Annotated in this window: 42 protein-coding genes (1 of these 42 running past the window's edge); 25 read left to right on the top strand and 17 right to left on the bottom strand. The window is 70.4% G+C overall.

All coding sequences use genetic code 11. From position 1 onward, the window contains the following. The 4 genes from AB0J66_RS30285 to eccD all read left to right on the top strand — a co-directional run. Positions 1-13,984, top strand: partial view of a toxin glutamine deamidase domain-containing protein gene (locus tag AB0J66_RS30285; protein WP_364667709.1) — the 3' portion only. Its footprint begins 698 nt before the window's first position; 13,984 of the gene's 14,682 nt are visible here — the last part of the coding sequence; the start codon falls outside the window, past its left edge; its stop codon occupies positions 13,982-13,984. A 122-nt stretch (positions 13,985-14,106) separates the two neighbouring features. Continuing rightward, a complete protein-coding gene (locus AB0J66_RS30280) occupies positions 14,107-14,433 on the top strand; it encodes a WXG100 family type VII secretion target (protein WP_364667706.1) in 327 nt (108 codons plus the stop codon). Positions 14,434-14,447: 14 nt separating this feature from the next. Next, a complete protein-coding gene (locus tag AB0J66_RS30275; RefSeq protein ID WP_364667704.1) occupies positions 14,448-14,765 on the top strand; it encodes a WXG100 family type VII secretion target in 318 nt (105 codons plus the stop codon). Positions 14,766-14,782: 17 nt separating this feature from the next. Continuing rightward, positions 14,783-16,123 carry a type VII secretion integral membrane protein EccD gene (gene eccD, locus AB0J66_RS30270; protein ID WP_364667701.1) on the top strand — a complete coding sequence of 447 codons (1,341 nt, stop codon included), beginning with the start codon at positions 14,783-14,785 and terminating at the stop codon, positions 16,121-16,123. Between the two features lie 20 nt (positions 16,124-16,143). Here the strand turns inward: eccD and AB0J66_RS30265 are convergent, their stop codons facing one another. Together AB0J66_RS30265 and AB0J66_RS30260 are read right to left on the bottom strand one after the other, a co-directional pair. Continuing rightward, a complete protein-coding gene (locus AB0J66_RS30265; protein ID WP_364667698.1) occupies positions 16,144-16,797 on the bottom strand; it encodes a response regulator transcription factor in 654 nt (217 codons plus the stop codon). A 60-nt stretch (positions 16,798-16,857) separates the two neighbouring features. Beyond that, positions 16,858-17,151 (bottom strand): nucleotide disphospho-sugar-binding domain-containing protein, encoded by a 294-nt coding sequence (locus tag AB0J66_RS30260; RefSeq protein ID WP_364667695.1) that lies wholly within the window; start codon positions 17,149-17,151, stop codon positions 16,858-16,860. Between the two features lie 180 nt (positions 17,152-17,331). On the opposite strand from AB0J66_RS30260, the gene AB0J66_RS30255 reads away from it, so the two are divergent. The 5 genes from AB0J66_RS30255 (at position 17,332) to AB0J66_RS30235 (ending at position 21,437) form a co-directional block, all read left to right on the top strand. Further along, a complete protein-coding gene (locus tag AB0J66_RS30255) occupies positions 17,332-18,234 on the top strand; it encodes a trypsin-like serine protease (protein WP_364667693.1) in 903 nt (300 codons plus the stop codon). Between the two features lie 172 nt (positions 18,235-18,406). Continuing rightward, the gene (locus tag AB0J66_RS30250; protein WP_364667690.1) at positions 18,407-18,934 is read left to right on the top strand and encodes a DUF3455 domain-containing protein; all 528 of its coding nucleotides are present in this window, start codon (positions 18,407-18,409) and stop codon (positions 18,932-18,934) included. Between the two features lie 64 nt (positions 18,935-18,998). Then, a complete protein-coding gene (locus AB0J66_RS30245) occupies positions 18,999-19,841 on the top strand; it encodes an alpha/beta hydrolase (protein ID WP_364667687.1) in 843 nt (280 codons plus the stop codon). A gap of 373 nt (positions 19,842-20,214) precedes the next feature. Next, the gene (locus AB0J66_RS30240) at positions 20,215-21,126 is read left to right on the top strand and encodes an alpha/beta hydrolase (RefSeq protein ID WP_364667685.1); all 912 of its coding nucleotides are present in this window, start codon (positions 20,215-20,217) and stop codon (positions 21,124-21,126) included. A 62-nt stretch (positions 21,127-21,188) separates the two neighbouring features. Continuing rightward, positions 21,189-21,437 (top strand): hypothetical protein, encoded by a 249-nt coding sequence (locus tag AB0J66_RS30235; protein WP_364667682.1) that lies wholly within the window; start codon positions 21,189-21,191, stop codon positions 21,435-21,437. Between the two features lie 4 nt (positions 21,438-21,441). On the opposite strand, the gene AB0J66_RS30230 is transcribed toward AB0J66_RS30235, so the two are convergent. Continuing rightward, entirely contained in the window at positions 21,442-22,239 is a 798-nt protein-coding gene (locus AB0J66_RS30230) for an SGNH/GDSL hydrolase family protein (protein WP_364667679.1), read from the bottom strand. Between the two features lie 156 nt (positions 22,240-22,395). On the opposite strand from AB0J66_RS30230, the gene AB0J66_RS30225 reads away from it, so the two are divergent. The 7 genes from AB0J66_RS30225 (at position 22,396) to AB0J66_RS30195 (ending at position 30,370) form a co-directional block, all read left to right on the top strand. Continuing rightward, complete coding sequence (locus AB0J66_RS30225; RefSeq protein ID WP_364667677.1) at positions 22,396-22,725, top strand: hypothetical protein; 330 nt, start codon at positions 22,396-22,398, stop codon at positions 22,723-22,725. Between the two features lie 16 nt (positions 22,726-22,741). Next, entirely contained in the window at positions 22,742-23,497 is a 756-nt protein-coding gene (locus AB0J66_RS30220; protein WP_364667674.1) for a GNAT family N-acetyltransferase, read from the top strand. A gap of 175 nt (positions 23,498-23,672) precedes the next feature. Continuing rightward, complete coding sequence (locus tag AB0J66_RS30215) at positions 23,673-25,088, top strand: FAD-binding oxidoreductase (protein WP_364667671.1); 1,416 nt, start codon at positions 23,673-23,675, stop codon at positions 25,086-25,088. A gap of 13 nt (positions 25,089-25,101) precedes the next feature. Then, complete coding sequence (locus AB0J66_RS30210) at positions 25,102-26,922, top strand: BTAD domain-containing putative transcriptional regulator (RefSeq protein ID WP_364667668.1); 1,821 nt, start codon at positions 25,102-25,104, stop codon at positions 26,920-26,922. A gap of 262 nt (positions 26,923-27,184) precedes the next feature. Then, positions 27,185-28,729 carry a long-chain fatty acid--CoA ligase gene (locus AB0J66_RS30205; RefSeq protein WP_364667666.1) on the top strand — a complete coding sequence of 515 codons (1,545 nt, stop codon included), beginning with the start codon at positions 27,185-27,187 and terminating at the stop codon, positions 28,727-28,729. A 146-nt stretch (positions 28,730-28,875) separates the two neighbouring features. Beyond that, a complete protein-coding gene (locus AB0J66_RS30200; protein WP_364667664.1) occupies positions 28,876-29,220 on the top strand; it encodes a discoidin domain-containing protein in 345 nt (114 codons plus the stop codon). A gap of 10 nt (positions 29,221-29,230) precedes the next feature. Beyond that, positions 29,231-30,370, top strand: a complete 1,140-nt coding sequence (locus tag AB0J66_RS30195; protein ID WP_364667662.1) for a discoidin domain-containing protein — start codon at positions 29,231-29,233, stop codon at positions 30,368-30,370. 55 nt (positions 30,371-30,425) lie between these two features. Here AB0J66_RS30195 and AB0J66_RS30190 read toward each other — a convergent pair whose 3' ends face one another. Next, a complete protein-coding gene (locus tag AB0J66_RS30190; protein ID WP_364667659.1) occupies positions 30,426-32,012 on the bottom strand; it encodes a right-handed parallel beta-helix repeat-containing protein in 1,587 nt (528 codons plus the stop codon). A gap of 206 nt (positions 32,013-32,218) precedes the next feature. Continuing rightward, entirely contained in the window at positions 32,219-33,076 is an 858-nt protein-coding gene (locus AB0J66_RS30185) for a helix-turn-helix transcriptional regulator (protein WP_364667657.1), read from the bottom strand. A gap of 113 nt (positions 33,077-33,189) precedes the next feature. On the opposite strand from AB0J66_RS30185, the gene AB0J66_RS30180 reads away from it, so the two are divergent. Further along, the gene (locus tag AB0J66_RS30180) at positions 33,190-34,590 is read left to right on the top strand and encodes an MFS transporter (RefSeq protein WP_364667654.1); all 1,401 of its coding nucleotides are present in this window, start codon (positions 33,190-33,192) and stop codon (positions 34,588-34,590) included. An 80-nt stretch (positions 34,591-34,670) separates the two neighbouring features. Further along, on the top strand, positions 34,671-36,524 hold the full coding sequence (locus tag AB0J66_RS30175) for an acyl-CoA synthetase (protein ID WP_364667652.1): 1,854 nt from the start codon (positions 34,671-34,673) through the stop codon (positions 36,522-36,524). A gap of 114 nt (positions 36,525-36,638) precedes the next feature. Here AB0J66_RS30175 and AB0J66_RS30170 read toward each other — a convergent pair whose 3' ends face one another. Continuing rightward, positions 36,639-36,944 (bottom strand): hypothetical protein, encoded by a 306-nt coding sequence (locus tag AB0J66_RS30170; RefSeq protein ID WP_364667650.1) that lies wholly within the window; start codon positions 36,942-36,944, stop codon positions 36,639-36,641. Between the two features lie 84 nt (positions 36,945-37,028). Between AB0J66_RS30170 and AB0J66_RS30165 the strand changes: the two genes are divergently transcribed. Next, positions 37,029-38,357, top strand: coding sequence for an FAD-dependent monooxygenase (locus AB0J66_RS30165; RefSeq protein ID WP_364667647.1), 1,329 nt, complete (start codon positions 37,029-37,031; stop codon positions 38,355-38,357). A 77-nt stretch (positions 38,358-38,434) separates the two neighbouring features. Further along, positions 38,435-39,628, top strand: a complete 1,194-nt coding sequence (locus AB0J66_RS30160; RefSeq protein ID WP_364667644.1) for a cytochrome P450 — start codon at positions 38,435-38,437, stop codon at positions 39,626-39,628. A gap of 75 nt (positions 39,629-39,703) precedes the next feature. Here AB0J66_RS30160 and AB0J66_RS30155 read toward each other — a convergent pair whose 3' ends face one another. From AB0J66_RS30155 to AB0J66_RS30135, 5 genes are all read right to left on the bottom strand, one after another. After that, on the bottom strand, positions 39,704-41,047 hold the full coding sequence (locus tag AB0J66_RS30155) for an FAD-dependent oxidoreductase (RefSeq protein WP_364667641.1): 1,344 nt from the start codon (positions 41,045-41,047) through the stop codon (positions 39,704-39,706). 80 nt (positions 41,048-41,127) lie between these two features. Further along, a complete protein-coding gene (locus AB0J66_RS30150; protein WP_364667638.1) occupies positions 41,128-42,795 on the bottom strand; it encodes a DUF885 domain-containing protein in 1,668 nt (555 codons plus the stop codon). A 165-nt stretch (positions 42,796-42,960) separates the two neighbouring features. After that, the gene (locus AB0J66_RS30145) at positions 42,961-43,290 is read right to left on the bottom strand and encodes a hypothetical protein (protein WP_364667635.1); all 330 of its coding nucleotides are present in this window, start codon (positions 43,288-43,290) and stop codon (positions 42,961-42,963) included. A gap of 45 nt (positions 43,291-43,335) precedes the next feature. Next, positions 43,336-43,845: an NAD(P)-dependent oxidoreductase gene (locus AB0J66_RS30140; protein ID WP_364667632.1), complete on the bottom strand. Its 510-nt coding sequence runs from the start codon at positions 43,843-43,845 to the stop codon at positions 43,336-43,338. Positions 43,846-43,929: 84 nt separating this feature from the next. Next, the gene (locus AB0J66_RS30135) at positions 43,930-44,526 is read right to left on the bottom strand and encodes a GNAT family N-acetyltransferase (RefSeq protein WP_364667630.1); all 597 of its coding nucleotides are present in this window, start codon (positions 44,524-44,526) and stop codon (positions 43,930-43,932) included. A gap of 174 nt (positions 44,527-44,700) precedes the next feature. Here AB0J66_RS30135 and AB0J66_RS30130 point away from each other — a divergent pair, with 174 nt between their 5' ends. Both AB0J66_RS30130 and AB0J66_RS30125 read left to right on the top strand, forming a co-directional pair. Further along, entirely contained in the window at positions 44,701-45,444 is a 744-nt protein-coding gene (locus tag AB0J66_RS30130; RefSeq protein ID WP_364667627.1) for a DUF4232 domain-containing protein, read from the top strand. A 339-nt stretch (positions 45,445-45,783) separates the two neighbouring features. Continuing rightward, positions 45,784-46,272, top strand: coding sequence for a sigma-70 family RNA polymerase sigma factor (locus AB0J66_RS30125; protein ID WP_364667625.1), 489 nt, complete (start codon positions 45,784-45,786; stop codon positions 46,270-46,272). 139 nt (positions 46,273-46,411) lie between these two features. On the opposite strand, the gene AB0J66_RS30120 is transcribed toward AB0J66_RS30125, so the two are convergent. After that, positions 46,412-47,818 (bottom strand): DUF1996 domain-containing protein, encoded by a 1,407-nt coding sequence (locus AB0J66_RS30120; protein WP_364667622.1) that lies wholly within the window; start codon positions 47,816-47,818, stop codon positions 46,412-46,414. A 316-nt stretch (positions 47,819-48,134) separates the two neighbouring features. Here AB0J66_RS30120 and AB0J66_RS30115 point away from each other — a divergent pair, with 316 nt between their 5' ends. Further along, complete coding sequence (locus tag AB0J66_RS30115; RefSeq protein WP_364667619.1) at positions 48,135-48,683, top strand: helix-turn-helix domain-containing protein; 549 nt, start codon at positions 48,135-48,137, stop codon at positions 48,681-48,683. A 9-nt stretch (positions 48,684-48,692) separates the two neighbouring features. Here AB0J66_RS30115 and AB0J66_RS30110 read toward each other — a convergent pair whose 3' ends face one another. From AB0J66_RS30110 to AB0J66_RS30095, 4 genes are all read right to left on the bottom strand, one after another. Continuing rightward, a complete protein-coding gene (locus AB0J66_RS30110; protein WP_364667616.1) occupies positions 48,693-51,932 on the bottom strand; it encodes an AAA family ATPase in 3,240 nt (1,079 codons plus the stop codon). Continuing rightward, on the bottom strand, positions 51,910-54,150 hold the full coding sequence (locus AB0J66_RS30105; protein ID WP_364667613.1) for an AAA family ATPase: 2,241 nt from the start codon (positions 54,148-54,150) through the stop codon (positions 51,910-51,912). Before AB0J66_RS30105 ends, AB0J66_RS30110 begins: the two co-directional genes overlap by 23 nt. Before the next feature lie 110 nt (positions 54,151-54,260). Beyond that, on the bottom strand, positions 54,261-55,079 hold the full coding sequence (locus AB0J66_RS30100; RefSeq protein ID WP_364667610.1) for an MBL fold metallo-hydrolase: 819 nt from the start codon (positions 55,077-55,079) through the stop codon (positions 54,261-54,263). Positions 55,080-55,110: 31 nt separating this feature from the next. Then, positions 55,111-55,749, bottom strand: a complete 639-nt coding sequence (locus AB0J66_RS30095) for an NAD(P)-binding domain-containing protein (RefSeq protein WP_364667728.1) — start codon at positions 55,747-55,749, stop codon at positions 55,111-55,113. A gap of 195 nt (positions 55,750-55,944) precedes the next feature. Between AB0J66_RS30095 and AB0J66_RS30090 the strand changes: the two genes are divergently transcribed. Further along, positions 55,945-56,109, top strand: coding sequence for a hypothetical protein (locus tag AB0J66_RS30090; RefSeq protein ID WP_364667607.1), 165 nt, complete (start codon positions 55,945-55,947; stop codon positions 56,107-56,109). 57 nt (positions 56,110-56,166) lie between these two features. Continuing rightward, a complete protein-coding gene (locus tag AB0J66_RS30085) occupies positions 56,167-56,991 on the top strand; it encodes a LuxR family transcriptional regulator (RefSeq protein ID WP_364667604.1) in 825 nt (274 codons plus the stop codon). On the opposite strand, the gene AB0J66_RS30080 is transcribed toward AB0J66_RS30085, so the two are convergent. Further along, positions 56,975-57,595: a malonic semialdehyde reductase gene (locus AB0J66_RS30080; RefSeq protein ID WP_364667601.1), complete on the bottom strand. Its 621-nt coding sequence runs from the start codon at positions 57,593-57,595 to the stop codon at positions 56,975-56,977. The genes AB0J66_RS30085 and AB0J66_RS30080 overlap by 17 nt on opposite strands. Positions 57,596-57,671 lie beyond the last annotated feature (76 nt).

Raw genomic sequence — 57,671 nt, 5'->3', positions numbered from 1 at the left:
GGTCGACACGGTCATCGACCACTATCGCGACCCGGCGACGGGCACGTGGCACGGCGCCGGGATTCCGTTCGCGATCCGCCGTCTGTTCACGGCGACCGGACCGCACGTGCTCGAGGGCGACCGGGCCGTGCGGGCCGTCGACTTCGGCTCGGTGGGCCGGTTGCTGTCCGGCGCCGCCGCCGAGTCACCCGGCCCGGTCGCCGTCCTCGAGGTGCGGGCGGCCGAGCTGGCCGAACTCGCGGTCGACCGGGCGGCTCGTGGCCTGCCGTGGCCGGCCGCCGACTTCGCCGGCGATCCCACCGATCTCCAGCGGGAGATCATCTCTCAGCTGCTGCTGCTCGGTGTCGCTGCGGGAGACGCCCGCGCCTGGGCCGATCAGATCGTCAACGGCGTCCGGGACGAGCAACCACGCGCGCAGATCACCGTGGCGGAGGATCAGATCGCGGCGGCCGAGGCGGACACCGCCACCGCCACCGTCGCGCTCGGCGGTGGCGTCCTGCATGTGATGCGGGAAGTTCTCGTCGGGCAGCCGGCGGTGCTGGACGCCGCTTACGAGGTCGCCGCCCACTATCTGCACGACAAGACCGGTGAGACCGTCTCACCGGCGGACGCGGCGGAGATCGCGTACACGTCGTGGCCGGTGGCCGGTCTGATCGAGGTCCTCGTGCTCGGGCAGCAGACCCTGGCCGGCCTGATGGGCGCCGAGGCCGGCACCACGATCCGCACCCGGCAGTCGATGGCCGACATGATCGCCGTGGCCGGCCCGGCCATTCATCACTTCCTGACCACTCACACCCACGTCGTGCGGGACGCCTTCGGCGGCACTCTCCCGCCGAGTGGAGAAGCCCCGGTCTGGGAGGCCCAGGTCAGCGTCGCCGGGCGGACGACCTCGCTCGCCGAGGTCCTCACCGAGTTGTTCGCCGCCGAGCCGACGGGGGCCGGCCGGTCGATCGCCGGTCCCGGTCCGGCGCCGGCGCGGACCGCGACTAGCGGGATCTGGAACCTGCCGCAAGTCACGCTCGACCTTCCCGGCGAGCCGCGGACCGATCCCGCCACCGCCGGGGCGCACGCGGCGCTGCTCGCCGCCCTCCACATCGCGCAGCCCGAGCTCGCCGTCGCCCGGGCGGCCCCGGCCAGTCGCCCGGCGGCCCTTCAGTCGCTGCGTGACGCCCTGGACACCGTCCTGGAGGCACACCCCGGACTGCACCTGCAGGCTCGTGCGGCGATCAAGAGTGTCTACCGGCAGGACGTCGTGCCGTGGCTGGCTCCCGCGCTGGCCGCGCTGCCCCCCGCGAGCGAGGGGACGGCCGGCAGCGCCCAAAGCGCCGGTGAAATTCTGAGCATGGCTCGTGTGGTGCGGCACCCGCGGACCGACTGGACCGCCCCTCTGCTGGCGGAAGCGGTCGGCGGCCAGTGGCGTGACATCTCGGCCGGCGGCCTGTGGGACCTGCCGGCCGGCGCGGTCACCCTGATCTGGGCCCAGCGCGACACCGAGCCCGAACACCTGGTCATCGCGCAGCGAACCGCAAACGGGCTGATCCTGGTCGAGACGCAGAGCCCGGCCGGCGCCCGGCTCGAAACGGTGACCGACGTGGCCGGGGCCGAGAGGCTGCTGGGCGGCCCGGCCCGGATCGTCGTGGACCGGGACGACCGGATCATCGAGCTCACCTCCGGCGGTGCGGCCGCCGGGACTGTCCCGCGACCTTCGGCCACCACGGACCTGGGTGGCATGGCGGCGCCACGGTTCGGCACTGCTCCGGTCGCCCCGGCTGGCCGGCCCGGCACTCGCCTGCTCGAGGTCGGCGAGCTGACGGTCCTGATCGTGGACGACCCTGACATCACGCCGGAACGACTGGCCGATCTCCTCGCGGAGGCCGGACCCGCGCCGGACGAGGTACGGGTCCTGCGTCCGCTCCCGTCCCTGTTCGGCACGACGCCCGCGAGCACGTGGACCGGTCACCACCTGATCTCGACGACGGGCTGGCAGATCGGCCTGTCGGGTGAGCAGCGGACCGACCATCGAGGGGCGCTCTCGGCCGCAGAGCTGACCGCCGCTCCCGTCGGGCCGGTCCTCTCGGAGGCCGACGCCGAACTGGTCACCCAGGTGAACATCGAGCTGGGCGCCGGGCAGCCCTTCCCGACCGACCGGATCCTTCAGGCGGTCGGGGAGTACCGCGCCCGGGGCCACCATGCCGGGCCTGTCGTGACCGCACGGACCGTCAGCCGGTATCTGCTCGACAACGGACGCTGGGGACGGCTTCCCGGCGGCGCGCCGCCCGACGCGGCGGCCACCACGGAGAGGCGGGCCGATGGACTGCTGGCCCAGCTGCGGGCGACCACCCTCGCCGCTCCCCACGCTCACGAGTTGCTCGGCACGGATTTCTTCGGCCTGCGCGCTCCCGCGCACCGTCCGCGGTTCGTGCCCCTGATTGGTAACCCGGGTTACTCCGCCAGCCATGAACCCACCCGGCGCTTGGGGCCTCTCCTGGACCAGCTCAACCTGACCGGCCCTCGGCCGTCCGCGGCCCCGGAGGCGCGGATCTGGTCGGCCGAGGTGGCCGAGCCGGAGTGGTGGGGCCCGGACGCCGAGCAGGATTTCGTCGCCGGTGGCTGGGCGCAGCGGTTGGACGACGCCATCGAGATGCCGCTGTTGAGGCACGCGATCTGGTTGGGCGGGCCCCTGGTCGACGCCGACGCCCGGGCCGTGTTGGTGGCGTCGGCCCGCGTTCTGGGCGGCGACTGGCGAACGGTGCTGTGGACGGATGTGCCGCGACGGGACATCCAGGCGGTGCAGCAAGCCCGGGCTCAGGGGCAGAACCCGTACCCCGAGTTACGCGACATGATCGAATGGGCCGACCGCGAACACGTCCTACTCATCAATGTGGACGAGATCTTCAACGCCGACGAGCCGATGGCGCTCAACGACTTCTACCGGTCGGAGAAGTCCAAACTGGAGGTCCGCGGTTACACCGCCGCCAGCGACATCCTGCGCATCGAGGTCATGTACCGATTCGGTGGGCTCTACGCCGATCTGGACGACACGATCGTGTCGCTCGCGGGACTACGGGAAACGTTCGAGCAGCGCGGATTCGCCATCATGGTGCTGCGGAACCAGGACCCGGTATCTGTCATCAATTCGAGCTTCCTGAGCTCCCGGCACAGCCCGTTCATGAATGCCCACCGGCATGTCACCCATCGGTCCTACACCGTACGACAGGACGCCCTCATTCCCGCCCGCGTGCAGGAATACGACCCGCAGCTCTTCGCCTATCCGGCGATCCACGCGCGGCGAAGCTCGCTGATGTACCGGACCGGTCCGGGAGCGCTCGACCGATTGCTGACCCTTGTCGGCCTCGGACATCCCGACGACATGCCGGGCATCTCGCCGGAGGCGATACAGGTCGGCGCGGCCCACAGCTGGGTGGGCCGGGAACCGTTCACCCGGACGCCGGGACAGCTGCCCTCGGACCCGGTGGTGGTCCTGCAGCATGTCATCACCACTCTCGTGCGGCATCTGGTGCAACGCGAAGGTGATCTCTACCTGACCGCTGTCGCGCCGGCCATGGCGTCACTGCCGGACGAAGCGGCCGGGTGGTCCGCCGTGGTGAGGTATCTGGCCGGGGTGCCGGGCCTCCGGCAGAGCATCCGCACCGTCACCCTGGATCTCGTCCATCCGCGGACCGAGGGGCTGGGTGGCTTCAGCTCCCTGCCCCTTCCGCTGTCGGTCCACGCGGCGTTGGGTGTGACCTCGGAATCAGAACCGACTGTCATTCGGGCGGGCGAATACCGGTACCCGGTCCACCTGTCCTACGCGCTGTCGTCGCCCTCCGACGCCGAGGACGACGAACTGATCAACGAGGTGAACCGGCGGCTGGCGGCCCACCGGCGGCGGACCGCCACCGTCACCGCCACCCCCACCGCCGATGAGATCGTCCGGGCTCGCGACCAGCTGCGGCAATGGCGGCCCGGCACCAATCCGACCGCGGTCCAGACCATGGTCTTCGAATATTTCCGTGACAACCGCCATTGGGGACGGCTGCCTGGCGGCGCGCCGCCCGCTCCGACGTCGGGGTCGGCCGCCGAGGTCCACACGGAGCCGCCCACCGCGATCGTCGCTGCCGTGAACCTGTACGAGCTGCTCGACGAGGAGCCGCGGTGGGTGCCCGAGTCGGCTCGGGAGGGCTTGCGGCTACGCCGGGAGGCCGCCGGCGCTTTCGGCCGGGAGATCGAGCTCTGGTACGCCGAAGTAGCGTCCAAGATGCCGGTCACCAGCGAGAACGTCGATGTGTTCCACCGGGCAGGTCTGGAGGCGTTTCCGGTCGTTCGGGGCATCGCCGCATTGGCAGCGCTGCAGGCGGTCGCCTCGGCCGAGGGAAATTTGCAGGGACTTCCTCTGCGCTCGCGGCTTCCGCTGGCCGAAGTCGTCGAGCAGCTCGGCGAGTACGCCGTAGCCTCCTTGCAGGAACCGGCGGCTGGCACTGCCGGCGGTGCCCGGCTCTTCCTGCAATCCCATGATCAGGCTTTCCGCGAGAAACTCGCCGTGCACGTCAGCTCGATCGTGGGCCGGCCGGTCACTGCCGACAGTCTCGTCCCGGGTTCGTCGTTCGCCGGCGGTTCCACGGCGGGGGCTGACCAGGGGACGTGGGAACTGCCCGCTGTCGAGCTGGAGCTGCTGCATCCGGCCTCCGGTCTCGTCACGCCGGAGGAGGCCGATCACCTTCTGGCCACGTCGATCGACCTCACCGAGCGGTACGGCGCGGAGTCGGATTCGGCGCAGTGGTGGTTCCGGCAGGCGCGCTTGACCGTCGCCAGGTCCGCGCCACCGGAACCGGGCCGGCGCCCCCAACTTCGCGAAATCATCAGTTACCTGCCGATGGAGCGGCCGTTCTCCGTCACCGTCATCGACCCCGCCCGGGCGGAGCCGAACGAGGTCTTCACCCACTTGAGCAATGTGAGCAAGAAGTACCAGGGCGGCATCCGTGGTCTGCTCGTTCTCGATCGGGCCGACGGCGAGGTCGAACGGGTCTATCACCAGCTGGCTCTCGACTTCGGTCTGCGCCTGGTCCTTCCCCTGCTCGACGGGGCGGGCGAAGTTGTCGCCGACCGGCTCGACGCGTTCAGCCTCGATTCCCCCACGGGCTGGAAGATGATTCGCGGGACGTCCGGGGCGGACGTCCACGAGATCATCGTGCCCCTCGAGCGCAAGGTCATCCTCGACGAGCGGCAGTTCGTGTCGCTGATGGAGACCGGGACGATCTCAGCGCCCGGCTCCTCCGCAGCACCGGCCGTCGAAGGGACCGTCGTCGTTCCCCCGGTCCAGGCCGCGCCGCAGGCCGACGAGCTGGGACCACGGGAGGAGTTGACTTCGCTGGACCCGCTGCCGGCCGTCGAGCGTGATGTTCCGCCGGCCGGCTTGCGGAGCCGGCCGACGGCGCCGCCGGCTGGGCCGAGGTCCACGACGGGTGGCGTGGGCGAGCGTGCGCTTCCGGCCCATCTGCGCGATGCCCCGCTGGGGGTGCCTGCTGGGCCGAGGTCCACGACGGGTGGGGTGGGCGAGCGTGCTCTTCCGGCCCACCTGCGCGATGCCCGGCCCGGTCCTCCCGCCGGTCCGCGGCCGGCGCCGGTCAAAGCGGTCGTCAGGTCTCATCAGGCGTTGTCCCGTCTGCTGGACAAGGCAGCCGATTCGGTGGGAGCGAATCCGGTGTCTGATCCCGGATCGTGTGTGGTGCTGCTGGGTGAGGCGTTGAAGCGTTTGCATCCGGGCCGGTTCGCCTCGGTGGCGGCGGCAGCAGGGACGGTCGACGATCTGGCGGTGGACGGGCGTCAGACCAGTGGGTTGATCGGTGGGGCTCGGTTGGTGCCGGTGCGCTCGTGGGACGAGGTGGAGCAGCGGCTGGTGGATGCCGGTCCGTCGAGCACGGCGTTGGTGTTGGTGCAGCGCAGTAGTGCGGTGGGGCATGCGCTGGGTGCGTACCGGTTCCCGGATGGGCGGATCGCGTGGTTCGACCTGCAGCGGGGTTCGGGTGCGCGGGTGCTGGACGGGCAGCCGACGTTGTCGGCGGCGCGGGCTTCGGTGGTTGTGGTGGACGCGGCCGGGCGGGAGGTGCCGGGCGGGGACACGGTGTCGCACGGTTCGGTGGACGCGTTGATCGACCCGGCTGCCGACCACCGGTACGGCGCGATCGGGCACGAGATCGAAGCCATGGTCATGGTGAACCAGTCGGCCAGAGAGGAAAGAATCTATCGGGGCCTTGTCCTGGTGCAAGCCCCCGCCATGAACATCGAGATAGATAATCGATCCATGACCGTCGGCGACGACGGCTTGCTCTACAGCGATCCGGAGCATGCGCGGCGGGAAGGGGCCGAACCGCTCGAGTCGCTGGAACAGACCATCATGGAAATTGTCACGCTCCCCATGCGCGTGGCACCGGCCGAAGCCGACCTGTGGACCCCGGAAGTGACGCGCGACGTGTTCCGATGGGTCTGGGAACGACTGATGACGGCCCCGGTCACGAACGACCAAGACGCAGGGATTCGTCTCGCCGAGGTGTTCCCGGCGAACCTCTTCGTCCACATCACTCCCGGGTTCGAGGACCTCTTGGTCGCCCGTCCCTTCCCGAGCGACCGACCGCTGTATGTGCAGACCACCGTGGGGGTGCCGATAACCGGCCTCGAGTCGTTCATCGCCTGGATGGCACGCGACGGCCGGATCCCGCACCGGGATTGGGAGCTCCGGGTCAATGCGGCCAGGTTGTTCGCGGACGAGGTTGCGCGGCGATTCGTCTTCGAACTGGTCGGGCCGGGAACATGGTCGGTCGAGCTCTTCGACTTCGACGAATCGGTGACCGCGCTCAGAGGCTATCTGGCACTGGTCTTCCTGCACGCGGTCGCCGTGGTGTCGTCGGACATCGAGCGCGATGAAGAGCACCTGATCAAGAATGAGTTGCCGCTGGCCGTCCGCCATCCCCTCTCGGCGATCCGGCAGGCGCTACCGATGAACGTCCAGAACTTCCTTCGTCGCCACCACGGGTCACTCCTGCCGTTTTTCGTCACTCGATATCGTGACCTGCACCCCGAAACCCTGTCGGCCTTGCCGGAGAACATCTTGGAGGCGGGTGTTCCCCACACTGCCGCCCAATACCTGATCAGCGCCCTGAATCCGGACGACGTCTCGGCCGTCATCGACCAGTTCTCGGCTTTGGGCGTCAACAAGACAGAGGGCTTCTATCATGCCCTGGACCACGCCGGATTGGCTCCGTTGCCGTTGGTGTTGATCGAGATCCGGGCATTCCGCGACATCGATGTCGACGTCGACCAGTTCGTCGCACACTCCGTAGAGATCGTCGACCACATCAGCCGGCTGTACGACGAGGCTTGGCAACGGGCCATGGGGGCGCCCCCACCGTTGTGGCAGGTTGTTCAGGCGCCGGTGGTCGGTGGGGTCGTGGCCGCCATCGATTCGATCGACAGCCTTGCCCGGAGGGCCGATCCGCGCTGGTTCGTCCTGGCCGATTTCATCCGTCAGGTTCGGGTCGATGTCGGTCGTGTGGCGTCGAACTGGCCGGGCGCCGGGCTGAACCTGCGCGGCTCGCTCGCCCGCCTCGACAACCAGGTGGGTCTGTTCGCGCAAGAGGCTCATGCGAATATCCCCGCCGGCGAGATCCAACAGGCGCGCGCCCATGTGCGGCAACTGATCAATCATCTGTTCCCACCTGTTCCGGGGCTGGCGGCGGGTCCGTTGCCGGTGACCGGTGGCGACGATCTCGCGGCGAGCGGTCCGCCGAGATCCGGGCTGTCGTGGTGGGATCCGGCCGGCGACCGTCAGCTGGAGTTCGAGTCTCGTTACGGCGCAGTCCTGGCACGGGTCAACGATGGTGGGCGGGCAGTCGAGCCGGAGCCTGGTAGTGGGTCCTTCGCCAATTGTGTGTTGACGGCGTTGGCGTTGCACATGAGTTTGGCTGAGGAGGGGAGTTTCCGGGCGCCGCCGTTGAAGGAGGGTTGGCCGGGGTTGCCGTTGGTTGTTCTGGAGGCTTATGCCGATGCGAGCGCGGGTCCGGGTGTGTCGCGGTCGTTGGTGGCGGTGTCGGGCTTCGAGGCGATCAGCGCGGGCATGTTGTCGGCTGGTGTCGGTGCGCATGGTTTTGTGGTGGTGAGTGATCGGGGCGCTGGTCCGGGTCATGTGTTGAACGTCGTCCGGGACGCGGACGGCGTGGTGTTCCTGGATTCGCAGGCTGGTGGGGTGGCGTCGCTGCCGTCGTCGGCGGTTGTTCATTTCATCGCGGTGGGGCCGGTGGAGGTGCCGATGCCGGCGGTTGCGTTGGGGCCGGTGGTGTCGCGGGGGGCGTTGTCCGAGGTGCTGGATCGGGTCGCCGATCGTGTGCCGGCGGGGCCACAGGAGGATCCGGCGTCGTGTGTGGTGTTGCTGAATGATGCGTTCAAGAGTCTTTTCCCGGGCCGGGTTGTTGCCGGGGACAGGGTCGGGGCGGGTGGCGACCGTGTCCGTGCGGGTGCGGTGGCGGCGGCTGCGGGTGCGGTCGATGATCTGGTGCTGGATGGGCGTCAGTCCAGTGGGTTGATCGGTGGGGCCCGGTCGGTGCCGGTGCGCTCGTGGGACGAGGTGGAGCGGCGGTTGCGGGCTGTTCCGTCGCCGGGTGCCGCTACCGCGTTGGTGCTGGCGTTGCGCAGCGACACGGTGGGTCATGCGCTGGGTGCGTACCGGTTCCCGGATGGGCGGATCGCGTGGTTCGACCTGCAGCGGGGTTCGGGTGCGCGGGTGTTGGACGGGCAGCCGACGTTGTCGGCGGCGCGGGCTTCGGTGGTTGTGGTGGACGCGGCCGGGCGGGAGGTGCCGGGCGGGGACACGGTGTCGCACGGTTCGGTGGACGCGTTGATCGATCCGGCCGCCGACCACCGGTACGGCGCTACCGGCGCCGAGGCGGAGTCCACGGCCATCGTGAACATCTCCCGGGAGCAGGAACTCTTCCTCATGATCGAGGTGCTGGCCGATTCGGAGAACCTCCGGGCGCATCTCGATCATGACGGCGGTTTCGCGATCATCGAGTTGGTCACCAAGCCGTACAACGTGCTCGACGGAGAGACGACGCACAGGGATCGGACCGCGGTCATCGCCGACCTGCGACGGGAGCTCGAACGGCTTCGGAACGTCACGCCAGGGACCAGGATGGGGGACTTCTATTCCGAGGAACTCGGCTTCACGCTCGAAGAGGACGTCGACGCCTTCAACATCGTGGCGCGACACCGACGAGGCATGGCTTTCCTGCAGTACACGACCGGCGTCCCCCTCGCGGGAATCCCTGATCTCATGCGATTCGCTGAGCGGAACGTTCGTCGCGATGATGACGAGGTACCGCCGTCCATTCCGCTTTCCCGGGCCGCCATCGCCTTCGGTGACATGGCGGCAAGCCGTTACGTCCGTCATGGGAACTCAGCCGTCATCGGCCGCGACCTCGAAGCCATGTCCCTGCGGGGCTTCCTGACCGTGGCTTTCGCCCACGTGCTGGCTCCGCTGGTCGCGCAGGCGCACCGTCTCGGTTTGACGAAGAATGCGTTGCTGGTGGCGTCCCGGGTCTCGTTGTCGGCGATGCGCGAAAGCTTGCCGGAAAACGTCCGGACATGGCTGTCGGATCACGCGCAGGAGCTCCGGGACCTGGTGCGGGCGCACGCGGGGATCAACGACGAATGGGTGGCCTCGATCGTTTCCCAGCTGCCGGACGTGCTGGACTTCAGGCAGAGCATGCCCGAGCGCGGCCAGAGCTACCTCCTCGGTCAGTTCCTGGACAACGCGCTGCTCCCGGAGGGACCAGGCAACCAACCCCTGGACCAGTACCAGACGTTGGGTATCCGAACCCATATGACGGTGCTCGAAACGCCGGCCGGTGGTCTGCCGGTCGCGCCGCACGAGCTGCGCGACTTCGGCCGGGGTCGCATCGACACCGACGAGATCGTGCACAACCTGGATCTGATCGACGCCACGGCCATTGCGATCGATCGTCGGTTCCGATCACTGGCCCGTCATCCCGAACCATCCGGTCGGGATCACACCGGCCGGGTCGATTTCGAGCCCGGTCGGCGGAGGCTGGAAGAGCATCACCAGAAGCGGATCGATGCGCTCGCGTACCAGGTCGTGCGAGACGCGGCACACGACCTCGCGGCGGGCCGAAGCCGGCAGACGCTGGTGCACGTCGAAGGCGGTGGCAACCGGGCCCGAAGCGGCGCCGGCGCCGACCGGGCGCGCCATGTTGCGACAGCGCTGAACGAGGCGATCGCCCAGCAACTGCCGAGGTGGAATCTCCGGCCGGCCGACGTGGTGGTTCGTGCCGTGGATCGCGGTACGGCGCCCTCACAGCAGCCGGATGCGCTCGACGACCGCGCCCACGAGGCACAGAACCGCTCGGTTCGCATCTGGTCGGAGCGGCTTTCCTCGGTGTCGGAGACGCCGTGGGGCGCCGGGCAGGTCATGCCGGTCGTCCAGGCCGGGCCGTCGGAGCGGGCCGGATCACGGTTCGGCTCGATGCGCTCGACACTGCGACGGAGACTCGCCCTCTCCACTGGCTCATGGCGGGTCGGCGCGAGCTTCTTCGGAGATGGTTCGTCAGGTATCGAGAGTGTGCTGCCGCCGTCTGCGTACGCGGCGGACGAGGTGGCAGCCGCCTTCCCCTATCTGGCGAGGGTGAACGAGGAGGCCGGGGAGCAGGCCGCGACCAACTGCACCATCGCGACTCTGACCTACGCCCTGGCTGTGGCCGAGAAGACCACCCTTCTGGCGTCCGGATCGGACCGACTGCCCGGGGCCGACATGCTGGCCTTCCAGCGCCAGCGCCGGGGACTGCCCGACGACCGGACCGAAGCCTGGCTGACGCCTAGTCTGGAGGCGCTGATCGAGGTGATGGGGGAGGCTGAGCCGGGAACGCGTGCGCTGACGGGCATCCGGAGCGGGACGGCCGACGCGCATCACTTCATCGTGGTGGAGCGTGGGCCGGGCGGCGTGGCCTTCCTCGATCCGCAGAGCGGTGGGCTGGCCCGGTTGCCGATCGACACCGTGGCGATGGTCGTGCTGCCCTTGGACGGCGAGGTGCGGATGCCGGCGGGTGCCCGCCGGCTGACCGCCGACGAGATCGCCCCACCGCCCGAGCCTGCAGCGGGGCGGCTGGATGTGCCGATGCCGGAGGTTGCCGGGGGCATACCGGTGGCGGTTGACCTCGGGCCGGTGGCGTCTCGGGAGGCGCTGTCCGAGGTGCTGGAAAGCGTCGCGGATCGGGTGCGTGTGCGGCCGGGGAATGATCCGGCGTCGTGTGTGGTGTTGCTGAATGATGCGTTCAAGAGCCTTTTCCCGGGCCGGGTTGGTGCCGGGGACAGAGAGCAGTCGGGCGGCGGCCGTGTCCGTGCGGGTGCGGTGGCGGCGGCCGCGGGTGCGGTCGACGATCTGGTGCTGGACGGGCGTCAGACGAGTGGGTTGGTCGGTGGGGCGCGGCTGGTGCCGGTGCGCTCGTGGGCTGAGGTGGCGCAGCGGCTGGTAGATGCTGGTCCGTCTAGTACGGCGTTGGCGTTGGTGCAGCGCGGTAGTGGGGTGGGCCATGCGCTGGGTGCGCATCGTCTGCCCGGTGGGGAGGTTGTTTGGTTCGACCTGCAGCGGGGTCCGGGTGCGCGGGTGTTGGCGGGGGAGCCGGAGTTGTCCCCGGCGCGGGCGTCCGTCGTGGTGGTGGATGCGACTGGACGGGAGGTGCGGGGCGGGGAGACCGTGTCGCACAGCTCGGTGGACGCGCTGATCGATCCGGCTACCGACCACCGTTACGGCGCGGTCGGCGTCGAAGTAGAGACGCGAGCCCTGCTCGGTGTCACGCCGGCCCAGGCAATCGCCTCGAGGATCACCAAGCTGGCTTCTTCCCCGACGCTCAACGTGACTTGGGACAAGAACCGGGGCGAAATCATCGTCGAGCTGGTCACGGCACCGTACCGCTTGCTGGACGGGGAGACCGGGTTCGCTGAGCGGTCCGACGTCGTGACGGCTCTCGAACGCCAGCTGGACCGGCTGGTGACAGTCGAGCCAGGTACCTCGTTCGCTGATTGGTTCACACCGGAGGAGGGCTTCCGCGTCAACCCCGCTGTCGAGGCGCTGACCATCGAGCGGGCACACCAGCCGGGCGGGGCATATGTTCATTACACGACAGGTGTCCCGATTGCCGGCCTGTTTGACCTGATGAGATTCGCCGAGCAGAACGACACGCTTCGGACGGTCAACGCCCGATCCAGGATCGACTTGTCCTCCAGGGCGAGAGCATTCGCGATTCAGGCGGCCGAAGGATTTGTGGGTCACCAGGACCAGCAGGCCTTCGAGAACGATTTCGAGGCCGCCTCGGTGCGTGGCTTCATGGCGACGGTTTTCGCCCACGTCGGGGCGCACCTCGTTCATTGGGCTCACCAGGGCAAGCTTGTGAAGAATCAGCTCCTGGTCGCCTCGCGGGTTTCGCTCGCGGCCATGCGCAGCGAACTGCCGGCGGTCGTGCAGGAGTGGCTCGCCGACAACGCAGAGGCGATCCGGGGACTACTTCAGGCTCACGCAGCTCATATCGACGACAAGGTTGCGCGGCTCCTGCTGGAAAGTCCCACCGTCTTCCAGAACGGGTGGCAGACGGACAGCGGTGAGACCCAGACGTTGATGGACTACCTGAACACCGCTCTGCTTCCCGGCGGTCCGCAGAACCCACCTGTCTCGCAGTACGATGCGATGGGAATTCGTACTGACATGACGCATCTCGACACGCCGGTGGGAGGGCTGCCGCTCGCTCCGCAAGAACTGCGGAGTTTCGGCTGGAACCGGATCGACACTCATACCCTGCGTGCCTATCGGCACCAGATCGAGACCGAGACGATCCGTATCGACACGATGTTCCGGGCCATGCCCCGCCATCCAGACCCGGCCGGGCGCGACCGCACCGGCACCGTCAGGTTCGACGCCCGGGAAAGGGCGCTGCACGATCGGCATCGGCCCCGCATCGATGCGCTCGGCTACCAGATCGTCCGGGACGCGGTCCGCAGCCACGCGGGTGGTGCCTTACAACAGTCCATGGTGGTGGTCGAAGGCGGCGGCAACGTGGAGGGAAGCGGTGCCGGCGCGGCTCGTGCCCGCGCCGTGGCGACGGCCTTGAGCGCGGTCATCCGCGACGAGCTGCAGCGTTGGAACGCCGATCCGGATCTCGTGGTGGTACGCGCCTTCGATCGTGGTACCGCTCCGTCGCGCCACCCGTCGCTCAACGTCGAACCGGACGTCCAGGCTCAGAACCGGTCGGTCAGAGTCTGGACCGAGGGGCTTCCGACAAGATCCGAGACGCCATGGGACGGGGGACGCTTCCCGGTCGTCTCCACTCGGACGGGGCTTGCGGCAAGCAGCTCGGTGTTCCGTGAGCTGGGGTCGGCCGCGGGCCGAGCCTTGCACGCTCTCAGCGGCTCCGAGCGGCTTGGCGGCAGGAGGCCGGCCGGGCCTTCGCAGCCCGCGGCGAGTCCGGTGCCGGAGAGTGTTCAGCATCTGTCCCGGCTCGTCCGAGACGCTGCCGATCTGGTGGGCCCGGCTGTCTGGGACCCGGACACCTTTCGAGCGGCGCTGCTCGACCTGCGTTTCCAGACCGGCGTCCGCCTGTTCCCGGACGATGAGGAAACGGGTGCGGTCGAATTCTTGCGCGAGCGCGAGCGCGAACGCCGCGATGGCAGGTCCAACGGCCCCCGGAGCTGGATGGAGCTCCGCCGGATGATCGAGGTGGCACAGGAGAACGGGCTGGTGATCACGTCCAGCGGAGCCGGATCGGCCGTGTACACGATCGCGGACGGTGAGATCTGGCGCGTCGATGCGGGTCCGGACGCTGACTTCGTACCGCGGCGGTGGACCGAGCCCTCGCCGCTGCTGGCCGAGATCGAACAGCCGCCGCTGGAGGCGATTTCGTTCAATCACTGTGCCCACTGGCGCGGATAGGGCCGTCGCCCCGATCGCGGGGACACCCGAAATGGAACTCGATCGACCCGGAGTTCGGCGGCATCGTTACAGGGCATCGCTGGGGCCGGATGGCTCCGCGACCCCTGCTTGAGGGAGTGAAGATGGCAGGACCATGGGGTCTGACGCCGGCCGAGCTGGCCGCGGCGCGGACGGACAGCATCAGCGCGGCCACCTCGATCAGTGAACAGCTCGGCGCGCTCGGCCGATATGTCGACGAACTGGGCTCGGAGTGGATGGGCAACGCCAAGGAGACCTTCCTGGTCCTCATGGCCGAGTACCACCAGCATGCCGCGAGCATCCAGCGGACCCTGGACGACATCGCCCAGACGATCGGAATCAACCACTCCAACGTGGTGGAGACCGAGAGTGCGAACGTGCGGCTGCTTGCCCCCAGCGGCGATACGCAGCTCGCCCCGGCCCGGTTCTGACGAGAGGAATGGGCATGCCCGACATCGAGTCCAGTCGCATCGAAGTCCCGACCAGCATCGCCGAGGCGCCCGTCTTCCTGGCCGGGTTCGCCCAGCAGCTTCAGGACGAGCTCGACGCGCTGGCGGCGAAGCTCGCTCCGCTCCAGGCCCAGTGGACCGGTGGCGCCGGCCAGGCGTACACCGATGTGCAGTCGTTGTGGAACAGCGACGCCACGGCCCTGTTCAACCCGGAGACCGGCGTTCTCAAGCAGATCTCCGACGCGGTCCGTACTGTCTCCGACAACTACGACCTCGCCGAGGACCACAACGTCCGTAGCTGGAGGACGTTTTGATCGATGCGCGGTGCCGCGTGACCGTGGTCGGTGCCCAGAACCGGGTCGACCTGGCCGTACCGGCCGGGGCGCCGATCGCCGAGTACACCGACGAGCTGGCCCGGCTGTGCGGCCAGCCCGAGGACGACGCGCTGCCGCCGGCCTGGAGTCTCGCTCCGGCCGGTGCGGCGCCGTTCCCGCTGTCCTCGTCGCTGGCGGAGCAGGGCGTCGAGGACGGCGCGGTGCTCTACCTGCGCGACACGCTCGCCGGCGAAGAGGTGGAGCCGGTCGTGCACAGCGTCTGGGAGCTGGTCTCGGAGTACGCCGGGGACGGCAGAGGCGCGCTGTGGAACGCCCGGTCGGCCGCCCGTCTCTTCCTGCTTCTCGGGGCGCTCTGGCTCGTCGCCGCTGTGGGATACCTCGGCCTGGCCGGCTTCCGTGGGTCCACCCTGGCCATCCTCGCCGGCCTGGCCGGCGTCGGGGTCGCGGTGCTGGCCCGTTTGCTCAGGGCGCACCCGCGGGTTCTGCCGGATGGCATGCGGACCCTGCTCGGCTGTGCGGCGGTTCCCTGTACGGCGTTGGCGGCCCTGTTCGCACCGGGTGATCCCGCCTTGGACCTCACCCACCTGACCTATGTCGAGATCGGTCTGGTGGTCGGTCTGATCATCGCGCTGATCGCGGTGCCGGACGTCATGCTGGGCGCGGTCACGCTGCTGGTCGCCATCGCCGGGGTGCTGCTCGCCGTGCTCGGACTGCTGCACGCCTCCGTCGCCGCCATCGCGGCCACCGTGGTGGTGGCCGGCGTGCTGTTCCTGTCGGCCGCCCCCCGCACGGCCGGACTGCTGGTCGCCACGTCGTGGCTGTCGATGTCGTCGCCCACCCTGGAGCCCGACGCCGACCCGGATCGCCTCTCCGAGCGGGTCGATCTGGCCCACCGCGTGCTGACGGTGCTGGTCGGCGTGACGTCTCTGGCCGTCGGCGTGGCCTTGATCGTGCTCAACCGCGCGTTCAACCCGTTCACGCTGGCCGTGGCGGTCGTCGCGACGGTCGTGCTGTTCGTTCGGACGACCTCTTTTCGGTTCACCTCCGAGGCGATCGGGCCGGTGGTCGCGGCCGTGGCCGGCCTGTTCGGGCTGTTGACGCTTCCGGCCCACAGCGCTGTCGGCAACGCGTTCGTCATGCCGATTCTCTTTCTGGGCGGTCTGATCGCGATCGGAACCAGCCTGCCGATGCTGCTGTGGCGAGCCGACCGTGCCCCGGCCGAGCCGGACCGCCCCTCCCGGTTCGCGCCGCTGCTGACGATCGGCCAGATCGCCCTGCCGGCGTTGCTGCTGGGCGTCTACGGCCTGTATGGCACGCTCTGGGATCTGGGACGGTGAGGTATATCCCGCCGCGGAGGTCAGCTCGGGGCGACATAACCGAGGTCGACCGCGCGCCGGGTGAGTTCCGCCTTGTTGCCGGCGTTGAGTTTCGCGCGGATCCGCTTGACATAGGTGTTCACCGTCGCCTCGGTCAGACCCATACGCCGGCTGATCTGACGGTGGGTCAGGCCTTGCGCCACCCAACGCAGCGTTTCCACCTCCCGGACGGCCAGTTGTGGCCCACGCACCGGTGGTGACCCGACGACCTGCTCGAGAAATGGCGGAACGAGCTCGGCGGTCACGTGCAGTCCGCCCTGGCGGGCGGTCTCGACCGCCCCGAGCAACTCGCCCGGAGCGGTCTCCCGAGTGAGGACGGCGCGTACGCCGGCCCGGACGGCGAGCGCGAGATCCGGTGGATCGTCGCTCCGGCAGAGAACGACACCTCGGGCTCCGGCCGGCATGGCCGACCAGAAGTCGGCACCGAGCCGGCTGGTGCGGTGTTCGTGCAGATCGAGGACGACGAGGTCGGGCGGATCGGTGCGGTGCAGAGCGACGATGCTGTCGGCGAGGTCCGTCACCTTGACGCCGGGCGCCGTGGCCAGCAGCTGGGACAGGCCGGCGCCGATGATGGCGTTGACCGACACCACAGCGAGTGACAGCAGCCCGTCGGGCCGGGTCGTCGAGGGTTCCACGTCTTGCCCTTCGTCCACATGGAAGTGTTCTCTTTGCGGACGTACCGGAGGAGCCGAAGTTCAGCCCGCGAGCGCGCGGGTCAGCTTCTCGGCAACCTTGTCGGGCGGAGTCATCCCGGCGATCTCCTTCTGCACGGCGTCCGCGGCGCCGGCGATCGCCGTGTCCTCCAGCACGGTGCGGACGGCCGACCTCAGCTGCTCCGGATCGGGGTGCCCGGGCGCGGTGGCCACACCGCGTCCGGCTCGCTCGACGGCGGCGCCCTGGACGAACTGGTCAGCGCCCTGCGGCACCACGACCAGGGGCAGCCCTTCGGCCAGCGAGCCCAGCACAGTGCCGGCCCCGCCGTGGCACACGACGGCACAGCGTACGCGTCGGCGCCGCCGCCGGTGTGGCTGTCGATCGCGAGGAAGCTGAACCTTCTTCACCGCATGCCGTCGTTGTCGCTGACGGCCGGGATGTCCGGAGTGGACGCGGGCCCGTCCCGGAACCGCCGAACGCGGCCGGATCTGCTCAATCCGGAGGATGTCAGCTTGATGTCACGTACCTGGCTCCGGCGGCTCACCGCTGCCGTGGTCATCTCTTCCCTGCCACTGGTGGCTTCCCAGCCGGCGTCAGCGTCGCAGTCGGCGCCGGCCGGCGGCGGTGCCGGGGTGCTGATCGTCGGTGGGAGCGACGCCGACGAGGCCTACCCGTTCGTCGCGCGGCTGCTGACCACTGATGCGGCGGGACATGTCGGCCGGTGCACGGGCACCTTCGTCACCGCTCACGGCCGGACCGCGGTGGTGACCGCCGCTCACTGCGTCAGCGATCCCACGACCGCCGAGGCCGTACCGGCCGCCACGGTGCAGGTCCAGGCCGGCTCCACGCACCTGGATCAGCTCACCACCCTGGCGGCCACCTCGGTCGACGTCTTCCCGACCTGGGACTGGGCACAGGGCGACGACGCGGTCGCCGACGTCGCCGTCGTGAACGTCAAGGTACCGGCCGGTCTGCGCGTTCGCGCCGTTCCGCTGGCCGACTGGGTGCACCCGAACGAACAGGTACGACTTCTGGGCTGGGGCAAAGCGACCAGCACCGCTACACAGCCGCCCGCGGTGCTACAACAGGCCGACAGCCACGTGGCCGCCCGCAACGATTGCGCGGCCGCCGGAATCACCGCCGGCGAGTTCTGTGTCGCTCCGTCCGCCGAGGGCGGCGCGGCGTGCTCGGGCGACTCGGGCGGGCCGGCGCTTCACCGCCGTGGTGCCGCGTGGACCCTTGTCGGTGGCGTCAGCCGGGGGACCGACGAGATCACCTGTGTCGGCCCGGTCGTGTACACCGACTTCGTGTACTACTCGCGATGGATCGGCCGGCAACTGGACGGCCGGCACGCGTCACCGCATCCGCGGCCCGTCGGCCCGCACGCGGTTCAGCGATTCCAGTCCGTAGGGGGCTGAGCCGACCGTCACGGTGTGCGGCCGCCGTCGACGACCACACGGACCGGGTGGTCGACGCCGTTGTGGTCGCCCGTGCTGATGAAATGAACCTTAAGCATGTCGCCGCGCCTGAACGGAGCGGCGACAGGCGCGTCTCCAGGTGACAGGAACCACCTCACAAGGAGATGTACGCATGCTGCAACGCCGGACCAAGATTCGTACCGCCGGGGCCGTGGGGGCCGCCGCGGTGACCATCGTCATCACGGCGGTCGCCTTCAACGCCAACGCGGCGGAGACCCCTGCCGCGTCGCCTCTCGACCCGCCGGCCGGAGTGACCAGGTTCGGGGAGTTCACCGTGGCCAGCGGTGTGCAGACCTACACCTGCGCGAACGGCACTTTCGTCGACACCGCCTCCGTTCCGGAGGCGCTGCTGGTCGGACCCAAGGGCCCGCTGCACCACTTCGCCGGCCCGAGCTGGATGTCGAACGTCGACGGATCGACGGTCACCGCCGCCGTGCAAGCCAAGCAAGCGCGGCCTGGCACCATTCCGCAGTTGCTGCTCAAGGCCACCGGTCACACCGGTTCCAAGAAGGGCATCATGGCGAAGGTGACCTACATCCAGCGCCTGAACACCAGTGGTGGTCTCGCGCCGACCCGTCCCTGTGTCGACGGGGAGCGCGAATCGGTGGGTTACCAGGCGACCTACGTCATGTACCAGTGATCCGGGAGCGGGTCTCGTGAGCGTCATACGTGAACCTGGATCGGGACGGCCCGTCGAACCCACCGTGGAAACAACTATCGACGGCGTCCGGCAGGCCTACCACGTCGCCGGTCAGGGCCCGGTCTGCCTGGTCCTGCCCGGCGGCCCCGGATGTCACTGGTCCTACATGCGCTCACCCGAGCTCGAGCAGCACTTCACCCTGGTCTACGTCGAGCCGGTCGGCACCGGCGAGTCGGGCCGGCTGCCCTCGCCCAGCTCGTACGGCATCGGCGCCTACGTGCGGTTCGCGGCCGCCCTGATCGAGCGACTCGAGCTCGGGCCGGTCCTGGTGCTGGGGCACTCGTACGGGGGATGTGTGGCCCAGCAGCTGACGCTCGACCACCCGGAGCTGGTCGCCGGTCTCATCCTCTACGACGCTCCGCCGGTCCTCGACGACGACTTCTTCGCCACGGCCAAGGCCGGAGCGGAGAGCATCGCCCGGCGTCACCCGGATCAGCCCGACATCGTGGCCGCCGCCGCGGCGTTCGGCACCGGTCTGGGCCACGACGACGCCTCAGCCACCGCCTACCTGCGGGCCATCACGCCGCTGTACTTCGCCGACTGGGGCGAGCGCCGAGCGCGGTACGAGCAGCGCGTCGAGCGGGAGTGGATCCTGTATCACGAGCCGTCCAGCGAGCTCGACTCGGTGACGTTCGACTCGCGTGCCCGGCTCGGCGAGATCACGGCTCCGGCGCTGATCGTCGCGGGGCAGGACGACTTCATCGCCGGGCCACGCTGGGCCCAGGTGCTGCATGAGGGCATCAGTGGATCGACGCTGGTGGTGCTGCCCGACACCGGCCATTTCCCCCACATCGAGGACCCGGCCGGCTTCGTGGATGCGGTGGTGGGCGCGTTCGCCAAGCCGTGATGGCGTTCCGCTGCGGCGGAGCGGGCCCCGGTCCGCTCCGCCGCGGCTGCAGCTCGGCGGCTGATCGGTCCACCGGCATCTTGGCCAGAGCATCGATCCGGGTGTCGAGCGCGGGGTCCTGCAGCATGCCCCAGCTGAGGCCGTCGGTGACGCTGCTCGACTCGAACAGCGAGAAGACGTTGGCACCGTCGGGGAAGTCGGGACAGAACATGCTGGGGGCCTGACCCAGGTTGACCGGGGCTCGGTAGTCCATCGTCCGTGGGTGCTCCGGGGTGAGGGGAGTCACCGGCATACGTACGCACGGCGGGGGCCTGAGATGCATCTGGTCCGGTACGCCTGGCGACTGCCGGGCACCGAACGGATCGGAGAAGTCATGTCAGAGTCGACGACGGGCGCGGTCACCGCGCTGAACGAGGGCGAGCACTTCGCCGACGTCAACGGAGTCACCCTGCGTTACCACGTCGCCGGGACCGGCCCCGTGCTGCTGCTGCCGTCTCCGGGATGGGGACCCTCGGTCGATTATCTGATCCCCCTCAAGGCTCTGGAACGGCACTGCACGGTGGTGTACTTCGACGCCCGGCACAGCGGGAAGTCGACCGGGCCGGAAAGCCCCGACCAGTACACGCTCGAGCACTTCGTGGCCGACATCGAGGCGCTGCGCGTGTACCTGGGCGGCCCGAAGATCTTCCTGGCCGGGCACTCGGCCGGTGGCCACCAGGCGCTCGCCTACGGCATCGAGCACAGCGAGCACCTGCTGGGCCTCATCGCGATCGACGCCAACGCCGCCCATGACGACGTGCGGATGCGGGAGATGATGAAAATGATCGACAAGCGGCGGACGGAGCCCTTCTACCTGGCCCACCCGACCTACATCGACGAGGCCATGGCGATGATGAGCGGCAACGGCGGCAAGCCCGCGACCATCAAGGAGGTCCTCGACAAGACCGGGGCGTTCTACTTCCACAACCCCGAGCTGGCCGCCGACGGGTTCGCCTCGATGCAGGTCGACGACCAGGTGCTGCAGTACTCGCAGGCGTCGGGCTTCCAGACCCGCAACCTCCTGCCCGACCTGCACCGCGTCACCGTGCCCACGCTGGTCATCGTGGGCGACGACGACTTCACCACAGACCCCGTCTCACAGGCGATGAGGATGCACGACGTGCTGCCGGACTCGACGCTGGCCATCATCAAGGACAGCGGTCACCTGCCCTGGTTCGAGCAGCCGGAGGAGTTCGGCGCGGCTGTCGACGCCTGGTTCGACGGACTGGCCACCGCGGCCCGGTGAGCCGAACGGCCCGGCCGGTGTGACCGGCCGGGCCGCCGCTCCTGTCGCGAGCGGGGAGATTCGTGAGTCAGCTGTCCGGTACCGACTTCGCCAGGACCGTCAGGTTCTCCATTTCGATCACCGGGCTGCCTCGTGAGCGGGTGGCCACGCTGATGACCGCCCTCGCCGCCAACGGGCTGGTCGAACAGAACAGCGGGCGTTTCGTGCTCGTGCCGGCCGTCGCCGAGGCGCTGCGGGACGACGCCGCGGCCGGGCTGGACGACATGCTGAAGGGCTGCCTCCGGCGAACCGGAGGCAGCCCTTCTCACTGATGTGTCAGGCGTGGTGCGCGACGGCGCGTGACACCGCCGGCAGGTAACCGTCGAGGTGACCGGTCGCCGTCGGGTGGAACGGGTCCGTCTGGGCCGGGTTGGTGATCCAGGGGTCGGCGCCGCACAGGCCGTGGCCGGCGAACGCCGTCCGCACGTCGGCGAAGCCGGCCCCGGCCCGGTGGGCCGCCTGGGCGATGCTCTGGTCGAGGACGTCCACCGCGCGGTTGAGCGCGACCCGCTTGACCAGGCTCACCGGGAGGCTCCCGCAGTCCGGGGTGGTCTCGAAGAAGTGGGCGTAGTCGGCGACGACCAGCTTCGCGTGCGGAGCGCGTTCGTGCACCGCACGGTAGACCCGGTCGAGCCGGCCGGGCAGCGTGTCGCGAGAGAACGTCACGGCGTCGTCCACGACCTTCTCGCAGTCGGCGTCGGTGCCTGTCAGGCACGTGTTGATACCGGTGCCGAAGCCGAGATCGTTTCCGCCGATCGTGAGGGTGACCAGGCGGGTACGGCGGCCCAGATCGTCGATCTGCTTGTCCAGCACGTCCTGAACGGTCGCGCCGGCACAGGCCTCGAACTCGAAGGACTTCTCGTGCAGCTTCGCGGCCAGCAGGACCGGGTAGCCGGCGTCGCTGCGCCGGCACTGGGCGTCGGTGTACGGGGGCGAGCCGGTCCCCGCGGCGTACGAGTCGCCCAGCGCCACATAGGAGTCGGTCCGGCAGGCCGCTTGCGCCGCACCGGGAGCCAGTGCGACCAGCGCCGCAGCAGTCGCCGCGGCGCCGGCCAGCAGTCGTCGAGATAGCAAGACGATTGATCCCCTCGTCGTTGATCCACCGCATGTGGACTTTCACTCCCTTTGACGTCCGGTGCACGGTGGAGTTCAACCGGCGCGTCCGGGCCTTGCCGGTGAACCTGATCGACGGGAGCACGTCGTACGGCAAGGAGGTTCCACGCGGCGGGGGTGGCGCTGCGCGGGACCTCTCAACCGCCGGGAACCGGGCCGGGGACGGACTGGCCCGGTTCCCGCGCTGGGCGTTGTGCCAAGCGAACGACTTGCCGGGTCTCGTCGGCGCTGATCATCCGCGACGTCGCGAACATCGCCTCCGGCAAGATGATCAGCACCCTCGCCGTGGCCGCCGTGGCCATCGGCATAACGAGCGACGAGCGGGACCGGGTGTACTTCAATCCCTTGGTCGCGCAGTCCTGGCTGGCGGGGGAGGCGACCGTCTCATCCCGCTGCGGTGAACAACGGCATGGCCCGGCCGTCGTCCGGATGACGGCAACACGATGAAGGGACCGGGTCTGAGGTGGAATTTTCAGATGCGGTGGCGGACGCGTATTTCGACACGGTTCGCCGCTTGTCCGAGGCGGCGTCATCGCCGGTCCGGCAGCAGGGGGACCACGGCGTGGAGCTTATGGTGAGCGGCATCCCGCTGGCCAAGTTCAACGGCGTCTATCACCACCGTCGCGAGACGTATGCGGGCGAGGTCGACCGGCTGGCGGCGGTGGTGGCGCAAGCCGACATTCCGTGGTGCATCCACACCCGGGCCGAGCCGACCCCCGAGATCCGCGCGATCGCTGCCCGGTGGGGCCGCACCGAGCAGAACCGCACACCGACGATGGTGTGCCGGCCGGGTGACCTGCGTCCTGCCGGCGATCCTGCGGCCGACCTGGACATCCGGGTGGTCGGGTCGGCCGCGTACGGCGCCTATCTCAGCACGTTCGTCGGCGGTTTCGAGATGGCGGAGGACATCGCCGCCACGCTGATGCCACCCAAGCTTCTCGACCTTCCGGGCGCGACGGCATATCTCGGGTTTGTCGCCGGACGCCCGGTCACCACCGGGTACGGCATCCGCAGCGGCGACTTCGTCGGCGTCATGAACATCGCCACGGAGCCCGCAGCGCGACGCCGCGGGTACGGCCGCAAGATCACCGAGCGGATCGTCCGGGACGCGTTCGACGACGGAGCCGTCGCCACGTACCTGCACGCGTCCGAGGACGGCTTCCCCGTCTACGAGGCGATGGGCTTCAGCACTCTCGAGACCTGGACCTACCTCGTCTGAGCCGGCGTATACGCCGTCGAGCGCTGGCCATCTCGCTGATCGGGGTGTCCGGAAGCGTGCTGGCCCTGCGCCGGTCGGCGCCCGCGACCGGCCCTCCGCCGTCCGGCCCCGGCGCCGGCCGGGCCGTCAACGTTTCGTCTGCGCCACGTCGGCGCACCACTGATCAACTGGAGTCATGGTGAATGCGATGAACAACAACTCGGCCGAGATCGACGACCTGGCGGGGCGTGTCGCGGGTGTCGTATTGCTGCCCGGTCAGGACGGGTACGCGGAAGAGTGCGCGATGTACAACCCGGCCGTGGCCAACAACCCGGCCGTCGTCGTGGGCGCCGCCGGACCGGCCGACGTCCAGGCCGCGCTGGCGTTCGCGAAGGCGCACGATCTCGCGGTGGCGATCATGAATACCGGTCACACCAGCGCCGTCGCCGACGACCGCACCCTGCTGATCACGACGCGCCGGATGGACGAGGTCGTCATCGACCCGTCGGCCCGCCGGGCCCGTGTGGGAGCCGGTGTCCGGTGGCAGCAGGTCGTCGACGCCGCGGCGCCGCACGGACTCGCGCCGCTCAACGGCTCCTCACCGCTCGTCGGTGTCGTCGGTTACACGCTGGGCGGTGGCCTGAGCGCCACGATGGGCCGCAAGTTCGGCTGGAGCTCCGACCACGTCACCGCGCTGGACGTCGTCACCGCCGACGGAACGCTGCGGCACGCGGACGCCGAGACCGAGCCGGAACTGTTCTGGGCTCTGCGCGGCTCCAAGAGCAACCTCGGCGTCGTCACCGCCATCGAGTTCGAGCTCTTCCCGGTCACCCGTCTGTACGGCGGGGTGCTCATCTTCCCGGGCGACCAGGCCGAGGCCGTCCTGCGGGCGTACGCGGACCTGACCGCCCAGGCGCCGGACGAGCTCACCACGTCGATCGCCTTCATGCGGCTGCCCGACGTGCCGGTGTTCCCGGAGCCGTTGCGCGGCACCTTCACCGTGCACGTCCGGGTGTCGTTCCTCGGCTCCGCCGACGACGCCAACACGCTGCTGAAGCCGCTGCGGGCCGCCGCGCCGGTCGTGATCGACACCGTCGCCGACATGCCCTACACCGACTTCGCCGCCATCTACTCCGACCCGGAGAGTCCGGCCCCCTTCGCCGAGAGCACGCTGAGCCTGCCGCCCCTGACCCCCGACCTGGTCACCGCGCTGATCGAGGCCATCGGCCCGCAGGCCGACGTGCCCGCGAACATCATCGAGCTGCGTCATCTCGGGGGTGCGCTGCACGACACCCCGGCCAACGCCGGTGCAGCCGGGCTGCGGGAGGCCGAGTTCGTGCTCTGGGTCGTCACGGTCGGCGTCCCGGAGCAGACCGCCCCCGCCGTGCACTGGATGGGTGAGCTGTTCACCGGGCTGAAGCCGTGGGCCCTGGAGGGCAAGCACCTCAACTTCATCGGGCAGGAGGACCTCGGCCCCGAGGCGGTCCGGGCGGCCTACCCGGCGCAGACCTATGACCGCCTGGCCCGGGCGAAAGCAGCCTACGACCCAACCAACGTCTTCCACCTCAACCACAACATCGTGCCGTCGGTCACGGACGCCGAGGGCCGGTGAACTTTGCGGGTGGGTGCCCGTCGTAACCCGCATGGTGTCCTTCTCGCTGCTGGGGCCGGTGCGACTGATCACGGACGCCGGCGACGTGCCGCTTGGTCCTCCGCAGCAGCGCGGGCTGCTGAGCCTGCTGCTGCTGCGGAAGACGCCGGTGCCGATCGACGACGTGGTGGATGCGCTGTGGGGCGACGACCCGCCGCCGTCGGCGCACGGTACCGTCCGCACGTACGCCGCCCGCCTGCGCCACCTACTGGCGGCGGGCGGAGCCGAGTTGCTCAGGTCGGCCGGTGGATATCACATCGTGCGACATGCAGCGGGCCTCGACACCGACGAGTTCGACGGGCTCGTCGCTCAAGCTCGTGACGCCCGGCGTGCCGGTGACATCCCCGGCACCGCGGCGTTCCTGCGCCGCGCCCTGGAATTGTGGTCCGGCCCGGCGCTGGGTGGGGTGAAGGCGGAGTTCGCCGCGGCCCAGCGCACCCGTTTGGCCGAGTCCCGCCGGGCCGCCCGCGAGCAGCTGTTCGACGCGGAGCTGACCCTCGGGCGGCACGAGGAGATCTGCACCGACCTGGGTGCGGCGGTCGCCGAGCATCCGGTGGACGAGCGCCTGACCGAGCTGTGGATGACGGCGCTGTACCGCTGCGGGCGGACGGCGGAGGCGCTCGAGGCGTTCCGCCGGCTGCGCACCGCCTTGGACGAGGAGCTGGGCATCGAACCCGGTCCTGGACTGCAGCGGCTGCATCAGCGGCTGCTGCGAGGTGATGGGCCTGCCGTCGCCCCGGAGGCCTCGCCCGCGCCGCGCACCGTCCGCCCGAACCAGATGCCGCCGGACGTGCGGGATTTCACCGGCCGCGGCGCCGAGGTCGAGCGGTTGCGCCGGATCCTCACCGAGGAGGCGATACCGGTCGCCGGTATCACCGGCCTGGGCGGCTCGGGCAAGTCGACCCTGGCTGTGCACGTGGCTCACCTGCTGGCCGATCACTTTCCCGACGGCCGCATGTACCTGGATCTCGGCACCCGTCTGGGCCCCCCGGTCAGCGCCCATGACGCGCTGGGCACGTTGTTGCGCACGATCCAGCCCGGCATTGCCCTGCCCGAGACCACAGCGGAACGATCCGCACTGTGGCGAACGGTGACCTCGGGGCGGAGAATGCTGGTCGTCCTGGACGACGCCGCCGGCAGCAGGCAGGTGGAGCCGCTGCTGCCGGGATGCGCGCTGATCGTCACGGCGACGCGCCGGCTGCTCGAGTTGTCCGCGGTCGCCTGGCAGCGCCTGGGACCGCTGACCGAACAGGAATCCTTCCGCCTGCTCGCGGAGATCGCCGGCCAGGGCCGGGTCGCGGCCGAGCGTGAGGTCGCGCTCGACCTCGTGGCGGCCTGCTCCGGTCACCCGTTGTCGGTCCGGGTCGCGGCCGCCCGGCTGCTCGACCGGCCGACCTGGTCGGTCGCCGAGATCATGGAGCAGTTGGCCGACGATCTGCGCCAGCCCGTCGTCATGCACGAGGACTGCAAGATCGTGGACGAGCCGATCCGCCGGGCTGAGGCCCGTCTGGACCCGGTCTCGGCCGGCGTCTTCCGGCTCGCCGCGCTGGCCGTCTCGCCCCTTCGCAGCGTCGAAGAGGTCTGCGAGATGACAGGACTACCGCGGGCCCAGGCCCGCGCCGCCCTGGAAGACCTCGTGGACGCCCACCTGGTGGAGGCGGTCGACCGCGACACCTACCGGTACCCCGTGCTGATCCAGGCCTTCGCGCGTCGCCGCGCCGAGCAGGTCGAAGGGCCGCAACGCTGCCGTGAGGCGCTGGCCGCTCTCGCGCGACCCCTCATGCGAGTCGCCTGAACGTTGAACTCGGCCCGGGTCCAGCCGTCAGTTGGCGTGTAATCGTTGGTCCGCCGGAACGAGGGCGCCAGGGTCGCCGCCACACTGGCCGCCGATCGTCTGTCGCCCAAGCGGCCGCGGACGGACCGCGCCGCGGTCGCCGGAGGCGTCGTCGCCGTAGTCCTCCTGATCATGGCGGTCGCTGCTCCACTGCTGAGCAGGCTGGAGGGAAACCACAGGAGGTCGATATGCCAAGGCGTGGACGCGTACGGAGCATAGGGAAATGCTGAATCTGTCCATGGTGCTGGAGGACAGCGCCCGCACGCATCCGCACCGCGTCGCCGTGGTGCTCGGTGAGCAGCGACTGACGTACGCCGAGCTGGAGGCGGCCGCCAATCAGGTCGCCAACCTGTTGGTCGAGCGCGGTGTCCGGCCTGGCGACGCTGTGGCGCTGTCCTGCCCCAACCTGCCGTACTTCCCGATCCTGTACTACGGCATTCTCAAGGTGGGCGCGGTCGTGGTGCCGCTGAACGTCCTGCTCAAGGGCCGCGAGGTGGCGTACCACCTCAACGACTCCGGGGCCCGGGCCTACCTCTGTTTCGAGGGCGCCGACGACCTGCCGATGGCCTCCGAGGGGCACGCCGGCTTTCGTGCCGCGCCGGGGTGCGAGCTCTTCATGGTGATCACCGCCGACCCGGCGGCCGCCTCGCCGATCGAGGGTGCCGAGACGCTCGCGGACGCACTGCGCGGTGTCGGCGTGCGGTTCGACCCGGTGCAGCTCCCCGAGACCGACCCGGCGGTCATTCTCTACACGAGTGGCACGTCCGGGCAGCCGAAGGGCGCCGAGCTGTCGCACAGCAACCTGCTGTTCGGCGCCATCGCCACGGTTCGGGCCATCGACGCGACCCCGGCCACCGACACCCACCTCGCGATGCTGCCGTTGTTCCACTCGTTCGGCGCCTCGGTGCACATGAACGCCGCGTTCGCCACGGCCGCCACCGTCGTGCTGATGCCCCGGTTCGACGGCCGGGAGGCCCTGGTGCTGCTGGAGAAACACCACGTGACGTTCCTGGCGGCGGTGCCGACGATGTACTGGGCGATGGTGAACGCCGTGTCCGGCGACGTCGACGTCACCCGGATCCGCGAGCAGCTGCGCATGGCCGTGGCCGGCGGTTCGGGGATGCCGGTGACTGTCGCCGAAGCGTTCCACGAGCGGTTCGGTCTTCCCGTGCTGGTCGCGTACGGCCTCACGGAGACCTCACCCGGGGTCATGAGTCAGCGGGCGGAGGCCCCACGGCTGGGCTCGGTGGGCAAGCCGATCTGGGGCGTCGAGGTGAAACTGATCGACGAGCGCGGCGCCACGATCGACGCGCCGGATCAGGTCGGGGAGATCGCCATCCGCGGGCACGGGATCATGCGCGGCTACCACAACCGGCCGGAGGCCACCGCCGAGGCGATGCGGGACGGCTGGTTCGTCAGCGGAGATCTGGGAAGGCGGGACAAGGACGGCTACTACTTCGTCGTCGACCGGGTGAAGGATCTGATCATCCGGGGCGGCTTCAACGTCTATCCCCGGGAGGTGGAAGAGGTCCTGATGAGCCACGGAGACGTCTCGCTGGCCGCGGTCATCGGCGTGCCGCACCCCAGCCACGGCGAGGAGATCAAGGCGTTCGTCATCCTCCGGCCCGGCGCGACGGTCACCGCGGACAACCTGGTCGCCTGGAGCCGGACGCAGATGGCCGCCTACAAATATCCGAGGATCGTCGACATCGTCGAGTCGCTGCCGATGACCGCGACCGGGAAACCGCTCAAGCGAGCCCTGAGCTGACAGGATTCTTGCCGGAAAACCGTTATTAGGTACCCCTTAAAATTGCCACGCAATTTTGCCTTCCGAGGTGTCGGCGGCTCAACGTCGGGGCCGGGGAAGCGCCCCTTTCCGGCGGCTTCCCGGCACTGTCATCCTCGGGAGAAATCATGGCCGGCGCCACTATTTCCTCGTCCGGGCGGAGTGGATCGCGCACCCGCTGGTCGAGCGCCTTCGCCGACCCGCAGTGGCTGCAGGTCGACCTCGGCGGCACCGCCACGCTCAGCAAGGTGACGATCGACTGGGAGGCCGCGTACGCGACGTCCTCCACCGTCTCGGCGTCAGCCGACGGCACGACGTTCACCACCCTCACGCCGGTGACCACCGGCAAAGCGGGGGTGCAGACCCTCGACCGGCACGGGGCGGGCCGGTACGTACGTCTGACCAGCACCGCCCGTGCCACTCCGTACGGTGTGTCGCTCTTCGAGTTCGGGCAGCAAGTTCGGCACCGGTGAGATCGAGACGATGACCGACAGCACCAGCAACGTCTTCCGGGACGGCCAGGGCCACCTGGTGCTGCGGGCGCTGCACACCGGTTCGGACCCGCGGTCGGGCTGGACGTCGGGCCGGATCGATACACAGGCGGCCACCTTCGGCGCCGCCCCGGGCGGGGTGGTACGGATGGAGTCGCGGTTGCAGCAGCCCGACGTGACCACGGCGAACGGCGCGGGCTACTGGCCCGCTTTCTGGATGCTGGGTGACTCGCTGCGCAAGGGCGTCGTCTGGCCCACGAGCGGCGAGATAGACATCCTGGAGGACATCAACGGGCGCAGTTCGACGTTCGGGACGTTGCACTGCGGCGTGAACCCGGGCGGCCCCTGCAACGAGTCGACCGGCCCCGGCAGCGGCGAGCGCGCCTGCCCGGGGTGCCAGACCGGGTTCCACAACTACGCCGTGGAGATCGACCGGTCGAAGAGCGTCGAGGAGATCCGCTGGTATCTCGACGGCGTCCTGACCTTCACCCTGCCGCAGACCCGGGTGGACGCCACGACGTGGGCCGCCGCCGTGGACCACCCGTTCTTCATCATCTACGACCTGGCCATGGGCGGCGGCTTCCCTGACGCCTTCGGTGGTGGCCCGAACGCCGCGACGGTGTCCGGCGGCCAGATGACCGTCGACTGGGTCGCCGTCTACAACAAGGGCCCCGGCAGCGGTTCCGGTGCGACCACGCCGGTCTCGCCGTCACCTTCGCCCGCCCCGGGCAAGCCGGCGACCGGCGGCACCGATCTGTCCCTGCACCGGCCGGCGACCGCTTCGTCGACCGAGAACGCCGGCACGCCCGCCTCCGCGGCGACCGACGGCAACGCCCGTACCCGCTGGTCGAGCGCCTTCAAGGACCCGCAGTGGCTCCGTGTCGACCTGGGTGCGCGACACACGATCACGAAGGTGACCCTGAACTGGGAGACGGCGTACGCCAAGGCCTTCACGATCCAGACGTCCGACAACGGGTCGACCTGGCGGACCGTCCACACCACCACCAAGGGCACGGGCGGCACGCAGACGATCGCCGTGTCCGGAGCGGGCCGGTACGTCCGTATGAAGGGAACCCGGCGATCCGGCCAGTACGGCTACTCGCTGTGGAGCCTGCAGGTCTACGGCTCCTGAGCGAACCGGGCCGGCACCCCCCCCGCCATGAGCGGGGGGTGCCGGCCCGGTCGTCTCAACTCACGACGAGATTGAATTTCGAGCCGGTGCCGATCCTCTTGGCGGTGGCCTTCAGATCCGCGGTGCCCGAAGCGCCCGCCGTGACGTAACGGTTGTTCGAGGCCGCTCGCAGGCTGACCGTGCCGTCGCTGTTACGGATCAGGGTGAACCGGGTGGCGGCGGTGACCGAGTCCTGGTCCGGGATGAGCCCGTCGGCGGTCACGTCGACGAACTTCTGGTTGGCCCGGGAACGCAGAGCCACCGTGCCGCCGCCCCCGTCGGCCAGCAGGTACTTCTCCCAGTCACCCGCGGTGTCGCGGTTGGGGTTCAGCGGCACGGCGCCGCCGAAGTCGGCGCACACCCATTTGTGGCTCACGGCCGACCGCAGCGAGATGGTGGCTCCGGCGGCCGGCAGTGGGTCGGTCGCCTTCTGTTCGGTCAGGCCGAGCAGGAAGTCCAGCTTGCCGTCCTGGAAGCCGTCCTGCAGCGTGCTGCTGGTGACCTTCTGCTTGAGGAAGCCGCTCGGCTCGGAGACGGGACCACCGCAGTCACCGTTCGGCAGGCCGACGTGCTTGGAGTTGTCCACGTTGCCGGTCACGGTCCAGTTGCTCACGCCGTTGACGGCGTAGCCGTACCCCATGTGGTCGCCCTCGAGCACGTTGCCGGTGACCGTGCCGCCCCGGTTGATCGCCGGGTTGCAGGCCCACGTTCCCGGGCCCATCGCGATGCCGATCTTGATGAGCGCGCCCTCCGCCCGGATGGTGTTGTCCTTGACCACCGTGCCCTCGTAGTCGCCGCCGGTCGGAGCGAAGTCGACCATGTTGATGCCGCCGAGCAGGACGCGGTTCCGGGCGATGATCGTGTTCTTGCTGATCGTCGAACCCGGGGCGCCGAACACGACGATGGCGCCGTCGGTGGGGTCGGTGATGGTGTTGCCGGTGACCGTGCTCGTCCCGCAGGCCAGGGAGACGCCGTCCGCCCATTGCCCGCCCGTGGAGACACCGGACGGACCGATCTCGTTGTCGATGATCTTCGCCTGCTGGCAGTTGGGCCGCCCGTCGTGGACCACACCCTCGGCGATGTGCAGCGCGGACCAGCCTCGCGGATCGCCGATCTTCGCGTTCTGCACGGTGATGCCCTCGGTGTCGCCGCCGAGTTCCATGAGCCCCCCGCCGCCCTCGATCCGGCCCAGCGCGGCCCGCCGGCCGTCGACCTGGATGTTGCGGATCGTGATCCGGCTCTGCCCGCCGCCCTCGATGGCGGTGCTGGTGGTGGCGCCGACCACCCGCAGCAGGGCCCGGGTGCCATCGCTGGGCAGGCCGGCGGTCTCGATGTGCTGGCCGGCCGCGGTGAAGCGGACGGGACCGCTCAGGTCGAAGACCGCGCCCGGGCAGAGCGACGCGACGGCATCCGCGCCGTCCAGCGCGTCGTTGATCGTCTTCTCGGTGCCGGACTGCAGGCAGCTGTCGGCCGCGTGCGCGAAGTTCTGCCCGACGACCGCGAGCCCGGCTGCGACGACCGCGACGGAGGCGCTGATGACGAGACCTTTTCGGCGCCGCCGTGGTCCCCGCTCGGCGGTGGTGGACGGTGCTGATTGTGGCATTGCTGAACTCCCGATGAACTAAAACGTCGTCGCGGACGCGACGTCGTCGGCCAAGATAGGCAAAGCGGAAGCCGGCAACCAAAGACTTAAAGGCATGATAAGCAAATTGAACGGAGCAATTCAGGTGGCCCGGCAGAGCCTTATTCAGACGTGGGAAAAAGCCGAAAGTTCATCGGCCGCGCGATAATTCTCCGCAGCGTCAGCGGTCAGTGGCCGTCCTTTTCGACCAGGTTCAGCACGGCCGTACGGGTGTGGTCGTCCACCGGAACACACGCCATGATGCGGCAACCCGGCATGTCCTCGACGTCGAGGCTCACGGTGCTGAACGCCAGGCGCCCCGCCGTCGGATGGCGGAGGACCCGGTGACCGGCCGCCGCGGTGGCCACGTCGTGCCGTTCCCACAACTGAGCGAACTCCGGGCTCCGCGCGCACAGGTCCTGGACGAAGGCGCGCCATTGAGGGTCGTGCAGATTCTCGACGTACGCGGAGCGGAAGGCGGCGACCAGGCGCGGCGCCTCACTCTCCCAGTTCTCCACCCGCCCCCGGATCTCGGCGTCGGTGAAGCAACACCACAGCAGGTTGTAGTGCCCGCACGGCGCCGAGTAGAGCGTGCGCACCATGGTCTCCCAGGTCCGGTTCCACCACAGGATGTCGAAGCGTTCGTTGACGAGCATCGCGCCGATCGGGTGCATGGCCGCCACCACCGCGCGCACCTGCTCGGGAACGGTGGCGTCGTCCACCCGGGGCAGGTGCGGGGGAGTCGGCCCGCCGGCCAGCCGGTAGAGGTGCTGGTGCTCGGCCGGGTCGAGGCGCAGCGCCCGGGCCACGGCGTCGAGGACCTGCGTGCTCACGTTGATCGCCCGGCCCTGTTCGAGCCACGTGTACCAGGTCACCCCGACGCCCGCGAGCTGGGCCAGCTCCTCCCGGCGCAACCCGGGTGTTCGCCGGCGACCGCCGTCCGGGAGTCCCATCTCGGCCGGGGAGAGCCGGGCCCGGCGGGCTCGAAGGAAATCCGCGAGCTCGGCTCGGCGCGCCGTACCCGGATCGGCTGTCGTGACTGTCATCGGATGACCTCCCGGGTGTTGCCGATACCAGGATAAACAGGCTCCTGGCACCGCGGCGCGGCCCGAGGCACGGTCGCGGCATGGCACTTCAACATGAGACAACCCTACGACCGGTGACGGCCGCGGATCCGGGCCGATCCCGCTGGGCGGCCCTCACCCTGCTCGTGATCGGGCTGTTCATGGTCTCCATGGATGTGACGATCGTAAATGTCGCCCTGGGCGCCGTGCGGACCGGTCTGCACGCCTCCGGCGCGACCCTCGAACTGGTCGTCTCGGGTTACACCGTCGCCTACGCGATGCTGCTCATCACCGGCGCCCGGCTGGGCAGCCTGTTCGGCGCGCGGCGCCTGTTCGTCACCGGCCTGGTCCTGTTCACGCTCGGTTCGCTGGTCTGCGGTCTCGCTCCCGGAGCGGTGGTGCTCGTCGTCGGCCGCTTCGTGCAGGGAGTGGGCGCCGCGGCGACGGTCCCGCAGATCCTCAGCGTCATCCAGCAGCGTTTCCAGGGCGCCGACCGGGCCCGGGCGCTGAGCGTGTACGGCGCGACCATGGCCTCCGGAATCGTTCTGGGGCAGGTCCTCGGCGGTGTCCTGGTCTCCGCCGACATCGCCGGTCTCTCCTGGCGCCCGGCATTTCTGATCAACGTGCCGGTGGGGGTCGCGGTCGTCGCCCTCACCCCCCGATTCATTCCGGCCACCCGGGCCGCCCGCGGCCGGCGGCTCGACGTCGCCGGTCTGCTGACCGGGGCCGCCGGGATCCTGCTGATCGTGCTTCCGCTGGTGCTGGGGCGTGAGCAGGGCTGGCCGGTCTGGAGTTTCGTGACGATGGCCGCCGGCGCCGTCGTGCTCGCCGTCTTCGTCGCCACCGAGCGGCGGGTGGCCGCCCGTGGCGGCGACCCGCTGCTCGACCTGCAAGTGCTCCGCTCACCGGGCATGGTCGGTGGGCTCTGCGCCCTCGCTGCCGGGATGATCGCCTACGGCGGCTTCCTCTTCGCCACGTCGCTGCACCTGCAGACGGCACTGGGCGACAGCGCCCTGCATGTCGGCTTGGTCTTCGCCCCCATGGCCCTCGCCTTCGGCGCTCTGGGGTACGCGTGGCGGCTGTTCCCCCGGGCCCTGCACGCCTGGGCGCCGACGGCCGGGACGCTCGTCGCGGGCGCCGGCTATCTGCTGATCGCGCTGGCGCTGCGCGGCGGCGGTCAGGATCTGCGCCTGCTCGTTCCGCTGATGCTCCTGACCGGTGCCGCCACCGGGCTCAGCTTCAGCCCTCTGCTGACCCAGAGCCTGGTCCGGGTGCCGGTGGACCGGGCCGCCGACGCCAGCGGCATCCTGGCCACGACCCAGCAGCTTTCCCAGGTCATCGGCGTGACCGTGCTCGGCGGTCTCTACCTGGACCAGGCCGGGCCACGCCTGCCCGGGCCCGCCGCGGCCGAAGTGCTGGGTGCCTGTGCCGGGGTCGCGGTGCTCGGTGTCATCGGCACGCTGGCGCTCAGCCGGCAGGTCCGGCGGACCGGCTGACGCGTACGGATTCCGGTCGAACCTACCGGGGGCGCGTACGTCGAACGGAACGTCGATGAATTGTTGTGAGAGGCCGTCCAATGAAGCCTGTTCTCGATCCCGCGCTGGTGGAAAAGGAAGACCTCGCCACCCGGGACCTCCCCGGCAGCACGTACGCGCTGCTCGAACGCGGCGCCGAGCACTTCGCCGGCCGGGTGGCCCATGTGCTGCCGGCCGGCCGGGGCGAGCCACCGGAGCCGGTGACGCACGAGGAGCTGCTGGGCCGGGTCACCCGGGTCGCCAACGCCCTGCACCGGCTGGGGGTGACCCGCCGCGATCCGATCGGCCTGCTCGGCCCGAACACCGGTGAGCTGCTCACCGCGACCCTGGCGGCCGAGGCGGTGGCCATCGCTCAACCGATCAACCCCGCCCTGGACCCGGAGACCATCGAGGCCATGATCCGGCTGGCCGGGACCACCGTCCTGATCGCGGCCGGCCCGGAGATCAGCCCGCAGCTGTGGGCGTCGGCCGTGCGCCTCGGCGAGCGGGCCGGCCTGGCCGCGGTGCTGGCCCTGCGCCCGGTGGGAGCGCGGGAGGACCGGCCCGCCCTGACCGGGGCCGGGACCGGGACGAAGGTGGCCTACTTGGAGGAGCTGGCCGCCGACGAGCCGTCCGGTCACCTCGTCGCGGAACGGCCGGGGCCGGACGACATCGCGGCCTACTTCCACACCGGGGGCACCACCGGAACGCCGAAGCTGGCGGCGCACACCCACGCCAACGAGGTCTTCGTCGCCTGGGGTCTCGACGTCACCTCCGAGGACCCGGACCTGACCATGTTCAGTGGTCTGCCGATGTTCCATGTCAACGCGGTGCTGATCTCGATGATCTCACCGGCGTACACCGGCGCCCGGGTGGTGTGGGCCGGTCCGCTCGGCTTCCGGGATCCGGAGCTCTATCCGGCGTTCTGGCAGCTGGTGGAGCGCTACCGCATCAGTTTCGTGAACGCGGTGCCGAGCGTCTACGCACGGCTGGCCCAGGTCCCGGTCGACGCCGATCTGTCGTCGCTGAAATTCGTGGTCAGCGGGGCCGCCCCGCTGTCCGACAGCATCCGGGAGGCCTTCGAGCGCCACACCTCGGTCCCCATCTGCGACGGGTACGGGCTGACCGAGGCCGGCGGCGTGTCGGCCCGGATCCGGCCCGGGCATCCCCGTCGGGGATCGGCCGGGCTGCGCCTGCCCTACCAGCGGATGCGCGCGGTCAGCGTCACCGGCGGCCGCCCGCTGCCGCCGGGGGAGACGGGCATCATCACGATCGACGGTCCCGGCGTGTTCCCCGGCTACGTCACCGTCGGGCCGGACGGCGCCCGGACCCTCGACCCGATGGGCAAGGTGGCCGGCGGCTGGCTCGACACCGGGGACCTGGGGCATGTCGACGCCGACGGTTACCTCTACCTCACCGGCCGGTTGAAGGACGTCATCATCCGCGGCGGCCACAACATCGACCCGGCGCTGGTGGAGGATTCCCTGCTGAGCCACCCGGACGTCACCGGCGCCTCGGCGGTCGGCCGCCCCGACGCGTACGCGGGTGAGGTGCCCGTCTGTTACGTCTCGCTGCGCCCCGGCGCCACGGTGACCAGCGAGGAACTGGTGGCCTGGGCCGCCGGGCACGTCGCCGAGGCCGCCGCCGCGCCCAAGGCCGTGTACGTCATGGCCGAGCTGCCGGTCACCGCCGTCGGCAAGGACTTCAAACCGGCGCTACGGGCCGACGTCGTCCGCCGGGTCGTCCTCGCCGAGGTCCCGGGCGTCGATGTCGTGGTCCGGATCGAGGATGGAACGCCCGTGGCGACCATCCGCGCGGACGACTCGCAGACCGAGGCGATCGGCGCCGCGCTCGCGAGTTACTCCTTCGCCTGGCGGATCGTTCCGCCCTCCGAGGAGATGGCCGGACAGAGATGACGCTCTCCTGAACTCGGGCCCGTCCACGCCGTCTTCACTGTAGAGGCGCCGCATGTCCCCCCGTTCGTGCGGCGCCTCCACCGGCGTCAGGCCCGGCCCGGTCGCCAGACCCAGTCACGGCTGGTCGACAGGGGGCGAAGCCGAGTCGCACCATGTTGTCGTAGGACTGGTTCGCCCCCGGCGGGGCCGGTCCTCGACGTCGACGAACAACCAGCGGACGCCCAGCTCGGCGGCGGCCGCCGCCGAGCGCGCGGCGCGCATGGCCGACTGCGCGCCCTGGCGGCGGTGAGCGGGCAGGGTGACGGCACCGCTGAGCTCCGCGGCCTCGCCGGCCACGATCAGGACCGAGGCGGCGACCACCTCCGCACCCGCCCGGGCCGCATAGGCGATGGTTGCCGGCCAGGCTGAGACACCGATCACCGCTGCCCGCGCCGAACCATCAGGGAACCGTCCCGTACTTCCCGGCAGAGGCGCGAGCCAAGCGCCGGTGAAGGGGATGAGAACATGCCTGACGGTACGGCGGATCGCACGGGCCGGGCGGTGGTTGTCGGCGGATCGCTCGCCGGTCTGCTGGCGGCCCGGGTCCTGAGCGACGTCTATTCGGAGGTGGTGGTCTTCGACCGCGACGTGTTCCCGGCGCAGCCGGTGCCGCGTCGTGGGGTGCCTCAGGCCCGGCAGGCGCACGGCATGCTGGCCCGGGGCGCGATGACGTTCGAGGCGCTGCTCGAGGGGTTCACGTCGGACGTCGTGGCGGCCGGCGGGAAGACCGGCGACGCCGGTGAGGACATCCAGTGGTACCTGGACGGCCGGCCGATCCTGGCCCACGCATCGGGTCTGCCGGCGGTGATGGCCGGCCGGGCACTGGTCGAGCACGTGGTGCGCCGGCGGGTCGCCGCCATCACCAATGTGCGGATCCTCGACGCGACGGAAGTGACCGGCCTGCGGGCGGCCGCAGACGGCTCACGGGTGGTCGGGGTCTCGCTGGCCGGACCGGGCCGGACGGTGGACGCGGATCTGGTGGTCGACGCGGGTGGCCGGGGCTCCCGCAGTCCGGTGTGGCTGGCCGCGCTAAGCGTTCCCGAAGTGCCGCGGGAAACGGTGGAGATCGGTCTGTCGTCGGTGTCACACCATTTCCGGAGCCGGGGACGTCACCTGGACGGCCGGCTCGGCGGGAATTCGCCCGCGTACCCCGGCCAACAGCGCAGTGGTCTGGTGCTGGCGGAGGAGAACGACACCTGGGTCGTGTCGATGAACGGCTGGTTCGGGCAGACACCGCCGATCGATCTCCCCGGCATGCTCGCCTACGCCGAGTCTCTCGACAACCCGGACATCGCGGAGATCATCCGGGATGCCGAGCCGATCGGTGATCCGGCGTTGATCCGCTTCCCGCACGCGGTGCGGCACAGGTACGCCGGACTGGCCGGCCTGCCGGAGAACTATGTGGTCGTCGGCGACGCGTTGTGCTCGCTGAGCTATGTCTACGGGCAGGGGATGACTGTCGCGGCGTTGCAGGCACAGGCGCTCGCGGAGGTGCTCGCCGCCGGCGCCGACGAGGTGGGCCCCCGGTTCTTCGCCGCGGCGGACGCGGTGCTTGACGGTCCCTGGGCGGCGGCGACGTCCAACGATCTGCGCTTTCCCGAGGCGGTGGGCCCGCGCCGCCCGGTCGATCCGGCGACGGTCGCCTACCTTGCGCAGGTTCGCGCGGCCACGGCGACCGACGTCGAGGTCGCGCGGGCGTTCATCCGGGTCTTCCATCTGGTCGACCCGGGCTCCGCCCTGACCGCGCCGTCGATCGCCGCAAGGCTGACGCCGCGTGTGGACGCCGAATTCTGAGCCGGTGCCCCGGTGCGAGAAGGTTCACGCCACCGGCCCGTGGTGAACGCGAGCCGGTGCGGCGCGTCCTTCCGGACATGGAGAGAATCAGTGAAGTCTTCACCGCCGTGGCCGACGGCGCTCGTCGCGCGGCGTGGCTCGGCCTGGCCGCACGGGGCCCGGTCAACCGGGTGGTCCTGCCCAGCGGTCATCCGGCCTGGATGGTCACCGGCAATGCCGAGGCGCGCGCCGCCCTGACCGATTCGCGGTTGTCACGCGGCCGAGCCGGGGTGGCCTTCCGGCGTGAGCTTCCGGAGGCCGCCATGCTGCAGACCCACATGCTCAATCAGAATCCGCCCGATCACACCCGGCTCCGCAAGCTGATCACGGCCGCGTTCACCCGGCGGCGGGTGGAGAGCCTGGCTCCCCGCATCGAGGCCATCTCGGCCGAGCTGATCGACGGCCTCACCCCGGCTCTCGGCCGGGGAGGCGCCGTCGATCTGGCGGCGGAGTACGCCTTCCCGCTTCCGTTCCGGGTCATCTGTGCCCTTCTCGGCATACCGTGGCGCAACGAAGATCAGCTCAGCATCTGGTTCACGACCCTGGCCGCCGGAACCACTGCCGGTCTCGACGCGTATCGGGAGGCGGCCGACAACATGCTGGGCTTCCTGCGCGACACGATCACGGCCAAGCGGGACGACCCGGGTGACGACCTCATCTCCGGGCTGATCCAGGTACGCGACGGCACGGACCGGCTCAGCGAGAACGAACTGATGGCCATGGTCTACCTGTTGTTCATAGCCGGGCACGAGACCACGGCCAGCCTGATCACGAACAGCGTCCTGGCGCTCCTGCGGCACCCCGGCCAGTTGACTCTCCTGCGGGAGCGCCCCCTGCTGATCGATTCCGCGGTCGAGGAGACTCTGCGCTACGACGGCGTGGTGCAGGCCACGATGCCGGCCCTCGCCATCGAGACGTTCCCCCTCGGCGGTCAGCTGATCGAGGCCGGTGACGTCGTCGCCGTGTCGCCGATGGCGGTGGGCATGGATCCCGATGTCACCGCCGAACCGGACCGTTTCGACATCACCCGCAACGCGCCCCATCTCGCCTTCGGTCACGGCATCCACTACTGCATTGGCGCGCCCCTGGCCCGGCTGGAGGCGCGGATCGGCCTGCGGCAACTGCTCGACCTGTTTCCGGGCCTGGAACTCGCCGACGACACCGTCGAGCGCCTGCCTTCGGTGATGTTCAACCGGATCGCCGCCCTGCGGGTGCGCCTTCCCCGGAGGTGAGGCCGGCCCCGGGAAGGGCACGGCCGGCACCGCGGCCCCTCCCGGCCGGGCGCCCCGAGCCCTCCTGCGTGGGTCTCAGACCGTGCCTTCGCCCGGCGAGGCTGGGATGGTGTCGCTGATGGCGCTGTCCTCACGTCCGGTCCTGCTGTTGATCAGCCGGAGCAGTTCGCGACGGTCCGGGCCCTCCGCGAGGGGCGGCCGCCACCCGGCGGCGACACGTTCCCGGGCGGCGGGTTCGGCCACGGCCAGCGCGGAGGGCAGCACCCGCATGTCCATGTACTGCGCGATGAGTTCCTTGAACTGCGGGTCCTCGGCGACGGCCAGGGTGATGATCCGTGACGGCAGGCTGCCGTCGACGGTGAGATCGCTGTCGTCCCAGAGCGCGGGCAGGACGGCGTCGTCACGCCTTTGATCCTCGAACCAGGGGAACATGTTCTCCTGGCACCAGGCGTCGAACTCGCGAGTCATGGTGACCCGATCGTGTCCGGCGTCGACGAGGCCGAGCAGGGCTTGTGCCTGCATGAGCGACGTGGCGATGCCCCGCCCCCACATCGGGCTGGGCGAGAAGACGGCGTCGCCGACGTGGATGACGCCGGGCGTCTCGATCTCCCCCGAGGAGCTCAGCTGCCCCCGGTAGATGTTGCGCATCCGGCCGCCCGCGTTCACCCCGGAGATCGGCCGGATCAGGCCGGACGCCATGACGGCGGCCACCGGGGGCACGGCGGCGGTCGCCGCCTCGTACGCGTCCTCGTCGCGCAGCACAAGCAGGTCGTGGTCGTCCGCGCGCCGGATGAACAAGGTGGAGATGATGTCGTTGTCGTGGGGGAAGATCCGCACGAAGTACCCCGGGAAGGTCCACGCCAGGCGAGCACCGGTGATCAGTTTGCCGTGTGCTTCGGGCGTCATCTGATATTCCCGTGAGGCGTAGGCCAGGCCCGTGTCGTTGTCCAGGCCGGCCGAGCGCCGCTCCCGCAGGAAGCGGGCCCGGCCGGTGGCGTTGACGACAAGGTCCGCCGTGCTGGTGCCTCCGTCGCGCAGCAGCACCAGGCGCCCGTCGTCGGCCGGACGGACGTCCCGGGCGCTGTCGGTCAGCATCGTGACGCCGCTCTCCCGGGTCAGAGCGCCATGCAGCACCCTCTCGTAGACGCTGCGGCGTACGCCCAAGGCGCCTTCCGCGAAGTATCCGCCGCTCGTCGCGAGCAGGCCGAGCACGTCCGGCAGTTCCGCCCGGAGGGCGTCGACGACCTGCGACCGGAGACCGTGCGGGTGCCGGAACTGCATCACGCCGCTGCGTGCCCACGTGCCGTCGGGCCCGGGCCCGGGATCCCGGTCCACCACGGTTACCGCGTGTCCCCGGCGGGCGAGTGAAAGCGACAGGAACGACCCGGTCGGCCCGGCCCCGATGACGATGATGTCCATGCTTTCGGTGACGGATGAGGCGATGCCGAGTTCACCTCGGCCGGACCGGAGCGACGTGCGAGCGAGCTCACCGTGGTCTCTCAGAGCCGGGAAAAGGTGCTCAGCAAGGCGTCGAGCCCGACCGAGCCCAGGTTCAGAGCGTCGGTGTGGAACCGTTTGAGGTCGAAGTCGGCGCTTCGTGCTCGGGCCTGCTCGCGCGCTCGTAGCCAGAGGCGCTCACCGACCTTGTACGCGGGAGCCTGGCCGGGCATGCCGAGATAGCGCTTCAACTCGAACCGCAGCATGTCGGTCGGCAGTCGGCTGTGCCCGCTCAGGAACTCCCAGCCCAGCTCGGGCGTCCAGCGCTCGCCCGGGTGGAAACCGAACGGGTTGTCCCGGGGGATCTCGAGTTCGAGATGCATGCCGATGTCGATGATGACGCGGATCGTGCGCAGCGCCCGGACGTCCAGCATGCCGAGGCGATCCCCCGGGTCCTGCAGGTACCCCAGCTCCTCCATGAGGCGCTCGGCGTAGAGCGCCCATCCCTCGCCGTGCCCGGCGCAGAAGCACAGCTGGCGTTGCCAGCGGTTCAGCCGGTCCGCCTCATGGATCGCCTGGCCCAACTGCAGATGGTGGCCGGGAACGCCCTCGTGGAACACCACCGCGGTCTGCTGCCAGGTGGAGAAGGTCTTCTGTGACTCCGGAACGGCCCACCACATGCGGCCCGGCCGGCTGAAGTCGGCGTTCGGCGGCGTGTAGTAGATGAGTCCTTCGTGCGTGGGGGCGATGCGTGCCTCGATGGTCCGCACCGCCGGCGGGATGTCGAAATGCGTACCGTTCAGGCTGGCGATAGTGCTTTCCGCGAGCGCCTGCATCCACTCGCGGAACGCCTCGGGGCCGGAGAGGATCCGGGACGGGTCGGCGTCGAGCACCTCGACAGCGCGCTCCACTGTGGCGCCCGGACCGGCAATCTCCGCTGCCACCTGCCGCATCTCGGCCTCGACCTGCGCCAGTTCGGCGAAGCCCCAGGCGTACGTTTCTCGCAGGTCGATCCGGGCACCGAGGAAGTACTGCGAGGCACGGGCATATCGCTCCGGTCCGACCGCCTGCTTGGGCCGCCCGCGCGGGGCCAGTTCGGTACGCAGGAACTCGCCGAAGTCGGCCGTGGCGCTTGCTGCCGCTGTGGCGTTGCGGATCAGTTCGGCTCGCTGAGTTCCCGAGACGGCCAAGCGGTCGACCAAGCCGAGAAAGAAGTTGTCGCGGGCGGGGTCGGTCCAGGCCACGCACTGCCCGGCCAGCTCGATGATCTGTTGCCGGGCGCTGACGTTGCCCTTCGCCGCCTGGTCCAGCAAGGTGTGCCGCCACTGGGTGAGCGCCCGCGGGAAAGCACCGAGGCGTGCTGAGATGTCGGCCATCGCCGCCTCGCCCTGCGCCGGCATCACGTCGAAGACGCGCCGCATGGAGTGCAGCGGGGTCGCCAGGACGCTGACCTCCATGGCGGTGTCGCCCGCATCGAGCAGGGTCAGCTCGGTCCCGAGGCGTTCCTGCATGACCTCGGTGGCCGTGGTCTCCGCAGCCGAGCCGGGCGTCAACGCGGCCAGCTCGGCGAGGGTGTCCCGCTTGAGGTCGCCCCGGGCCGCGAAACCCTCCGGCGAGAGATCGTCCAGCTTGTCGTCGTACCCGGGCTCGCCGATGTGGGTGGCGTCCACCGGGCTCAGGGCGGCCCATGCGGCGACGTATCGGTCAGCCAGTTCGTTGATGTGTGTCATCGCGACTCAGAAGTTGACGAGCTGAGGGGTTTTGACTTCATGACTGGGACAACGGCGCGGGTCGGGCGATGTTCAGCGTGGAGACGCATCCCGCGCCGGGTGTGCGCCTTGCCTCAACTCGACGCCGCGGCATGCGCAGGCGCTATTTCGCGCGATGCTGACGCGCTAGCCGAAGGTCTCGCGGAACGCGGGGTCGAGCGAGTGGCCGGTCACCGGTTCCACATAAAGGTGCCGGAGGAACAGGTCGGCCAGGCCGAACATCGCGAGGCCGGTCTGCTTGCCGGACAGCGACTGCAGCGCGCCGCCGAGACCGGTGGCGGCGCGGAAGACGGCACCGGGCAGCCGCCCGACCCGGCGCGGCCGGCCCACTGTGGCCGCGGTTCGGGCGACCAGGTCGTGCCAGGACAGGTTCTCGTCGGCGACCGGGAGATCCGCCCCGGACGCTTCCTCCAGCGCGGTCACGGTGACCGACGCGACGGTGTCGGCCGAGACCACCGCGGTCCCACCGGGCGGGGAGACCAGCGGCGCGCGGCCACGGGCCTAACCGGCCAGCGGCCCGGCCCAGTTGGTGCCGGGCCCGAGGACGAACGGCAGCTCCAGGACAGCGATGGGCAACCCGACGGCTCGTGCCTCGCGTGCCTGCTCGAGACGGGCCGAGACATACGGGTGGGTGACGGCCAACGTCCATTCCGGACGGACGCGCTCGAAGTAGGCGTAGTAGGAGCCCATGATGGCGCCGCGGGAGACGCCCTCCTCCCGGGCGGCGGTGAACAGCCGTACCACTGGATCGACCATGGTGCGGCGGAGGACGGGCTGGATCGGTTTGGGGATCGGGCTTTGCTCATCGGTGCGTGCGGCGAACACCACGGCGTCGTGCCCGGCCATCAACGGCCGGAGTCCGTCGACCGTGGCCTTCTCCACGTCGAGCCGGTGGTCCGCTCCCGACCCGCCCGAACGGGCTGCCGTCGTCACCTCGTGCCCCCGGTCCCGCAGCGCCGAGGCGATCCGTGAACCGATCAATCCGGTGCCACCAACAACAATGACCTTCATCGGTCCATCATGTCCTGTCCGTTCCTGGTACTCGGGCGAGGCGAGCGGCTCAGCGGCGACTGACCGCACGCCATGAGACGCAATTCACGAGCTCAGGTTCACGGCGCCGCCGGCGCTTTCGATCAGGCAGCCGGACGGGCCGTTCGAGGTCGGCGCCGCCGCTGAGCGACCCGGGAACGCGAACGTGGCGGTGTACCAGCGAACACCTTCGCGGAGAGAGGTCGAGACCGCCCAGTCGCCGACCGGGGTCGAGCGCCAGCGGGTGGACCGGGCGAGGCGGACGGCGGCGGTGTTGCCCAGGTCCGACTGGGCCCAGAGATCTGTGATGCCGGCCTGCACGCAACGCTTGAGCAAGCTGCCGGTCAGGCGGGCACCGACGCCGTGGCGGTGCCAGGCGTCCGCCACCAGCAGGGCGAACTCCACGGGGTGGCCGGGCTCCCAGGCGCACTCGGCGATGCCGATGAGTTCGCCGCCGCTCAAGGCCACCTCACCGAGCCAGGGCAGGCCGTCACGGCCCGCTCCGAGCAGCCGGTCAAGGTACGCCGTGGGGAGGCTCGTGGTTCCGATCATGAACCGCGCGGAGAGCGTTCTCGGCGAGAACGAGGACGCCGCCGCGCGTAAGAGCGCCAGGTCACTCCGCCGCCAGGGCCGGACCTCCATGTCACTTTCGTCGGTTCTCATCCGTGTCTCCTCCGGCTCGGTGCTCACATGCTGTCGACGGAAGCCGAGCGGCCGGGTTCGGACGGCCACAGAGGCCTCGCCTGTGAGTCCTCTGGACGGCGTCTGTTAGGTTGCCGGACTGGTGAACCCGTCCCGGCCCGCCGCGTCGAACCGAAGGAGGGAAGGAGACGGGGCATGGGCAACGTCAAGCAAGCAATGGTTGTGGTCGCCGGCCTGGCCGGGGTCGTGCTGGCGACGGCGGGGTGCGCTGGTCCCTCGAGGTCGACCACGGGGGCGTCGGACCCGGCGCCGTCGGCGTCATCCGCGGGGGCGGGTGCGACCGGTCAGTCCGGGTCTGGTTCGGACAACACCGGCTCCGCCGGTACGGCGGGGTCCGGCACGACCGGCTCGGGGGACAGCGGCTCGGGCGCCACCGGGTCGGGCGGTACCGGCTCGGGGGGTAAGGGCACCGGCTCGGGGACCAGCACCACGTCGTCCGGGTCGAGCAGCGGCGGCGGCGCCGGTACGCCCGAGTGCCGGACCGCCGACCTCCAGGTCACCGATCAGGCGGGCGCCCAGCAGAACGCCGGAACGCACACCGAGAGGCTCGTGTTCCGCAACGCGGGGAGCCGCACCTGTTTCGTCGAGGGTTACCCCGGTGTCTCGTTCGTCGCCGCGGGCGGCGGCAAGCAGCTCGGCCGGGGCTTCATCCGCGACGGTGGTGCGACCCCGCGTGTCACCTTGAAGCCTGGTGGTCATGCTCACGCGCTGATCGCCGTCACCTACGCGCCGAACGCGTGCGTTCCGGCCAAGGCCGCCGGCTACCGGGTCATCCCGCCGGACCAGTTCTCGTCGGTGTTCGTCAGCAAGCCGCAGGATGCCTGCACCGAGACGGGCCAGGCGGACGGGCACGTCGAGCCGATCGCGGCCGGTGCGTAGCCGCAAGGGGCCCTGTCGGTGCCCGTAAGGGTTGCCGACGCGGAGCGTCAGTCTCATCACTAGGAGCCGGCGACGATGGTGTCGCCGGTTCCTTGTCGTTTCCTGGGATTCTGGGTGTTGGATGTGAACCGCAAACCTGGGATGCCGTTGTCATCTGTGTGAGCCGGCCGACATCGGTCGATGGCACTTTCTTTCCACTTGCGTTCCATAAACCTTGAACATGGTGGTTCTTACGCTCGGGTCGAGAAGGAATCGATCCTGGGGGTAGTTGTGACTGCGGCTTCTATGTGTTCACCGGAATGGGCTAGTGGTCCGCGTCGCCGGGAGGCGGAGTCGCGGATGGAGGCGATCATTTCTGCGTACTCGCGGCCGTTGATGCGTTTTCTGCTGGGTTTGACCCGGCATGAGCGTCCGGCTGCTGAGGATTTGCTGCAGGAGACGATGTTGCGGGCGTGGCGGCATTTGGAGTCGTTGCCCAGTGGTGAGGAGAGTGCTCGGCGTTGGTTGTTCACGGTGGCCCGGCGGGTGGCGATCGATGCGGCCCGGATGCGTCAGGTGCGGCCGGCGGAGGTCAATCTGCAGGAGGCGACCGATGTGGCGGTGGAGGATTCGTCGGACAGTGCTTTGGCTCTGCAGAGTGTGGTTGACGCGTTTCGTGGGCTCAGTGTGGATCACCGTGATGTGTTGACTGAGTTGTATCTGCGGGGGGCGTCGGTGGAGGAGGCTGCGGAGCGTTTGGGTGTGCCTCGGGGCACGGTCAAGTCGCGGGCGCATTATGCGATGCAGTCGCTCAAGAGCACGGTCGGCGACGTCGACAAGGCCGCCTGAGGTGACTGCCGGGACGTCACGGTGGGGGAGACCGGCTTCGTGAAGCCGGCCGACGCGCCGGACCACTTCCCGCCGGGCGCACGAGCGAACGGGGTTCCGCGCACACGGCGCGGAACCCCGTTCGTCACTTACCGGTAGGTCAGCCGCCGACGAAGGTCGGGGTGGTGCCGCACTTGGCGGTCTGGTTGAGGCAGGTCTTGACCAGCGCCGCGATCTTCGGCGCCTCCCAGGCGTTCATGAAGTCGGCGTGGATGGTCGAGGGCAGGCCGGACGAAAGCTTGAGGCCCTCGCCGCCGGTCGTGGCGTAGTTGACCATCAAAGAGATCTCGGGCAGCGCCACCGGGTGCGTGCCGTCGCACTTGCCGTTGACCGGGTCGCTCATGTGCGACTTGTGGTCCGGCGAGTCCACGTGCTTGCCGTCCCAGCACTGCTTGAACACGACCTGGATGATCATGTGGCCCTTCGGGCCGCAGGCCGGCCAGTTGCCGTCCTTGCTGCGCCCGATCTCGGCGTCCTCGACGCACCAGAACTGGTTCGGCGTGCCCTTGGGCGTGGCCACCTGCAGCTTCGCGTCACCCACGACGAACTGGATGCCCTGGGGGAAGGGGCGGATGGTGTCGCACTTGGCCCGGCCGCACCCGTAATACACCCGGAAGCTCTTGGTCGCGACGTCCTTGCCGTCCTGAGTCAGCGACGGCACCCAGTACGCGGCGTGGTCGCCGGGGGCATCGCAGGTCGTCGGCGTGGTGAGCAGGCTCTTGGTGGTGGTGAAGGCGTCCACCGGCGGGCCGAAGAAGCTGTGGTTGTGCGAGGCGCCCTTCATGCCCGGGAAGACGATCGGGTCGTCGTCGGCCCGGCCGGACTCCTTGCAGTTGCTCTGGAATTCGCCGACGCGGGTCGTGCCCGCCGTCACCGGCGCCGGCACGATCGCGTTGTAGGCGGCGAGATCCTTCTGCCATTGGGCCTCGTCGACGTCGACCCAGCCGCCGGAGGAGGTGCCGGTCGAAGCGCCGGTCGAGGTGCCGGGCTGGGTGCTCGCCGAGGCGGAGGGCGCCGACGCCGTCGTCCCGGAGGCCGGGCCGAAGTCGAAGTACTCCACGTTGACGAAGTCGGCCGTCGACGAGCTGTCCATCACCGCGAAGACCGTCTGCGGGCCGGAGGGCACGCTGGCGGCCTTGGCCTTGACCGTGGCCCACTTCTGCCAGCCGCCTGTCGCGGTGACCGCGAAGGTGGCGAGCACAGGGCCGGTCCGGGTGCCGAGATGAAGCTTGATGCTGCCGCCGGCGGCGTTGGCCGACGCAACCCGGACGGCCAGGTCGGTACCGGTCACGGAGACCTTGTCGTAGCGCATCCAGTCACCCTTGGAGACCCAGCCCACGTCGAGCGTGCCGCCGGTGTCGGCGCTCTTCTCGGTCTTGACGCCGGACTGGGCGGCGAACGCCTCGGCCTGGACCCGGTTGGGCGTGGCGACCTCGTCGGCGTTGGCGCCCGCGATGTAGATCGCGCTGCCGGCGAGAGCCAGGGTGACCGCGGAGGCCAGTGTCACGCGGGTGAGCCGACGGCGCCGGGCCGGATCCGGTAATGCGACGTGCGAGGGCGGAGTCCGCATTTCCTGTTTTCCTTCGATGCGACGATTACGAGCACTGCCGCGAGAAAGTATGCGCACGTCGGTGGGCTGCGGCAACTCGCCTGGGAGAAATTTGAGACGCGACCTGGGGATAACATTTTTTCGGCCCCGTCTTTCTTAGCCGTTCCCTAAATAGGTGCCGTTTCCCGGGTGCGCCGCGCTCTGAACAAAGGGCCTTTCGCGACGTCGTATTGATCCGAAGGTACGTGGTCGTTGGGAAGGCGAGGACCAGCCCATGCCCTATTCGGTGGCGGCTCGTGCGGCCCGGGACGACGACGAGAAGGCCGGTGTCGAAGAACTGGCTGTGTCCCCGGACGAACATCCCGATGTCGTCCTGCGGGCGCGGATCATCACCTCGTCGTGGGACGGGCTCACAGTGGCGGAAGTCGCGAAGCGGCTGTCCTGCCACGAGCGCATGGTCCGGTCATGGATTCATCGCTTCAACACGGAGGGACTGGCCGGCCTGCGGATACGCCGAAGTCCGGGACGGCCTCGCCGCCTCAGCGATGCCGAGCGGGCCACGATCCGGGCGATGGCCCGGTCGGGGCCGCCGGAGAGCACGCGAGGCCGTCGCCCGGCCGCCGGTCCGGGCGGGTTCACCGGTCCGGGCACATGGACGCTGGACGGGCTGACGGCGGCCTTGCACGAAGCGGGCATCGCGGTGGAGCGCTCGCAAGTCCGCCGCATCGTCCTGGCCGACGGTGGCGGCTGGCCGGGGACACGACCGGCTCCGGAGGACGACCCCGCCGACACCGGCCGTGACGGTGAGACAGAACCGCCGTGACCGGGGACGTCAGGTCCTGTGGTCGTCGCCGTCCGGGATGGTGACGGCGGCCGGAAGGACCCCCATGTCGGCGAGCCGCTGATGGACATGGCGCCGGTCCCACCGTGCGCCCAACTGCTCGTACAGCGCGGCCGCCTCGCCGCCCACTCGCGCCGCCTCATCCGGCCGCCGGTCGGTCACGAGCAGCGCGGCCGCGTCCTCCAAGGCGGCGGCCAGCTCCGGCATCCGGCCCACGCGCCGGTAGTGCTCGGCCACGGCCAGCGCGGGCGCGGGATCGGAGTCCAGCAGGGCCCGGCAGCGCTGCGCCGCCGCCCATGCCCGGGCGGCGACGACCTCCTTCCCGGCCTCGTCCGCGCAGATCGCGGCCGCCCGCTCGGCCAGCGCCGGCCGATTCTGCGCGATGGCCAGCCGGACGATGTCGGGCAGCCACTGGTGACGCAGCATCAGCGGCGCGTACCCAGGATCCAGCAGCGGCCCGACGATCTCGAGAGCTTCGTCCGGGCGGCCCTGCTGCTCGGCCGCTGTCGCCCGCGCCATGACCAGGAAGTCGCAGGTCTCACGCTCGGAGGCGGTCGCCGGGATGGTGTCGGTCGCACTCAGATGGGCGGTCGCCAGGTCCGCTTGGTCGCGGCGCAGGGCGATCAGTGCCCCGACGCCCTGCAGCAGCATGCCGACCGCTCCCGGCTCACGCATGCCGAGCAGCGTGCGGCCGGGGTCGTCGTCGGTGACCGCCCCCACCTCGGCCAGTGACTCGTCCCAGCGGCCCCGCCAGTAGTGCTGCACCGCCGACGTGACCTGCAGACCGGTGGGACGCCGGTGACGGGCGCCGAACGCCGCGGCCTCGCCCAGGGTCGACTCGGCGTCGTCCAGCCGGTCCAGGTTCTGCAGAGTGAACGTCCGGTTGTCCAGCAGCCCGAAGTACATGCCGGTGAACTCCGGGCGACCACGGACGAGTTCCAGCGCCCGGTCGGCGTACTCGAGTGCGCGCGGATGATCCCGCCGGATCGAATGAGTCAGCCACGATGTCTGCAGCGCGAACGCCGCCTCCAGCGGCTGTCCGGCCGCGACCGCGTCCTGGTACCGCCGCTGCGCCGTACGGTCGGCCCGGTCGAGGTCGTCGAGTCCGCCGCGGCGGAACATGGCCAGCAGCACCCGGTGCCGCGTCCGCCACAGTTCCGGCACGCCGGCGTCGTCCATGGCGTTCTCCAGCAGCGCCATCGCGGCGTTCTCGTCGCCGCGCCGGAACGTCATGGCCGCCAGCAGCTGCCGCATCTCGGCGCGGTCGGCCGGTTCGCGCGCCGAACCGAGCGCGTCCCGGGCCTCCTGCAGCGACCACCGCTCGTGGCGGAAGTCCAGGCGGACCAGCGCCATCAGCAGGGTCTGACGCTGGTCGTCGGTCGGCACCACGGTGGCCAGCACATGACGGATGAGGTCACGGGCCTTCAGCGGGCTGCGCCGGGCCACCTCGGCGTGATGACGGACCAGCCAGCTCACCACCCACTCGTCGACCTCGGGCGGCGTGGCCGCCAACTGCTCCAGCACCTCGGCGACGGTGCCGCCCTCGCGGTCGAGCACCTCGGCCGTGTGCCGGTGCAACCTGGCCCGGGTCGTCGCCGCCATGCCGTCGTAGACGGCCTGGCGCACGAAGCTGTTGCGGAACGCCAGCCCGGCCCCGCTGTCCACCACGATCTCGGCCGCCATCGCCTCGGTCAGGTCAGCCATCAGGTCCAGCGGGGTACGCCCGGTCACGGCGACCATGTCCTCCACCGCGAAACTCATGCCCAGCAGAGCCGCCGTCCGCAGCGTCTCCCGTGTTCTGTCGCCCAGGTGGTCGAGCGTGGCCCCCACCATGGCGAGGATCGATTGCGGCGTGCGCACCGGGGCGGCCGGGTCGATGTCGGCCTGGCCGGCGGTGATCTGCACAGCTCCGTGGCGCACCAGGGAGCGGACGATCTGCTGGGCGAAGGACGGGTTCCCGCCGGCCGACGCGGCCACCGCGGCCAGGTGCGGGCCCTGCCGGCCCCCGACCGTTTCGGCGATCACTTCCTGGAGAGCCTCCGAGGCTAGCGGCCCCAACGAGAGGACGTTGCCTTGACGGGTCTGCACGGCGTGCCGTAGCTGGCTCAGCTCGCGGCCGTGTGGCTGCCGGCGGGCGGCGACGACGACCATCAGGGGCAGCCGCCGAGTGGCGGCGACCAGCCGGTCGCACAGCAGCACGTCGGCCTCGCCGGCCCACTGGAAACCGTCGACGACCAGCACGAGCGGGGCGATCGCGCAGACCGCTCCGACATGGGCGAGGATCTGCCGGGCCTGCGGAGCGGGGTCGCCGGCGAGGCCCAGAGCCCGGGCCACGACCGGCGCCGGAGCGCTCGGGCCCGGCTCGTCGGCGGCGGCCCAGGCGATCTGGCAGCCGAGTTCACCGGCCCTGGCCAGGGCGGCGGTCAGCACGGTCGACTTGCCGATACCCGGCTCGCCCTCGACGAGCACGGCCGTACCGGCGCCGCCGGCCGTTGCGGCGAGCAACCCGCGCAGGAGGTTGACCTCGGCCTCACGGCCGGCCGGGACACGAGCCGCCGTGCCGTCACGCAGCTTGCCCGCGACATCGTCCGGCATCACCGGTGACATGGGGCGGCGAGGCCGCCTGGAGTGGGCGCGCGCGGTCCGGGCCTGGTCGCTCGCCGTGATCAAGGGCGGACCACTACGGCGGGCGTCAGGGAAGGCCGCGGTCAGCGCGAGGCGGCGTTCGAGCAGACGAGCGCGCTCGGCTTCGAAGCGGTGCCCCGTCAGGCCGGCGTACGCGTCGCCACGCCACAGTGCCAGTGCCTCGTCGGCCACGGCGGCGGCTCCGACCGGATCCCCGGCCTCGCGGAGTTCCTCGGCACGCCGGGTCATCCTCAGGAAGCGCTCACTGTCCAGGTCGTCGGCCCGGACGCGCAGCGCGTATCCGGCGGACCCGGAGAGAATCACGCCGGGCCCGAGCGATCGGCGCAGCGCGGAGATGGACGTGTAGAGGTTGCTGGCGGCGGTGGCCGGCGGCCGGGCTCCCCAGACGCCCTCTATGAGCTCGCCGCGCCGCACCGCCCGGCCGCTCGCCGCGGCCAACAGGGCGAACAAGGTGCGCCGGCGCGGACCGCCCAGCGGTACCTCGCGCGCGCCGAGCCAGGCCCGTACCGGGCCGAGCACCGAGACCCGCAGCCGCGCCGGCCCGCTGCCGGGGGCACCCTGATCACCAATTGACGGAGACGTCATGCCCGGTGGTCGCCAATCGTGAGAGGGAGGGCGGGGCGGTGGACGACAGGTGTGGGCGTATCCGGTCGATCAGGGACCGGAAACGGTCGAGCCACAACGCCGGGGCGCCGGCCTGCCGCAGCTCGGCCCGGGCGATCCCGGCGGCACTCTCGTGGTCGCCCTTCTCCTCGTGCGCCAGCGCGATCAGCAGTCGCATCTCGCCCCGGACGGAAGGGTCATCCGTGCGGGCCGCCACCCAGCCGGCCTCGGCCACGCAGGTGCGGCCCCGGCGGTACAACAGCCGGGCCAGCCAGGCTGTGATGACGAGACGGTCAGCGGGGGCGATGGCATCCTGGGCGCGGACTCGTTCCAGCGTCGCCAGGGCCAGCTGGGGAGCGCGGCCGGAGAGCTGCTCGATGTGCGCGATCAGCCAGCTGACGATCGGTCCTTGCATCGGCACCGGACCGGCCAGCAGTTGCCGCACGACGTGCTCCGGCGGCCGGCCCGCGTCGGCCAGGCGTGAGGCGAACGAGTGGTGCAGCATCACGCGCAGCGGAGCCGCCGTGCCTTCGTACAGCACCCGCGCGACGACGCGGTGCCGGAAGGCGAGGTGGTCGCCGGCGACGTCCAGCACACCGTCGCGGATGGCCGGCGCCAGGACTTGGCGCAGATCGTCACGGTCGCGTCCGGTCACGGTGGTCAGCTCGCCGAGTTCTGCGGCGGCGGTGTCGGTGGACTCGCGGCCGGCTGCGAGGTGGGCGACGGCCTCCAGCATCCGCCGGGTCGCACCACCGTACGGCGCCAGGTGCACGTCCACGGCGGAGATCAGCTCCGGCGTCGGGTGTATCGACCCCGCACCCGCCAGGTGCCCCAGGTAGCACGGGTTGCCACCGCCCTCGGCCACGATCTCGCGAATCAGCCGCCGGTCCGGTGTCCCCGCGGCCATCGAGTGCACGAGCAGGGTCGCGTGAGCCGGCGACAGCGGTGCCAGCTCGATGATCTCGTCGGCGTCCGGTGGCCGGGCCACGCCCGGGCGGGTGGCCGCGACCAGCAGCAGCGGCAGCTCCGCGGCGATGTCCCGCAGCCTGTTCCACACCCGCACAGTGCCCTTGTCGGCCCACTGGAGGTCATCGGCGACAAGGATCAGCGGCGCCTCGGCGGCGGCCCAGCGAATCAGCTCCGCCGCCTGGCCCACGGCCTCGGCCAGGACGTCGTCGTCGCCGTCGGCCGCTTCGTCCGAGAGCCGGCGCAGGTCCTCGCACCGGTCGTCGCCCGGCAGCGCCGTCTCCAGGCACTCCAGCAGGACGCGGAACGGTATTCGCCGCGCGAGCTCACTGCCCACAGCCCAGCCGACCCGGCCGCCGGCCGGGACGGACCCGTGCAGCGCGGCGCCCAGCAGGGCCGACTTGCCCATACCGGCCGAGCCCTGCACGCGAATGCTGCGACCGGTGCGGCCGGCCAGCCCGGCGGCCGCCCGGCGCAGGCGCCCGAGCTCGTTCTCCCGGCCCACGAGCAGGGAAGCCGCAGCGGGCACGGATTCGGGCGCCTCGATGCCGCCGAACCCCGTGCCGATCGGTTCGGCCTCGATCGGCCTGTCCGCCTGCAGCGCTGTGCCCAGCAGCTCGCGGGATCGGGGCCGGGCCGGATCCGTGGCCGGCCGGGCGCGAAGCCGGTCGACGGCCTCGCCCGCCCGGCCCGACTGGATGAGCAGCTCAGCCCGGCGTTCGGCGGTGACCAGCCACAACTCGGTCAGACGCCGGCGCTCAGCCGCGGCGAAGGGACCGGGGATTCCGGTCAGAGCCGCTCCCTGCCACAGCTCCAAGGCCTCATCCAGCGCGTGCAGTTCGGCCACCGGGTCACCGGCGGCGCGATGCTGCCAAGCCTTCTCCCGAAGCGCCTCGAACTGGAAGACGTCGATGTCGACCCCAGGTATCCGTAGGCGGTAGGCGCCGCTGCTCGACGTGAGCATGCGCTCTCCCGTCCGGCGCTTGCGCGCCGGCTCCAGCAGCTGACGCAGCGCGGAGACATAACCGTAGATCTTGTTGACGGCGCTGGGCGGCGCCTCGTCCCACAATGCCGCCACAAGTTGGTCGCGCAACACCGCGCGACCGCCGTTGAGCGCCAGGACAGCCAGTACCGCGATCGACCGGGCCGTTCCCAAAGTGGTCTCGGTGGTGCCGTGCCACATTCTCGCCGGGCCCAGCAGGCAAAGGCGTATCCCCTCCGGGTCCACCGTCATGCTCCCCCCATGGTTGGTCAGGTCCTACCTAGGAGTAGACGGTTGATCGGGGCCTGGGATCAACGATGGGCCCGGCGATTGTTGCGGGCCGGGGGCATCCGGTGGCGGGACTACGCCAGGAGACGGGGCGGGCCGGCGATCACGGTGCTGGCGACGGGGTCCCAGGTGAGCGTCCCGTCGGACGTGCGGGCCACGCGACCGAAGGGCTGGTCGCCGAAATGGAAGGCGAAGCCGAGGGTGCCCGGGGTCAGCAGCTCGTCGAGCAGGCGCCGCCGGGCCGCCGGAACGCTTTCCCCGTGCCAGTCGGGGCCCGAGCCCCAGTCGAGGTGAGCGAGCTGCAGCGGGTGATGGAAGGCGTCGCCGAAGCACAACAGCCGCTCGGCGCCCGAGGTGATCAGGTAGGACGTGTGGCCCGGACTGTGGCCGGGAGTGACGATGGCGGTGACGCCGGGGGCCACCTCGTCGCCGTCCTCGATCAGTTCGGCGGCGGTGAGCCAGTCGCTCTCCGGAGCCGTGCGGGCCTCCGCCGCCGCCAGCGCGTGGTGCGGGAAGGCTTGGGCCCATCCCGCATGGTCAGGATGCAGGTGGGTCAGGGCGAGCAGGTCGATCTCGGACGGGTCGTGACCCAGCAGGGCCAGCGTGTCGAGCAGCGATCCGCTGTCGACCATGCCCCCGCCCGCTGCACCCCGCATCTCGCCGAGTCCGGCGTCGATGAGCAGCCGGTGCTCGCCGATCTCGACCAGCAGGCCGCCGGCCGACATCGGCACCATGCCGCGCTCGTCCAGGAGATCGGGTGTCCACTGCCCGGGCGGTACGGACGGGAAGAAGCCGGCCGGAGGGAAGGCCATGGCGCCGTCGACGGCGTACGTCAGACGAGCCGCGCCCAGAGCCAGTGAGCGAACGGCGGACTGGCTTCGCAGGTTCCTCATACTGTGGGCGACGGCCCCGGGGGGCAGGCGTTCAGCCGACCGGCCGCGAAGATCCTTGGAGCTTCCTGTGCCGGGCGCCCCTGTCGAAATGACCCACACCAGGACCTCCCGGACGCCGTCGCTCTCCATCCTCGCCACGGAGGCGACAGGTGGCGGACCACCGAAGCGGCGTCGGCCGGCATGCCGGACAGGAAGCCCGAGGCGAAAGTGTTCTGCCCCGACAGGCCGACGAATCCCAGCCCGGGTACGGAGGCCGAGATCCCCCGCCGGTTCTCCGGCCATCCCGCCTGTCCCGGGCCTGGACCAGCCGACCCAGCCGGCCGGGCGGTATCCGGCGGGCGAGGACCAATCGGCGCACGACCCGGCTTCGGGCCAGGGCCACCGGCACCGAGCCGGTATGGCGCCCGGCCAGCCGGACGTCGTGCCCGGCAGCGAGCTCGACGGCGATGTCGGCGCCGGCCGTGCCCGCGCCCACCACCAGGACCGGTCCGGGCGGCAGCTGGCCCGGGTGGCGATAGTCGGCGGAGTGCATCTGCCGTACGGAGGGATCGAGGTCACCGGCGAACGCCGGGATGATCGGAACGCTGAACGCGCCGGTGGCCGCGATGACCGACTGCGCCTCGATCTCGAGGCCGTCGTCCGCGGTGATCTGATGCCGGCCGTTCAGCACGGTGTGCGAACGCACGGCGACGCCGGTGCGCAGGAGCAGGTCGAAGGCCGCCGGCCGCCTACGTTCCCGTCGATGCGAGGCGGGGGGCGAAGTTCACCCAGCACGCTGGGTGATCGCACGGTGACCGTGGCGCCGGTTAAACGTACGCAAGGTGGCGGATGCCCGGCCGTGGCCGACTGGGGGACCGTGGTGACTGTGAAGAACGCACGTTCCGAGAAACCGGCCGACTCGCGCACCGCCCCGTCGAAGGCGCGCCGGCTGGTCGACGAGTTGTTGCGCGGGGCGTCGCCGGCACCGAAGGCGGGGAGCTCGGTCCGGCTGGCGAAACCGATCGGTCCCATCGCGGCGCCGGCGTGGTGATCCCGGCGTGCGGGCCGTGCCCGGCGGCGGTGTGATCGTCTGGCTGGTGTTGCTGCCATGGATCGGTTGCCCGGGCGTGAGACCGACCTTGCTCGCCTGACGGCAGCGGTTCAGGTCCTGCGGCGGGGCCGGGGCGGACTGGTCTGGATCGAGGGCGCGCCGGGCGCCGGCAAGACGACGCTTGTCGAGACAGCGATCGAGGCGGCCCGGGACCAGGGCATCGGCATCTATCAAGCGGTGGCCGAAGAGGCTCCCCGGACGTTCCCGCTGCGCCTTTTCGCTGACCTGTTCGGCCGGCGGCCCCCGGAGTCGATCCGGGTCGAGGCCGGCGACCCGCTGGTGGCCGCCATCAGCACCATCGTCGAGGTGGTGGCCCGGCGGTGTGCGGCCGGGCCGATGCTGCTCGTCCTCGAGGATCTGCAGTGGGCCGACGACGAGTCGCTCGCTGCCTGGTCACGACTGGTGGCCGAGACCGCGGTGATGCCGCTGCTGCTCGTCGGCACCAAGCTGGACAGCGTGGCCGATGTGTACCGGGCCCAAGGTTGGCTGATCCCGCGGGCCAACGCCCGGGAGGAGACGGCGGTCCGGCTCGCCGCCGGTCGCGCCTCGGCGGAGGCCCGGAAGGCTCTCGAGGACGCTGCACGGACGTACGAACGCCTCGGTGCCGCCGGAGACCTCCGGCGGGCCGACGCCCGGCTGCGCCCGTGGGGGATCGGCTGGGCCGGGCCGGTGGCGCCGGACGGACCGGCCGACGGATGGGAGCCACTGACGACAGCCGAGCGGCGCGTCGCTCGGCTGGTCCGGCAAGGACTGTCCAATCCGGAGATCGCCCGGGAACTGCGGTTGTCGCCCCGGACGGTGCAGATCAGGCCCATTGCATGACATTGTCGTGGCTGAGCCGGGGGAGGCGCGCGTACCACGCTTTCGGGCCGGGGTGGCCGATGGTGACCACGAGGATCGCGTGGAACCGGCCGTCCGGGAAGAACTCGGCGTCGACGCCCGCGGCGTCGAATCCGCCCATCGGGCCGGCCGCCAGGCCCTGGGCGCGGACGGCGAGGATGAAGTAGCCGGCCTGGAGCGTCGCGTTGAACAAGGCGGTGCCCGCCCGCAGGTCGTCGTCGGCTGCGAAGACGTCCTTCAGCTGGGGCTTGTACGGCAGGACGGCCGGGATGTGCTCGTGGAAGCGCCGGTCCAGTGCCAGCACCGCGGCCGCGGGCGCCGAGGCGGTCTTGGCCCGGTTGCCCTCGTCCATGTGTTTCACGAGCCGGTCGCGGCCCTCGCCCGGGTGGACGAACAGCACCCGCAGGGGCTGCGAGTTGGCCGAGGTCGGCGCCCAGCGGGCCAGCTCCCAGATGCCGGTCAGTTCGGCGTCGGTGACCGGGGTCGCCGTGAAGGTGTTGGCCGTGCGCGCGTCGGTGAACAGGATGCGCTTCGCCTTCTCGTCCAGGCGGCCGAGAGGGGCCGTGTCGCTCGGTTCGGCAGTCATGGCAGTCCTCGATTCGGTTGATGTGTTAACCAAAGCCTAGGGCCACCTGGTTAACACGTCAACCAAAGCAGTGGCG

The sequence above is a fragment of the Actinoplanes sp. NPDC049598 genome (assembly GCF_040675435.1).
Taxonomy (GTDB): domain Bacteria; phylum Actinomycetota; class Actinomycetes; order Mycobacteriales; family Micromonosporaceae; genus Actinoplanes.
This window is presented reverse-complemented; position numbering and strand designations above follow the sequence as displayed.

Excerpts from the sequence above, each read along its gene's own strand:
- AB0J66_RS30275 (WP_364667704.1), top strand. The coding sequence starts at position 14,448 with ATGCCCGACATCGAGTCCAGTCGCATCGAAGTCCCGACCAGCATCGCC.
- AB0J66_RS30100 (WP_364667610.1), bottom strand. The coding sequence starts at position 55,079 with ATGAGGAACCTGCGAAGCCAGTCCGCCGTTCGCTCACTGGCTCTGGGC.
- AB0J66_RS30255 (WP_364667693.1), top strand. The coding sequence starts at position 17,332 with ATGTCACGTACCTGGCTCCGGCGGCTCACCGCTGCCGTGGTCATCTCT.
- AB0J66_RS30200 (WP_364667664.1), top strand. The coding sequence starts at position 28,876 with ATGGCCGGCGCCACTATTTCCTCGTCCGGGCGGAGTGGATCGCGCACC.
- AB0J66_RS30190 (WP_364667659.1), bottom strand. The coding sequence starts at position 32,012 with ATGCCACAATCAGCACCGTCCACCACCGCCGAGCGGGGACCACGGCGG.
- AB0J66_RS30125 (WP_364667625.1), top strand. The coding sequence starts at position 45,784 with ATGGAGGCGATCATTTCTGCGTACTCGCGGCCGTTGATGCGTTTTCTG.
- AB0J66_RS30140 (WP_364667632.1), bottom strand. The coding sequence starts at position 43,845 with ATGAAGGTCATTGTTGTTGGTGGCACCGGATTGATCGGTTCACGGATC.
- AB0J66_RS30150 (WP_364667638.1), bottom strand. The coding sequence starts at position 42,795 with ATGACACACATCAACGAACTGGCTGACCGATACGTCGCCGCATGGGCC.
- AB0J66_RS30165 (WP_364667647.1), top strand. The coding sequence starts at position 37,029 with ATGCCTGACGGTACGGCGGATCGCACGGGCCGGGCGGTGGTTGTCGGC.
- AB0J66_RS30185 (WP_364667657.1), bottom strand. The coding sequence starts at position 33,076 with ATGACAGTCACGACAGCCGATCCGGGTACGGCGCGCCGAGCCGAGCTC.
- AB0J66_RS30135 (WP_364667630.1), bottom strand. The coding sequence starts at position 44,526 with ATGAGAACCGACGAAAGTGACATGGAGGTCCGGCCCTGGCGGCGGAGT.
- AB0J66_RS30155 (WP_364667641.1), bottom strand. The coding sequence starts at position 41,047 with ATGGACATCATCGTCATCGGGGCCGGGCCGACCGGGTCGTTCCTGTCG.
- AB0J66_RS30105 (WP_364667613.1), bottom strand. The coding sequence starts at position 54,150 with ATGACGGTGGACCCGGAGGGGATACGCCTTTGCCTGCTGGGCCCGGCG.
- AB0J66_RS30215 (WP_364667671.1), top strand. The coding sequence starts at position 23,673 with ATGGTGAATGCGATGAACAACAACTCGGCCGAGATCGACGACCTGGCG.
- AB0J66_RS30175 (WP_364667652.1), top strand. The coding sequence starts at position 34,671 with ATGAAGCCTGTTCTCGATCCCGCGCTGGTGGAAAAGGAAGACCTCGCC.
- AB0J66_RS30115 (WP_364667619.1), top strand. The coding sequence starts at position 48,135 with ATGCCCTATTCGGTGGCGGCTCGTGCGGCCCGGGACGACGACGAGAAG.
- AB0J66_RS30130 (WP_364667627.1), top strand. The coding sequence starts at position 44,701 with ATGGGCAACGTCAAGCAAGCAATGGTTGTGGTCGCCGGCCTGGCCGGG.
- AB0J66_RS30080 (WP_364667601.1), bottom strand. The coding sequence starts at position 57,595 with ATGACTGCCGAACCGAGCGACACGGCCCCTCTCGGCCGCCTGGACGAG.
- AB0J66_RS30280 (WP_364667706.1), top strand. The coding sequence starts at position 14,107 with ATGGCAGGACCATGGGGTCTGACGCCGGCCGAGCTGGCCGCGGCGCGG.
- AB0J66_RS30085 (WP_364667604.1), top strand. The coding sequence starts at position 56,167 with ATGGATCGGTTGCCCGGGCGTGAGACCGACCTTGCTCGCCTGACGGCA.
- AB0J66_RS30250 (WP_364667690.1), top strand. The coding sequence starts at position 18,407 with ATGCTGCAACGCCGGACCAAGATTCGTACCGCCGGGGCCGTGGGGGCC.
- AB0J66_RS30110 (WP_364667616.1), bottom strand. The coding sequence starts at position 51,932 with ATGACGTCTCCGTCAATTGGTGATCAGGGTGCCCCCGGCAGCGGGCCG.
- AB0J66_RS30205 (WP_364667666.1), top strand. The coding sequence starts at position 27,185 with ATGCTGAATCTGTCCATGGTGCTGGAGGACAGCGCCCGCACGCATCCG.
- AB0J66_RS30160 (WP_364667644.1), top strand. The coding sequence starts at position 38,435 with ATGGAGAGAATCAGTGAAGTCTTCACCGCCGTGGCCGACGGCGCTCGT.
- AB0J66_RS30195 (WP_364667662.1), top strand. The coding sequence starts at position 29,231 with ATGACCGACAGCACCAGCAACGTCTTCCGGGACGGCCAGGGCCACCTG.
- AB0J66_RS30240 (WP_364667685.1), top strand. The coding sequence starts at position 20,215 with ATGTCAGAGTCGACGACGGGCGCGGTCACCGCGCTGAACGAGGGCGAG.